Source organism: Colwellia sp. BRX10-3 (assembly GCF_014077505.1).
Taxonomy (GTDB): domain Bacteria; phylum Pseudomonadota; class Gammaproteobacteria; order Enterobacterales; family Alteromonadaceae; genus Cognaticolwellia.
The window spans coordinates 1-57,671 of sequence record NZ_JACGWA010000011.1 but is presented as its reverse complement, the minus strand read 5'-3'; the positions used below and the strand labels follow the sequence as shown (position 1 = coordinate 57,671).

At 37.0% G+C, this 57,671-nt stretch carries 45 protein-coding genes (1 of these 45 running past the window's edge); 18 read left to right on the top strand and 27 right to left on the bottom strand.

Annotation, left to right across the window (positions count from 1 at the left end; all coding sequences use genetic code 11):
- Window positions 1-857, bottom strand: partial view of a GNAT family N-acetyltransferase gene (locus tag H4J38_RS14145; RefSeq protein ID WP_182132626.1) — the beginning only. 979 nt of this gene lie to the left of the window's left edge; the window shows 857 of its 1,836 coding nt (coding positions 1-857); the start codon lies at window positions 855-857; its stop codon lies beyond the left edge, outside the window.
- A 346-nt stretch (window positions 858-1,203) separates the two neighbouring features.
- Between H4J38_RS14145 and H4J38_RS14140 the strand changes: the two genes are divergently transcribed.
- The gene (locus H4J38_RS14140; protein WP_182132625.1) at window positions 1,204-1,956 is read left to right on the top strand and encodes a MipA/OmpV family protein; all 753 of its coding nucleotides are present in this window, start codon (window positions 1,204-1,206) and stop codon (window positions 1,954-1,956) included.
- Between the two features lie 291 nt (window positions 1,957-2,247).
- Here H4J38_RS14140 and H4J38_RS14135 read toward each other — a convergent pair whose 3' ends face one another.
- Window positions 2,248-3,417 carry a hypothetical protein gene (locus H4J38_RS14135; RefSeq protein WP_182132623.1) on the bottom strand — a complete coding sequence of 390 codons (1,170 nt, stop codon included), beginning with the start codon at window positions 3,415-3,417 and terminating at the stop codon, window positions 2,248-2,250.
- 211 nt (window positions 3,418-3,628) lie between these two features.
- Window positions 3,629-3,895: a hypothetical protein gene (locus tag H4J38_RS17265; RefSeq protein ID WP_259365525.1), complete on the bottom strand. Its 267-nt coding sequence runs from the start codon at window positions 3,893-3,895 to the stop codon at window positions 3,629-3,631.
- Window positions 3,896-4,322: 427 nt separating this feature from the next.
- Here H4J38_RS17265 and H4J38_RS14130 point away from each other — a divergent pair, with 427 nt between their 5' ends.
- On the top strand, window positions 4,323-5,222 hold the full coding sequence (locus tag H4J38_RS14130) for an alpha/beta fold hydrolase (protein ID WP_182132621.1): 900 nt from the start codon (window positions 4,323-4,325) through the stop codon (window positions 5,220-5,222).
- A 146-nt stretch (window positions 5,223-5,368) separates the two neighbouring features.
- On the opposite strand, the gene H4J38_RS14125 is transcribed toward H4J38_RS14130, so the two are convergent.
- A complete protein-coding gene (locus H4J38_RS14125) occupies window positions 5,369-6,742 on the bottom strand; it encodes a hypothetical protein (RefSeq protein WP_182132619.1) in 1,374 nt (457 codons plus the stop codon).
- 490 nt (window positions 6,743-7,232) lie between these two features.
- Between H4J38_RS14125 and H4J38_RS14120 the strand changes: the two genes are divergently transcribed.
- Both H4J38_RS14120 and H4J38_RS14115 read left to right on the top strand, forming a co-directional pair.
- Window positions 7,233-9,065, top strand: coding sequence for a GGDEF domain-containing protein (locus tag H4J38_RS14120; protein WP_182132617.1), 1,833 nt, complete (start codon window positions 7,233-7,235; stop codon window positions 9,063-9,065).
- A gap of 78 nt (window positions 9,066-9,143) precedes the next feature.
- The gene (locus H4J38_RS14115) at window positions 9,144-9,485 is read left to right on the top strand and encodes a Fis family transcriptional regulator (protein WP_182132615.1); all 342 of its coding nucleotides are present in this window, start codon (window positions 9,144-9,146) and stop codon (window positions 9,483-9,485) included.
- Between the two features lie 14 nt (window positions 9,486-9,499).
- Here the strand turns inward: H4J38_RS14115 and H4J38_RS14110 are convergent, their stop codons facing one another.
- The gene (locus H4J38_RS14110) at window positions 9,500-10,114 is read right to left on the bottom strand and encodes a LysE/ArgO family amino acid transporter (RefSeq protein WP_182132613.1); all 615 of its coding nucleotides are present in this window, start codon (window positions 10,112-10,114) and stop codon (window positions 9,500-9,502) included.
- A 156-nt stretch (window positions 10,115-10,270) separates the two neighbouring features.
- Between H4J38_RS14110 and H4J38_RS14105 the strand changes: the two genes are divergently transcribed.
- Together H4J38_RS14105 and H4J38_RS14100 are read left to right on the top strand one after the other, a co-directional pair.
- A complete protein-coding gene (locus tag H4J38_RS14105) occupies window positions 10,271-11,164 on the top strand; it encodes a LysR family transcriptional regulator ArgP (RefSeq protein WP_182132611.1) in 894 nt (297 codons plus the stop codon).
- Between the two features lie 56 nt (window positions 11,165-11,220).
- Entirely contained in the window at window positions 11,221-11,712 is a 492-nt protein-coding gene (locus H4J38_RS14100; RefSeq protein ID WP_182132609.1) for a GNAT family N-acetyltransferase, read from the top strand.
- On the opposite strand, the gene H4J38_RS14095 is transcribed toward H4J38_RS14100, so the two are convergent.
- Window positions 11,681-12,445, bottom strand: coding sequence for an oxidoreductase (locus tag H4J38_RS14095; RefSeq protein WP_182132607.1), 765 nt, complete (start codon window positions 12,443-12,445; stop codon window positions 11,681-11,683). The genes H4J38_RS14100 and H4J38_RS14095 overlap by 32 nt on opposite strands.
- A 307-nt stretch (window positions 12,446-12,752) precedes the next feature.
- Complete coding sequence (locus H4J38_RS14090) at window positions 12,753-13,001, bottom strand: DUF3297 family protein (RefSeq protein WP_182132606.1); 249 nt, start codon at window positions 12,999-13,001, stop codon at window positions 12,753-12,755.
- Between the two features lie 758 nt (window positions 13,002-13,759).
- On the opposite strand from H4J38_RS14090, the gene H4J38_RS14085 reads away from it, so the two are divergent.
- Window positions 13,760-15,475 carry a GGDEF domain-containing protein gene (locus H4J38_RS14085; RefSeq protein ID WP_182132604.1) on the top strand — a complete coding sequence of 572 codons (1,716 nt, stop codon included), beginning with the start codon at window positions 13,760-13,762 and terminating at the stop codon, window positions 15,473-15,475.
- Between the two features lie 341 nt (window positions 15,476-15,816).
- Here the strand turns inward: H4J38_RS14085 and yegD are convergent, their stop codons facing one another.
- Entirely contained in the window at window positions 15,817-17,175 is a 1,359-nt protein-coding gene (gene yegD, locus H4J38_RS14080) for a molecular chaperone (protein WP_182132602.1), read from the bottom strand.
- Window positions 17,176-17,320: 145 nt separating this feature from the next.
- Between yegD and H4J38_RS14075 the strand changes: the two genes are divergently transcribed.
- Window positions 17,321-18,070, top strand: a complete 750-nt coding sequence (locus H4J38_RS14075; RefSeq protein ID WP_182132600.1) for a peroxiredoxin-like family protein — start codon at window positions 17,321-17,323, stop codon at window positions 18,068-18,070.
- 128 nt (window positions 18,071-18,198) lie between these two features.
- Here H4J38_RS14075 and H4J38_RS14070 read toward each other — a convergent pair whose 3' ends face one another.
- From H4J38_RS14070 to H4J38_RS14060, 3 genes are all read right to left on the bottom strand, one after another.
- Window positions 18,199-18,996, bottom strand: a complete 798-nt coding sequence (locus H4J38_RS14070; protein WP_182132598.1) for a ribonuclease H family protein — start codon at window positions 18,994-18,996, stop codon at window positions 18,199-18,201.
- An 87-nt stretch (window positions 18,997-19,083) separates the two neighbouring features.
- On the bottom strand, window positions 19,084-19,872 hold the full coding sequence (gene lgt / locus H4J38_RS14065; protein WP_182132596.1) for a prolipoprotein diacylglyceryl transferase: 789 nt from the start codon (window positions 19,870-19,872) through the stop codon (window positions 19,084-19,086).
- Between the two features lie 114 nt (window positions 19,873-19,986).
- Window positions 19,987-21,027, bottom strand: a complete 1,041-nt coding sequence (locus tag H4J38_RS14060; RefSeq protein ID WP_182132594.1) for a hypothetical protein — start codon at window positions 21,025-21,027, stop codon at window positions 19,987-19,989.
- Window positions 21,028-21,769: 742 nt separating this feature from the next.
- Between H4J38_RS14060 and H4J38_RS14055 the strand changes: the two genes are divergently transcribed.
- The 3 genes from H4J38_RS14055 (at window position 21,770) to H4J38_RS14045 (ending at window position 27,040) form a co-directional block, all read left to right on the top strand.
- On the top strand, window positions 21,770-24,517 hold the full coding sequence (locus tag H4J38_RS14055) for a TonB-dependent receptor (RefSeq protein ID WP_404842621.1): 2,748 nt from the start codon (window positions 21,770-21,772) through the stop codon (window positions 24,515-24,517).
- A gap of 94 nt (window positions 24,518-24,611) precedes the next feature.
- A complete protein-coding gene (locus tag H4J38_RS14050) occupies window positions 24,612-26,102 on the top strand; it encodes a tryptophan halogenase family protein (protein ID WP_182132590.1) in 1,491 nt (496 codons plus the stop codon).
- Window positions 26,103-26,122: 20 nt separating this feature from the next.
- Window positions 26,123-27,040 carry an aldo/keto reductase family oxidoreductase gene (locus H4J38_RS14045; RefSeq protein ID WP_182132588.1) on the top strand — a complete coding sequence of 306 codons (918 nt, stop codon included), beginning with the start codon at window positions 26,123-26,125 and terminating at the stop codon, window positions 27,038-27,040.
- 117 nt (window positions 27,041-27,157) lie between these two features.
- On the opposite strand, the gene H4J38_RS14040 is transcribed toward H4J38_RS14045, so the two are convergent.
- Window positions 27,158-29,458, bottom strand: a complete 2,301-nt coding sequence (locus H4J38_RS14040; protein WP_182132586.1) for a peptidase U32 family protein — start codon at window positions 29,456-29,458, stop codon at window positions 27,158-27,160.
- Window positions 29,459-29,574: 116 nt separating this feature from the next.
- On the opposite strand from H4J38_RS14040, the gene H4J38_RS14035 reads away from it, so the two are divergent.
- Window positions 29,575-30,297 (top strand): glutathione S-transferase, encoded by a 723-nt coding sequence (locus tag H4J38_RS14035; RefSeq protein WP_182132584.1) that lies wholly within the window; start codon window positions 29,575-29,577, stop codon window positions 30,295-30,297.
- Between the two features lie 83 nt (window positions 30,298-30,380).
- Window positions 30,381-30,710: a hypothetical protein gene (locus H4J38_RS14030; RefSeq protein WP_182132582.1), complete on the top strand. Its 330-nt coding sequence runs from the start codon at window positions 30,381-30,383 to the stop codon at window positions 30,708-30,710.
- Between the two features lie 257 nt (window positions 30,711-30,967).
- Here H4J38_RS14030 and H4J38_RS14025 read toward each other — a convergent pair whose 3' ends face one another.
- From H4J38_RS14025 to H4J38_RS14000, 6 genes are all read right to left on the bottom strand, one after another.
- Window positions 30,968-32,020 (bottom strand): acyl-CoA desaturase, encoded by a 1,053-nt coding sequence (locus H4J38_RS14025; protein ID WP_182132580.1) that lies wholly within the window; start codon window positions 32,018-32,020, stop codon window positions 30,968-30,970.
- On the bottom strand, window positions 32,017-33,072 hold the full coding sequence (locus H4J38_RS14020; protein WP_182132744.1) for a flavin reductase family protein: 1,056 nt from the start codon (window positions 33,070-33,072) through the stop codon (window positions 32,017-32,019). Before H4J38_RS14020 ends, H4J38_RS14025 begins: the two co-directional genes overlap by 4 nt.
- Before the next feature lie 728 nt (window positions 33,073-33,800).
- Entirely contained in the window at window positions 33,801-34,169 is a 369-nt protein-coding gene (locus H4J38_RS14015) for a PH domain-containing protein (protein WP_182132578.1), read from the bottom strand.
- Between the two features lie 547 nt (window positions 34,170-34,716).
- Window positions 34,717-36,576 carry an alpha-amylase family glycosyl hydrolase gene (locus H4J38_RS14010; RefSeq protein WP_182132577.1) on the bottom strand — a complete coding sequence of 620 codons (1,860 nt, stop codon included), beginning with the start codon at window positions 36,574-36,576 and terminating at the stop codon, window positions 34,717-34,719.
- Window positions 36,577-36,630: 54 nt separating this feature from the next.
- Window positions 36,631-38,814, bottom strand: coding sequence for a 4-alpha-glucanotransferase (gene malQ, locus H4J38_RS14005; RefSeq protein ID WP_182132575.1), 2,184 nt, complete (start codon window positions 38,812-38,814; stop codon window positions 36,631-36,633).
- Window positions 38,815-39,004: 190 nt separating this feature from the next.
- On the bottom strand, window positions 39,005-41,515 hold the full coding sequence (locus tag H4J38_RS14000; RefSeq protein ID WP_182132573.1) for a glycogen/starch/alpha-glucan phosphorylase: 2,511 nt from the start codon (window positions 41,513-41,515) through the stop codon (window positions 39,005-39,007).
- A gap of 504 nt (window positions 41,516-42,019) precedes the next feature.
- Here H4J38_RS14000 and H4J38_RS13995 point away from each other — a divergent pair.
- On the top strand, window positions 42,020-43,042 hold the full coding sequence (locus H4J38_RS13995; RefSeq protein WP_182132571.1) for a LacI family DNA-binding transcriptional regulator: 1,023 nt from the start codon (window positions 42,020-42,022) through the stop codon (window positions 43,040-43,042).
- A 63-nt stretch (window positions 43,043-43,105) separates the two neighbouring features.
- On the opposite strand, the gene H4J38_RS13990 is transcribed toward H4J38_RS13995, so the two are convergent.
- From H4J38_RS13990 to H4J38_RS13970, 5 genes are all read right to left on the bottom strand, one after another.
- Window positions 43,106-43,318, bottom strand: a complete 213-nt coding sequence (locus H4J38_RS13990) for a DUF3565 domain-containing protein (RefSeq protein ID WP_182132569.1) — start codon at window positions 43,316-43,318, stop codon at window positions 43,106-43,108.
- Between the two features lie 79 nt (window positions 43,319-43,397).
- Window positions 43,398-43,814 (bottom strand): GNAT family N-acetyltransferase, encoded by a 417-nt coding sequence (locus tag H4J38_RS13985; RefSeq protein WP_182132567.1) that lies wholly within the window; start codon window positions 43,812-43,814, stop codon window positions 43,398-43,400.
- Window positions 43,815-44,048: 234 nt separating this feature from the next.
- Window positions 44,049-45,548: an MFS transporter gene (locus H4J38_RS13980; RefSeq protein ID WP_182132565.1), complete on the bottom strand. Its 1,500-nt coding sequence runs from the start codon at window positions 45,546-45,548 to the stop codon at window positions 44,049-44,051.
- Window positions 45,549-45,738: 190 nt separating this feature from the next.
- Entirely contained in the window at window positions 45,739-46,266 is a 528-nt protein-coding gene (def, locus tag H4J38_RS13975) for a peptide deformylase (RefSeq protein ID WP_220465566.1), read from the bottom strand.
- A 2-nt stretch (window positions 46,267-46,268) separates the two neighbouring features.
- The gene (locus H4J38_RS13970) at window positions 46,269-47,579 is read right to left on the bottom strand and encodes an MFS transporter (protein WP_182132563.1); all 1,311 of its coding nucleotides are present in this window, start codon (window positions 47,577-47,579) and stop codon (window positions 46,269-46,271) included.
- 228 nt (window positions 47,580-47,807) lie between these two features.
- Here H4J38_RS13970 and recR point away from each other — a divergent pair, with 228 nt between their 5' ends.
- A complete protein-coding gene (recR, locus tag H4J38_RS13965) occupies window positions 47,808-48,413 on the top strand; it encodes a recombination mediator RecR (RefSeq protein ID WP_081180772.1) in 606 nt (201 codons plus the stop codon).
- Between the two features lie 96 nt (window positions 48,414-48,509).
- Here recR and H4J38_RS13960 read toward each other — a convergent pair whose 3' ends face one another.
- On the bottom strand, window positions 48,510-49,700 hold the full coding sequence (locus tag H4J38_RS13960) for a YbfB/YjiJ family MFS transporter (RefSeq protein ID WP_182132561.1): 1,191 nt from the start codon (window positions 49,698-49,700) through the stop codon (window positions 48,510-48,512).
- Between the two features lie 326 nt (window positions 49,701-50,026).
- Here H4J38_RS13960 and htpG point away from each other — a divergent pair, with 326 nt between their 5' ends.
- Complete coding sequence (gene htpG, locus H4J38_RS13955; RefSeq protein WP_182132559.1) at window positions 50,027-51,988, top strand: molecular chaperone HtpG; 1,962 nt, start codon at window positions 50,027-50,029, stop codon at window positions 51,986-51,988.
- A 180-nt stretch (window positions 51,989-52,168) separates the two neighbouring features.
- The gene (adk, locus tag H4J38_RS13950) at window positions 52,169-52,813 is read left to right on the top strand and encodes an adenylate kinase (RefSeq protein WP_182132557.1); all 645 of its coding nucleotides are present in this window, start codon (window positions 52,169-52,171) and stop codon (window positions 52,811-52,813) included.
- 200 nt (window positions 52,814-53,013) lie between these two features.
- Here the strand turns inward: adk and msrA are convergent, their stop codons facing one another.
- Complete coding sequence (gene msrA, locus H4J38_RS13945) at window positions 53,014-53,613, bottom strand: peptide-methionine (S)-S-oxide reductase MsrA (protein ID WP_182132555.1); 600 nt, start codon at window positions 53,611-53,613, stop codon at window positions 53,014-53,016.
- Window positions 53,614-54,120: 507 nt separating this feature from the next.
- Here msrA and H4J38_RS13940 point away from each other — a divergent pair.
- Window positions 54,121-54,516 carry an MAPEG family protein gene (locus H4J38_RS13940; protein ID WP_182132553.1) on the top strand — a complete coding sequence of 132 codons (396 nt, stop codon included), beginning with the start codon at window positions 54,121-54,123 and terminating at the stop codon, window positions 54,514-54,516.
- 104 nt (window positions 54,517-54,620) lie between these two features.
- Here H4J38_RS13940 and H4J38_RS13935 read toward each other — a convergent pair whose 3' ends face one another.
- Window positions 54,621-55,088 carry a GNAT family N-acetyltransferase gene (locus H4J38_RS13935; protein WP_182132740.1) on the bottom strand — a complete coding sequence of 156 codons (468 nt, stop codon included), beginning with the start codon at window positions 55,086-55,088 and terminating at the stop codon, window positions 54,621-54,623.
- A gap of 4 nt (window positions 55,089-55,092) precedes the next feature.
- A complete protein-coding gene (locus H4J38_RS13930; protein WP_182132551.1) occupies window positions 55,093-57,402 on the bottom strand; it encodes an EAL domain-containing protein in 2,310 nt (769 codons plus the stop codon).
- Window positions 57,403-57,671: the final 269 nt, after the last annotated feature.

Sequence of the window (57,671 nt, the reverse complement as noted above, 5' to 3'; positions counted from 1 at the left end):
TAAAACTCAACATGCGGATTGCCATCAACAAACTTGTATAATCGACGCGTTCCAACGCAAAAACTTACTACGGTTTTACCTTTATGAAAGGTTTTTTTACGGTTATTAATAACCCCTGAAAGCATTAAGTCAATAATGCCATCAGAAATCATTTCACTGTGCACACCTAAGTCTTTATGATTAGCTAAGTAACGCAATACAGCCGAAGGGATATTGCCAATCCCAATTTGGATAGTTGAGCCGTTGTCTACCAGCATTGCCACATATTGGCCTACTTGTTCTGTTACTCGGTCAACTTCAGGTATTGGGGTTTCTGGTAAATATTGTTTTTCGGTCATTGAAGCATGAATTTGATTTATATGAACAAAACTATGGCCGTTAGTTCGAGGCATTTTTGGATTGATTTGAGCGATAACAAATTTAGCTTTATTTATTGCAGCCTGGACAATATCAACACTGACGCCCAACGAACAATAGCCATATTCATCCGGTGGACTGACCATGATTAAAGCCACGTCTAAAGGTAAAATATTCTCATTAAATAGTTTTGGGATTTCAGATAAAAACGAAGGAGTGTAATCAGCGCGTCCTTCATTAATTGCATTACGAATTTTTTCGCCACCAATAAAAAAGGTGTTAACTTTAAATAAATTTCGGTGCTTTGGCTCTGCCCAAATGTCGTCTGAAAGCGTCAAGATATGCACAACTTCAATGTCATGTAAACCTTGGCTATTGGCAATAATATCTTCAATTAATGCATTGGGTACTGCAGCATTGGAGCCAATAAAAATTCTATTTCCAGACTTGAGGTATTTAGACCAGTCGACAGTAGATTGGTGCTGTTTCCCTGATGGCATAATTCTCTCTGTTTGTGCAACTGTGGAGTTTAATTTATCACAGAACTTATTTAAGTATGAGCTAATGGTTAATTTATTACTTGATCCAAGTCAAACCTAATGCTTTATTGGACCAATTTACTAGCCAAAAAAGTCGTAAAACATTAACTTCAAATTTAATTATCATTATTTATTGCGCATAAGTACCTAACAACTTTAACTCTATAATTAATATTAAAAACGAGAGCAGCAAAGAATGCAAAAGACGAGTACAACTTTCCATTTAAAATTTTTTAGCCTGTTCGCCATGTTTATAATTACATTACCTGTATACGCAACAATGGCCAGTAAATCGACAGAAATCATTATGAAAACAGATAAACCAATATGGGAAATAGGGGCTTTTTTAGCGGTTTTTAATGCTCCTTTGTATCCAGCTGCAGCTGAATCCCAAGGTAAAGTATTACCCGTACCCTTTGTAATATATCGAGGTGAGCGATTAAGAGTTGGAGAAGACGGTATTATTAAAGCTATGGCCGTTGATAAGCCTCGCTTTAAAATTGATTTATCGCTAGGAGCTGCATTTAATGCTAATTCTGATGATGCTAAAGTTAGAGAAGGTATGCCAGACCTAGACTTTATATTTGAAGTTGGTCCTGAAGTTAGCATTATGTTGAGCAATACAGACGCAAGCGAAACTTGGCTTAATTTGCAATTTCGTAAGGTCTTTTCCTCTGATTTTTCCCGCATAGATGATCGTGGTTATATATTTCAGCCTGAAATATCTTATCAAGGAAAGCAGCTATTTAGTGACAACGACTCTTTTAAATTTACCTTTGCACCGCTGTTTGCTACGAACAAAACACACCAGTATTTTTATCAAGTTGATGAAAAATATAGTACAACCGAACGACCGGCCTATGATGCAAAAGGTGGTTACTTAGGTTCTGAACTTGTGCTGGTTAATCGTTTTAAAGTTCGTCACGATATATCAATATTTGTAAGCTCTAAATTAGGTTTTTATAAAGGCGCAAGTAATGTGGATAGCCCTTTATTTAAAAAAGACTTCAACTATGCATTAGGCGTTGGATTTAAGTGGACGTTATACCAATCAAACTAATGCATGTTAGGTGAACAATTGATTAATTCAAATGATAAACTTTTATCACTTAACAGTAGTGGTGCGGCCAGCATATTTTTTTGATATATAACCTTTATTTAACTCTTTTAATACCAACAAAACTCGCTCAAGGTTTGTTGGTTGCCATAATCAAGTATCAGTGAAAATCTAACACTTAATAAGTAACACCTAACAGTAAAATAAGCGTGATGGTGTTGTTCTAATATTCTAAGCCCAATAAAATTGGGCTTAGAATATTAGTATTTCAGTATTTGGTTTTAAAAATAATAACTAGCCAAAAATATTACGCATCAGGGTAATGGCTTGATCAACAGTTTTACCGTCTTTAACGCTATTGACTATTGTGCTGCGCATGTTGAGGATAAACTCAGGAATATCATCTGCTTCAAAAGCTTTGTCAACAATAGCTTCTGCTGACGCTTTACTACGTTTTACTGCTTTAGCGACACCAATTTTAATTTTTTTAGGCTTATCACGCATACGAATATAATTTGAATTTTCTGCCAAAGTATTATCAGCAAATAAAAACAGATCAATTAATATTGCGCGATTTTTCCAAAGTTGAAGTTCAACTTCATCACTTGGCATTTCGCTACGCCACCATTGGGTGTTTCTAATGCTTGCAATCATTTCATGCCAATAGTCATCAAAACTTTGGTTGTTGAGTTTTACTAAGCCTAGGCCTTGTGAAAGGGTATCTATTTTACCACTGGTGAGCGCAATAAATTGGTCAGGTCGGCGCATAGCCAATAAACGTGTGGCTGCACTTAATGGTGCTTTTTCTTCATTAGTATGAACTGCAAATACGGCCTGATAAGCATTAACAAAGTTTTGATAGTCTGCTAATGAAACATCACCGTCTAATGGAATGTTATCAAGGGCTAGATCAAAGGCTTGTGGATGAGATTTTAATAATTGATGAAAAGTCTTTGCACCGCGCGTTCCGGCAAACCACTCTACGTCAAAGTCATACACGCTTATGTCATGCTGGGCACTATGTTTACCTGCAAAGGCTAATCTGTCTTCATCAATCATCTCAGCCAATTTATTACTGCGTATTGTGGCAATATAATCTAATAATTTTAGTCTCTCAGGTAAGGCTTGTAATGCAGCGTGTTCTTGAACAAAATCCGTAAATATTGGCCATGGGATAATACGGGCCATTTTTAATTGGCATGCACTAACACCATTTGACATGGTATCTTGCAACTTTTTTAAAGGCTTTAGTTGGCTAGGCTCTAATAAATCATGGTTTATGTCATGTAAGCAAATTCGATATAATTCTCTGCACCAGTTAAGAAAATTATCAGGATGGTTTTCTACTTTTACTGCCATTAAATTAAGGCTAAGGTCGGCAACAAACGACAACGCGTTTTGATAAATTGTTTGTTCGGTAGTACTAAGCGACATGGCATTTGGCGAGGTAAGTAATTTTCTCATGAAACAGATTTTCCGACGATAAAACATAAAAATAGGGCGGCATGATACTTGTAAAATAACCTAACGCAAGCGAATCAGGCTAATAAAGTATAGAAAGTCTAAACTGATGTTTAAAGCAACAAAATGTGGAGAGTTAATCAACTAAAACCTTTGTCGATGCCATTGAAAAAACTTAGCTGACAAAGGTGCTGTTAATTAGTAAATGTAATTACTACTGACTAATTACTGTTTGTCGAAACTTAGTATAATACTTAACTAAAGCAATTATTGAGGCGGCAATCCAGAATAGTTCGATCAAAAAACTCGATAAATTAAAGTTGTAGCACAAGCTAATTAACAGTAAAACTGCGCCACAAAGGTTAGTTAGGTTATAAGCCAAAATTTTCAGATTTACTTGCTCTAGTTGTAACATTAGAAATGCATCCACAACAAGAATTGTTCCAGACATGCCTATAATATCGAATAATAAATCAATCATGATAAACTTCAAACTATAAAGGATGATCCAATATGCTGGCCTTATCCATGGCTTGGATCGTTTTCGTTCTGTGAAACTGCTTGTCGTTTTACTGTCAATAATCAAGGCTATAAACCAAGTAATTATTGTTATCATAATAATTACTTGGCTATTTTATGTCGGTTTTTTACGTGATAAAGTAACAAACTGTTACCTGTTAAATCACAACTTTAAAGCGTGCTGCAAACCATAAATATAGCCAGTTTTATATGTAAGCATAAACAGATGATAGGAACTTATACTCGATGGTAAAATTAACTTTTTGCTACTTGTTCTTTAGTTTTAAAATAAGTAACCTAGCACTCTGGTCTGACCATTATTATATTTGGTGAGTGTCTGTAATATTTATCATATTAACGAGTAACCTATAACTGATGAACAAGTGTTAATGCAGCAAGAGTCAATTTATATTGAAGATGGTGAAAACCAACTTCACTTACGCCATATTTGGAAAAATAATGGTGGTGTGCCAATTTTTATGTTGCATGGCCTAATTGAAAACGGCTTTATTTTTTATACTGAAAAGGGTAAAGGTTTAGCTTGTTTTCTTGCTGAGCAAGGTTTTGATGTTTATGTTGGTGATTTACGTGGCCGGGGCAAAAGCCACCCAGCAATTAATGCCAAATCATCGTTTGGGCAACACGAAGCTATTACGCGTGATATTCCGTTATTTTTAGAGAAAATACAGAGCCTTAATCCGCAAAAAATGCATCTAATCGCCCATTCATGGGGTGGTGTATTAATAACGAGTTTTCTGGCCCGTTATCCAGAGTGGCTTGACAAAGTGCTCAGTAAAGCTTGTTTTGGTACCAAGCGAGTTGTTAGTGTTAAAACTTTTGAAGCCTATTTTAAGCTAGGTTTTATGTGGCGTTATATTGCGCCAATTTTGGCAAGGAAACACGGTTATTTTGATGCTAAAAAATTTCGTTATGGCTCAGATAGTGAAACACAACAGTCGTTGAAGGAAAGTATAGCTTGGGTTATTCCAGGTCAATGGCGAGATCATTCTGATAATTTTGACTACTACGGCGCTGCGCAAAATATAGTATGGCCACCCACTTGGCATTTTACCGGTATTAGCGATTATGCTTTAGGCCACAAACAAGATGTACAACTGTTTATTGATGAATGCGGTAATAGCGCTGCAGATTTTTCAGTACTCTCAAAACAGGCGGGCAACCTAGTTAATTATGACCACATTAATATTCTAACTCACCCAAAAGCGGTAGATGATCATTTTCCCAAACTAGTTACTTGGCTAAAAGCAAAAGTTGAAATCGGTAATTAACACTATGTAGAGTCAAATTTTATCTCACTTTTTGGTCGCGATACTCAATGATAGTTTCAAACTAACCCTGCAAAACGCAGCTATTTAGTTTGTTGTTTTAGTTTTATTAGATATTCAATGTGAGAGAATAATCTAAGTTTGTAGTATCAATCATCGTCATCTGTTTTCATCGCTTCAATATTGACAATGGCAGAGCGGTTTAGCGTGATCTTAAAACGTTGTGTTTGTTGTAGGTCTTGTTTATCTGTTTGCATTAAAACTACGTTTATTTGGTAACGGCGTTCAACAGCTTGTTTAGTGACTTTACTACCATCAAGTGTATATAAACGTCCTTCACCTCTTTTTAGAAAACGAATAAAGGGCGTTAAATTAAAATAGATACGTTGTTGAATTTTATCATAGCCAGGCATGAAGCTCTTGGCATTTACTTTAGTATCGCTGCGAAAATGTAGTAATTGTGCAGCTTGCTTATTTTGATGACGTCGGGTTTGAAATAGTTTATCAACTTGCTTTGGTAGATCTTTATTACGAATGTATTCTAGCCAAATAGTTTGGCTAGCAATGCGGGTTTTATCAACACTATTGGTGTAAATATTCCTCCACTTTGGCAAGCCTCTTTGAATGCTGCGCCAAATAATCCGGGTTATATCGTCCTTAAATATTTCCCTTAAGCCATAAAAAAAGCCTAACATGCCTACTAAGGCAATGGTGACTTCAGTAAAGTTGGCTCGAGCATTTAGAACTAACATCATTACAAAAGCCATAATTACTGCAGTAACTGAGCCACTAACAATACGTTTTAAATTACGATTCAGACTTTTAACTTCTTGTTGAAGTACCACGCCGTATTCTATTAATCGTTGGAGTAAACGCATTTTATTGGTAATGCGATTAGGATCACCTAAGGTGGTCTGCGAATTGTATTGATTGGTTTCCCTATATTCGTTTTCACTACGGCATAGGGCAAATAAGAAGTTTCTTTCAGTGGTGAAATCGCTACTTTTTGGTCCTCGAGAAAGTAACTTTAAAAACGACTGTTCAACCTGCCAACTAAGGTAATTATCAGCATTTTCAAAAAATGGACTGAGTTTTTTATCGGTCGGTGTGTACCTTCTTAGTTTTTTCAATAATCCAGATATTTGCTCTGCTAACACAATAGCTTGTGGGTAGAAATTCTCACTTTCTCTAAGTTTTATGGTTTGTTTTATATCAGTATCAAGAGCAATTAAAATTTGATAAGAAAACAAATTCAGGTTTAATCGATAGTCACTTATCTCACCTTTTTTTTGGCTAATAAAACGGCTTCGTACTAATGGTAAGTGCAGTTGATCTGAGTAATAAGCACTGTGACTTTCTATACTGCTATGAAAATACTGCTCTTCCGCTAAGGTTTTAGGGCCAATGCCCATTTCAACCGGTAATGAAAAGTATAAATCCAGTCGTTGGTGATCAGTAGGCAATAATTGGTAACTGACCTTGATGGATAGGTTTTCGTCTTGGGTGAGTTTGGTATTATTCACTTATATCCTATGCCCCTTTATTACCTAGCCAGAGCCTAACTAACGCCTATATAAAGTTAAGCTAGAATCGATTAATTGTTTCTTACTATACGCTATTTTATGAAAGTATTGATTACTTTTAGATGAATTTAATTGATCTACATAAAGCTTTAAATTAATGATTAATATAGCATGTTTTAATCAATTATCTTATGAGTTAAATAAAATTCCGCACTACTGAGTATTTATAATATTCAAGTTGAAATAAGCTCTCTTTAATTTTTAGCTTTATCCAAATGACTTTAAAAATCTAATATTTAACAGCTCAATAGTCAAAATGATTTTTATGATGGCAACTTGATAAATGAAGACCGTTATTAACACCATTATCTGGCCTTTAATTGACTATATAAAGCTTTAACTTGCAGTACAAACTTTATACTTTGAGTGCTAAATAAGGTAAGCTATCGCCAATATAATAGAACGTTTTTGTAAAAATGGAATTTATAAAATGATCTTAACTAGTAGGAACTCTCTACTTAACGTCACAACCTTTATTTGGTTTATCTTGGCGGCTTTTTTAGTTACAAAAGCATTCGCCCAAGAGCCGATAGAACATTATGCTGAATTAAAAAAAGTACAGTATGTAAATACAGAACAAAATCGTCTATTTGTTAATAACTTATTAAGTGAAGTTAATACACAGAATTACCTTGCCTTTCAAGCGCCTATTTATGCTTATATCGCTAAGCTAAAAACCAGAGATGGTAATTGGCTTGAAGGTAAATATTACCTTGATTTAGCCATTGCTAAACTACCTTTGGTTAATAATGACGATTTATTTATAGATTCTTTAGAGAGTATCAGTGGCATATTTTTGATTCGTGGGGATTACTCTGAAACGATAATTTATGTACAAAAAATGGCTGATTTTGCCAATAAAACGAAAAATCAACGAGGTGAAACTGTAGCTTTAAACCGCTTAGCATTAAGTTATATCCAATTAGAGCTTTTTCAATTAGCTATTGAGCCTCTGAAACTGGCGCTAGCCCTAGCGCGTGAAACAAAAGATTATGATAGTGAATTTTTAGCAACATTATATTTAATCAGTGTGCGCAGTAATTTACCTCAATTTAACCGACAAGAAACTCTCGCTTTAACCTTAGTTGCTGAAAAAATCCCGTCGAAATATAATAACAATAATGGCTATTTATCTCGATTAAAAGGCGAAGTACATCAACAAATCGGCGATTTTTCAGCAGCGAAAAAATGGTTCGAATTGGCACAGACTAAAGCTAAATCAGATCATGATGTTCGTTTGTTGCAAATTGTGAGTAAAGACCTCGCAGAATTATATTTGGCAACTGATAAGCCTTTACTCGCACTCGATTATGCTATTAATAGTTTAGAATTTAATAATCAAACCGCGCATGCTAATCATCTCGCTGCGATTCATTATTTACTGAGTAATATATATCAGCAGATGGGAGATGATAAAAATTCACTAAAATATTTACGTGCCTACGCTGATTTTCGACTTTCAGCTAATGAAATGAACACCGTGAGTGTCATTACCAACATGGATAAACGAATTGAGAATATTCAAAGCCAACAAAAGTTCACCGAGCTAAAAAACTCATTACTGATTAATAAAGTCATGGCAGAAGAGAATAAAAATAAACAACAATTTTCTATCTTTATTATTATTTTACTCGGACTGGCTTTTTGCTTTGTTATCATTGTATTTTTTGTTCATCATCGTATGTTAAAGGCACAAGTCGTATCTTCGATGAAAGATGGGTTAACCGGTATATTCTGCCGTAGTTATTTAAAAAGCTATTTACCCGCGGTAAAATCTAGGTTTGAGCGTGAGACAAATAATGAATTGTCGTTGGGCGCTTTAATTATTGATTGCGATGACTTTAAATTTATTAATGATACTTTTGGACATGCCGGTGGTGATAAAGCATTAAAAGCTATTGTGAATACCATCAGCACACAAATTAGAGAACATGACCTGCTGCTGCGTTGGGGTGGTGATGAATTTGTGTTGATTTGCGAGTCGATAAGTCACACACAAATGCGCGAACTTGCCAATCGTATCACAAGTAGTATTAGTGACTTGTTACTAGAATACGACCAGACAACGCTCTCAGTAACAATATCGGCAGGTTATGCTTTACATAATAAAGCTGAAAACTTTAATTTTGATAGCTTGATAAAGGCGGCAGACGAGTATTTATTAGCGACAAAAAAATCAGGAAAAAACAATTATTTGGGCAGTAAATCTCATGGTTTAAACGTTACAGGGTTTTCAAGCAATTTTTCTAATGGTAATGCGTAAGCAAAATGTAAAAGCTTTTTAAAGATAAATTATAAAGCTGCTTTTAATGGTGAAATTTTAAGGTAATAGAAATAACGAATGCGTAAATCAGATAAAAAAATTGAGAATCATATAATAAAGGTGTTAACGCAAGTTTGCCAATCAGCGTTAGAAGACATCGATGGCTTTGAGTGGTTAACGCACACGGTTAATTTTGAAAAATTTCCAGAAAGTTTAAAAATTGTTTGTATTTTTGATAGTAATATCAAGTTAGCAAACTATATAAAATCAGCTAATAATCAAGACTTAGCAGCATTAATTACTGATAGCCTTGCAGATATTGGCATCCAACTTAAAGAACCTAAAAACCAAATCGAGCTAGACAGCGAAGAAAACTGTATGTTGTATCACGCGGGTAATTGGCGCAAAAGGCTTTCTTGATACGCTTTAGGTTGCTACAGGTTATTAAACAATGACCATGCTATAGCGCACATAATTAATCCAACCACGATATCAATCACTCTTTTTATCTTAGCTTGGTTAAGCCAAGGTGACATTTTTGCTGCCGCTCCAGCTAAGCTATAAAACCAAAGCATAGAGGCAAGCATGGTGCCAAGCGCAAAGGCGATTTTTTCATTACCTTGAAATTGGCCCCCAACACTGCCTAGTATCATCACAGTATCAAGATAAACATGCGGGTTTAGCAAGGTTACCGCTAAGGTTGAAATTATAACTAACCAAGGTTTTTTGTTCGCTGCTGAAGCTGTTTTTTGGCACTTTTCGTAGTTATTAAGCCAAGCCTGACTAAAAGATAAACTCGCATAACCACATAAAAATAGTATACCGCCCCAAGAAATAAGCGTGACTAAGTTTGGTGATGAAGCAATAAGCTTTGCTCCACCAAACACCCCCAACGCAATAAGAATCACATCACAAAGCATGCAAATTGTCGCGGCCAAAAAATGATGATTCCTTTTAATTCCATGATTTAGCACATGCGAGTTTTGCGCGCCAAGCGGAATGATCATACTTGCGCCTAAAAAAAGACCTTGTAGCAGAGGTGAAAACATTTGCGCTCCAAAAAATAGAATCGTGTGCTGAGTTATTGCGGCTAATTTAACGAAACATTAATAATAAGTATAATTAATGTTTTTTATATTTGATTAGTTTTGCTAATGTAGTAACAGTAAATGGTAAAAATATAATGATATTAGGAGCGAAATGCCTTGCTAGATTACAAACTCTTACATGCACTGAGCGTGGTGGTAGATGAACAAAATTTTGACAAAGCCGCATCGGTATTAGCGATCACACAATCTGCCGTGTCTCAGCGTATTAAAAGCTTAGAGCAAACCATAGGTCAACCGGTGTTAATTCGCGCACAACCTATAGTCGCAACCGCTATTGGCAAGAAATTACTAGCTCATTATCAACAGGTTAAATTACTCGAACAAGATATTATTCCCGATATTTCAGGTAATAATAAAAACGAAACTATTACGGCTAATATCGCCAGTAATGCTGACAGTTTAGCTACCTGGTTAATTGCTGCTATTGGAGATGTTTGTCACGAATATAATGTCGCGGTAAACTTTCGACTTGCCGATGAAAATAGAACCATTAATTATTTAAAAAACGGGGAAGTTTTTGGCGCGCTTAGTACGCATCAACACGCTTTGCCTGGCTGTACGTTAAATAAATTAGGTGATATGCAATATTTATTAGTTGCTTCGCCAAGTTTCATCAAAAGCTATTTCCCTGATGGTATTAATGAGCAGTCATTAGCAAAAGCTCCGGCCGTCGCTTATGATCAAAAAGATGATATGCATATCAAATACATTGAACAAACCTTTAGTTTAAAAGGTGGTTCGTATCCTTGCCATACTGTAAGATCTTCAGAAGCTTTTGTTAATTTTGCCAAACAAGGTTTAGCGTATTGCCTGATCCCGAAACTGCAAATTCAAACTGAACTTGCGGTCGGTGAGTTAATAAATTTAATGCCAGACAACCCTATTACCAGAACACTATACTGGCATCATTGGGTATTATTGAAAGGGGTGTTTAAGGCGTTTTCAATCTCGATAATCGCGCGTGCGCGACACGCGCTAAATAACCAATAATTTGCTAATATTGTGTGTTATATGAAATTAGCCAATAAAATAATAAGGAGAAAAATGTGAGCAATTTAGTCGTAAGAACAGCTACAGTTGACGATACCAGTATATTATTTAAATTTATTATAGATCTTGCTATCTATGAAAAAGCTGAACATGAAGTATTAGCCACAGAGCAAACCATAAAAGAAACTCTTTTTGCTGAAAATAGTCATGTTTTCGCCCTAATTTGTGAACTTGACGGTGTGGCTATTGGCTCAGCTATTTACTTCTTCAATTATTCAACTTGGTTAGCAAAATCAGGTCTGTATTTAGAAGACTTATACGTTATGCCAGAGTATCGTGGTAAAGGCGCAGGCGTTAAATTACTCAAAGCTATGGCAAAAATTGCCGTGGAAAAAGATTGCGCACGATTTGAATGGAGTTGCTTGGATTGGAATACACCGTCAAGAGAGTTTTATCATTCGTTAGGTGCTGCCGCGCAAGAAGAGTGGGTTGGCTATCGAATGACAGGCAAAACACTTAGTAGTTTTGCAGCTGATCTGACTGAATAATACTAATACCCAATGGCGGATGTTCTGCGTAGGCTAGCATAGCATTTGCCACTTTATTTGCTTGAATGACTCGATACTTTTTTGGGATCATAAAAGCTAGAGCGTTCATCAATATTGTGCCCAATAGTTCGCCAATTCGAAACTCATTACGTTGACCTGATAGCATAGATGGGCGAAATAGACCAAGGTGCTGATAACCAATATCGCTTAAGCTAGTCTCTATTTTACCTTTAACTTGATTATAGAATATGAAAGAAGACGCATTTGCTGACATTGCCGTCACTATGGCAAATAAAACCGTATTCTGAGTATAAAAGTGTTTGGCGATAATAAGTGGGAATTCATAATCGATTTCACTAAAAGCGGATTTAGAACCCGCTTTTCTGATGGTACTGCCAAGGGTACAAAAGATGTGATTGATTTTTGGTAATTCTCCACTGTCAGATGGTATGTTTTTCTGCTTTTGAACAGATAAATTGAAGTCTAATAATGCTGTTGCTAAATTTTCAAAATCTATTTGCCTCTGTTCAAGTTTGGTATGCTCTAAAGCTAAAGGTTGACGAACTAAGGCGATAACTTTGCTATATGCGGCACTTGCTAATAACTGCATCAACAAATGTTGCCCCACTAAACCACTGGCGCCAACAATTAAGGCAATTTTTAGCTCTTCTTGTTTATGTTTATTGGCGCAATTTGTCATTTCTTTATTACCATAATTTTGTGAACTACTCATAGATTTATATATTAAGCATTTAAGTAGCTACTTCAATTTTCTAAAGCCATAAAGCAATTGTTGTACTTATGATTATGTCGAGCATAAGGAAGATGTAATCGCTTATTATTCTATCGTAGCTGCTTACCTGAAACCCTGACAATTTAACTCAAATCCAATAAAAGATATTAAGTTTTAAGCAGCCATTGTGCTGATTATATTTTCTATAGTTTGGATAGGGTCAAAAAATATTGACATAAAGCTCTTATGACCCTATTTAAAATGTCTTGGACAAACCAAATTAGACCTTTATTTTTATCGATAAGGCTTAACGATAAAAGGCTTCAACAGTTCCTTTTACTGACACCAAAAGCGGTTGTCCACGACGGTCTAACGCTTTAGCCGAAGCGACTTTCACCCAACCTTCACTGATGCAATATTCTTCAACATCGAATCGCTCTTTACCATTGAGCAAAATACCAATTTCGTGCTCGAAAACTTCTGCAACATGGTGCGGGCTGCGAGGATTAATCGAAAGGCGATCCGGTAAAGTGGGTAGCGAATTAGTGTCGTTCATTTTGGAGACCTGTAATAAATAAAAAGTGCGCTATTGTAGGCAAAATATGCCAACCCCTCAAGTGCCATTAGCGTTTTTAAAATCACTTTTTATTTTATTGCCTTTGAATATAAACGAGTTGGTTGGAGAGGTGTTTACTTTTAGGTAGAAAGTAGTATTTAGCATAGCAATAGAATTTCCTTCATTAGAAAATACTTGTTACTAAGGCTTATCACTAACACTGCTTAAATAGGCTTTCGTTAATTTTCCACCTAGATAATGTTAACTTTATGTTAATACTATGTATTGCATTAAATGTCGTTGTAATTTTTAACACATTTAGGTATGTTGTTTAAATGGTTTTTGTAAAAGTTAGTATGGAGAAAACCATATGCGTGAAACTTGCAGGCTAAGGTTTTTACTATTGTCACGGGTTTGCCAGAATTGATATTTTCAAGCTATTCTTTTACATTGCATGATTAAATTGAAAAAGGAATTAGGTTAATACTACCTAAAACCCTTTTATTTAATCTTCTCAAATTTTACACTATAAATTAAATTATTCAGATCCGAACTATTTTTAATCACAAATAATTAGTGATTGGATATCTCATTGTATAAAGCAATAACAGGCTTTTATTTTATATGCCAAAAATGAAGTGGAAGAACGAATTTTGAATAACTTAATAATTGCAGTTAGTAAGTTTATGATATTTTCTATCATATATTGCTTGTTATCTATTACTAATTTGGCATTCGCCAATGACTTGAAAATCACGTTGAATAGTATTCAACCAACACATAACTATGCTTGTCCTGTGGACAAAGTGTTGAGTGATAAAGTTGGATGGTTTTTAGCAAACTCACCTAATTTGTCAAATGAAGAACGCTCGAAATTACTCTGGCAAAAATCGACTGTGATATTTTGCAAGTATGGGGCTAGTGAAGATTATTTAAAACAGCTGAAAAAAATAACCCATTTACCAATTAACGAAGTAAACGTAAATATTTTATCTATTGCAATCCATGATTTAACAATATTTTATCATAAGTATTCACACAAAAAATCGTGTGATTTTTTGCATGAAAATCGACTTAAAGTAACAAATGCCTCGCAAGAGTTTTTGAAATACTTAGATATGGTAGAACTCCAATATTGTTCTGAAATTACAGCAGTTGAAAAAATCAGATCATTTGTTAGGCTACAGGAGTTAAATAAAGGCGATAACCATTTTATTAGTAATCTTTACCTGACTATAGCTCAAATATATTCATCTCTAGGTCAGTTTACTATTGCCGCGAATACGTTCAAAAAACAATTGTCTTATATTGAAGATGATTTCGATATACATTGGACTTACTATGCTATCGCAACTGAATTATTAGATGCAGGTGAAATTGAAGAAAGTAGGTCTTATTTTAGAAAATTTGAATCAGGATCGGACCTATTTATAAATACTGAAGATTACCAAGTTTTATTATTAATTTTGAAAATAAAATTTGCCTATATAGAAAAAAAGTTTGATGTAATGTTAGCGCTTATTGATGAATTTGAGCCCTATCAGAGTATGATTGAAAATTTGCATAAAGATAATAAAATGGCTTTGTATAAAGCTATAGCGTGTGTGGAAAATAATAGAACTGAATGTGTTAATACCTTTATATCAAAGAAAGACTTGTTAGTTAAACAAACAAAAAAGTCAAACTTGCGTTATCTTTATGAGTTTTTGATCAAATATTATATTTCTCATAATCAAACTCAACTATCAAAAACATATTTTGAAAGCTACATTGATATCAATCAGCAGGCTTTAATTAATCAACAAAACTCGGTTTCTATATTAGGTGTAGCAGAATTACAACAAGATATAGTCACACTTGAACTTAGCTTAATGTCATCGACATTAGAGAAATCAAAAATCACCCTAATATTGTCAGGTATTTTAATATTTGTTTTAATCGCTATTTGTTTATTTATTTGGCATCAAAAAAATAAACAAAGAATATTATCAGAAACTGATGAGCTAACCCGTATCTACAATAGGCGAGCCATTTTCGAACAAATAAGTAACCTGAAAAACACACAGAATAATGATGTACACGCTATTATTCTTTTCGACCTTGATGACTTTAAATCAATTAATGATAAATATTCACATATTTGTGGTGATAAAGCATTGAGACATATTGTTAAATTAACTAAAGACAATATCCGACAGCAAGATCTATTTGGGAGAATTGGTGGTGAGGAATTTGTAGTTTGTTTAAAGGATTTAGAAAAAGTATCTGCGCAAATTATTGTTGAACGTATCCGCAGTAGTTTTGAAAGTAACCCTATATTTATAAATGACGAAAGAGAAATAGCGGTTACGGCAAGTTTTTCCATAACCTATATTGATAAATCAATTTCTAATTTTGAAACAATTTTTCAGCGGCTAGACAATGCGCTTTATAAGGCCAAAGACCTCGGACGAAATAGAATCGTTGAAGTTTAATTAAAGTGAAGCTAATTCATTGGGGCGTGAACTCAAGTGATAAATACTTTATAAACTTGAAGTTCACGTATTTAAGATAGTTTAAATACGTGATATTCAGGGTTACCTCGTGCTAGTAGATGAAATGAATAAAGCTATTTTATCTAAAGAACTTTCTTACTATCTACCATAATTACTGATATAAATTAAGTAACCTAAAAATATACCAACATTTATTTGTACTATTACTTATTCTTTTTTAGTGTTGAATGTTAACTAGAAGTCTTCAGTATTTAAGGCAATTAACAGTTTCAACAATAGCGTTTAACTACTTTTTAATGTACCACGCTATTTTATCAAAATTATGAATAAATAGTCTTAGCCCACCGGGTAAGGCCAGCAGTAACACTGCCAAAATGATCACCAATAACAATCGGTGTATCTTGAAATTGCTGCTGTAAAAATTGATTTAATACCGGTGATTTAGCGGTACCTCCCGTTACAAATACCACATCAGGTTGACAGTTTGCCTGCGTAATAGCATCTTCCATTAACACTGCAATAGCATTCAGCTCACGTTTACACGCAATGGCAAAGCGATCTCTGTCAAGATTAACGCTAAGTCCTTCATCGATATCAGACAAGTCTATTTGTAGTTGGGTTTGTTCCGTTAAGGCAATTTTACTTTGTTCAGCCGCGTTGACCACACGGTAACTCAATTTTTGTTGTTGAACCGTTAATAAACGCTCTAACAGCTCAGGTTGTTCTGCATCACGAATAAGTTGTTCTAAAAAACGACCATTGGCGGCACTGTAGAACTCAGTTTGATGATTAATGTTGTTAATGGCCATTGCTTGCCAGTAACTATTGCTTGGCATAGGTTTACCGGTTTTTAATAAACTATTTAAACCAAAACTGGGCATAATGCCTTTAAGGGCAAAGGCAATGTCGAAATCATTACCGCCAATACGTTCACCGCTATGGCTTAATAAATCATTGGACCTATCGGTTAATATCGCTTGTTTAGGTCCCATTAATAACATTGAACAATCTGTGGTGCCACCGCCAATATCCACCACTAGCACTTTGGTTTCTTTAGTCAGGCTAGCTTCATATTCAAAACCAGCGGCAACGGGTTCAAATTGAAATTCAACATCTGTAAAGCCGACCCGTTTTGCGGCATTCGTTAATATTTGTAATGCTTGTTGGTTACTTTCTTCGCCGCGTAGACCTTGAAAGTTAATTGGGCGGCCAATAACAGTTTGGCTAATACTTCTGCCAAGCGCAGCCTCAGAGAGTTTTTTTACATTACTCATCATAGCCGCAACAATGTCTTCAAATAATTCAATTTGTTGTGGCAATAAACCACTGGCACCAAGAAATGATTTTGGTGATTTTATGTAGTAACCTTCGTCTGGCTCTTGCAGATAGTTATTTAATGCTTGTTGGCCGAAGGATAATTCAGTTGGGTAACCATCTAAGGTTAGTTCTCTTAGGGAATTTTGGCCTTTTTGTAGTTGGCGTTGACGCTGCAGTTGAAAGTTTTTTTGTTCTGCCAAGGTCAAGTGTTTGTGTAGCCAGTTTACAATAACGTCACGACTGGGCGCATACAATGTTGACGATATATATCGACCATGATCACCTAAAGATAATAGTTTTGGGGTATGGTCTTCCATAACGCCGACAGCACAGTTTGATGTACCGTAGTCAAATCCGATCATGTTGATGTCCAAAGGTAAAATGGCCGCGTAGAATACTGAGATATTACACACTAGGCAAGGGCTTTTGGGTTATTAGGTAACAAATTTCACTTTATTAAGACCAGAGCTATTAAGTCATCATTAATTTATTTCAAAGGAACACATAATGCATTTATCAATAAAAAAAATAACGTCAATCGTGTCGTTGCCAATACTGATTTCTTTAACTTTTACCAGTGTAAATTCTTTCGCTGCTGAATCGATTGAGAGTTATGCCGAAAAGCACAAAAAAAACATGACAAAAATGCAGGAGAAAAGAACTACTTGGACAGACGAAGATAAAGCGATAATGAAAGCGGCGAATGACAAATTAGTCAATGAATTACCGAATCCAGGTTTAAAAGCTGGTAATAAAGCCCCAAATTTTAAATTGTTAAATGCCTTTGGAAAAACCATAGAATTAACTCAAGAACTTGCTAAAGGGCCTGTTGTGCTTGTTTTTTATCGAGGCGCTTGGTGTCCTTACTGCAATTTACACTTACATGACTTGAAGAAGAACCTACCTGAGTTTGAAAAGTATGGCGCCCAAGTCATTGCAATTACACCACAATCGCCAGACAAGTCTGCAGAACAATTGAAAAAAAATGGATTTCCATTTCAAGTGCTCAGTGATAGCACAACCTCAGTTATGAAAGGCTATAAATTGTATTTTGAAATGCCAGAAGATCTAACTAGAATATATAAAGAGCATGGTTTAGATATTGAAGAGTTTAATGGTAAAGGCGGTAATGGTTTACCAACACCAGGTGCGTTTATTATCGATAAAAAAGGCATTATACGTACCATGCAAGCAGAAGTGGATTATAAGTCGCGTATGTCATCTGAAGCAATTATTGCTGCGCTCGCTAAGTTGTAAAATAAATGCCGCGTTATTTATAGTAAATTAATATCTTAGCTGAAAGCTAAATGCTAAAAAAGGCAGTGATTAACTGCCTTTTATTTTACTCAGATGTCTTATGATTCAAACAAGATATTAAAACTCGCTTAGCCTGAAGCCATGGCTAAAATAGCTTTAATATCAAGCGTTTCATTATATTGAACAAAACCCTTTGTACACTTCACTCTTGCTAGCACCGCCATTCTGTCGGAAAGCTCATTACCTTCTATGTTGGCGTGGCCTTTTACATGACTAATGATTAAATTAGCCTTTAGCGCTTGGTATAGCGTAAAACATTGTTTGATGATCTCAAGGTTTTTGATTTCTTCACCTTTGCCACGGGTCCAGCCTTTTGCTTGCCAACCTTTTGCCCACTTGGTAATGCAGTCAATCGAATACTTAGAGTCAGATAACACCTGTACGGTTTTACCTTGTTTAATATGATCTTGTGCGTAATTAAATGCGGCCAGTAAACCATTAAGTTCAGCGGTGTTATTAGTGCCCATAGGTTGATATAAGCCATACCATAATTCAATTAATTGCTGCTGTTGATATACAGCCATGCCCGTACCTGACTTTCCAGGGTTTGGAGAACAAGCACCATCACAATAAATATTGATATCAGCATGTTGTTTTGCAGGTGAAGAGCTATTGCTAGCTCCTGCACTATCAGCTTTAACATATGCGGCAGAAGCCGCAGGTTTAGCGCCGCTACTTTTACTCATCGAGCGTTTTGTTAAAGCCTTAGTATAGGTTGATTGAAACGCGGCTTCGGCCTCTGCTTTTGATGGAAACCCCATATATTGAGCATCTGCACGGCCTTGGGTATGGTTTTTAACATCATTCCACAGTTCAAAAACACCGGTTTTTGCGCCTTTCCATACCACGTAATATTTTTTACTCATAAATTTTTGACCATTCTTGATTAAGCATAGTTTTGTCATTATCTAAGTATTTTTAGATTGCTTAGTTATTATTGCTAACAGTAAAGGCTATTTTACTTTTTTGTTGTTTTTCATTGACCAAATAACTAATACAACACCTGCGATAAAAAACGGAATACTCAACATTTGGCCTGCAGTTAATGCAATGTCAGCAGTATAAGCAGCTTGTTTTTCTTTTAACATTTCAATAAGAAAGCGCGCAGTAAAAATTAAGATTAAAAATATGCCTAAAATAGAGCCTTGTGGTGTTTGGGCTTTCTTCTGTTTATAAAAAACCATCAAAACAAAAAATATAGCTAAATAAGCGAAGGCTTCATACAGTTGAGAAGGGTGGCGAGCAACGTTATCAATACGGGCAAAAACTACTGCCCAAGGTACATTACTCGGGGTGCCTAAAATTTCAGAGTTAACGAAGTTTGCACTGCGGACAAAAAAACCAAATAGGGCCGTACATAGTGCTAGTCTGTCGAGCAACCAAATAAAGTTCATACCATTTTTTTTGCTATAAATACCAGCAGCAATAATGGCACCTAAACCTCCGCCATGGCTAGCTAATCCACCTTCCCAAATGGCGAGTATTTTCATCGGGTTGGCAAAGTAATAACCAGGGTCGTAAAAGAAACAATGCCCTAAACGTGCACCAACGATAACACCAATAACAATGTAAACTAGTAAGTTATCTAACGCAGCTAAATCTTGTTTTTCAGTTTGAAAAATCCACTTCATAACTTGCAAACCAGATAAAATTGCGGTTGCAAATAATACACCATACCAATGTATGGTTAGTGGCCCAATGGAGAAAAATACGGGATCCAGATCCCAAACTAAATGTTGCAAAGAATAACCCTTAATATTGCTAATGTTGGATGTTACTTAACTAAAATATGCAAAAATTTAATATGATTTAAGTTAAGCAGCGATTTAATTTCCGATATTCTATCAAGCTACTTGTTACTGCGGTGAATTAATTTCTTCCAAAGCATTAATCACTTTTGTTGGTTGTTCAACCTTGATTAAAACTTGTTCAAACGACTCAACAAAAGCGCCCATCATACCCCAATATTTTATAGGCTTTTTGAAAGTTATTTTTATATTGGGGTATTTACTTCGCCCAATAATTAAGCGCTCATTATTTGTAGTATCGTCATTATTGTCTTGTTGTTTATCTGTTGCTATTTTATCGACTGGGTTTAATGAAACCGACGTAATATCGGCAAGCGGTATTACCATAAAGTTGAAAATAGTATTGTTAATGATCAGTTTTTCATCTTGAATATAAATAGAGTAGTAGCGTGATAATCGATAGTTTGCTGTCATCATAATAAAACCATACAAAATAAATGTAGCAGCTATGATGGCAAGGGTTTCACTCCAATCTACCAGCAATTGGTAACAAAGCGTTGCTATGACAATTAATGACAAGTTGATGGCTAGAAAATGCCAAGTATTGCTTGATAGTAAGTTGATTTTGTCTATTGACTTAATATGCCGTTTAGACAACCGAGGTATGGCGTAATACCAACTGGCAGGCTCTGTAGCTAAGGTTAACGCCAAAGCTTGTTTTTTATCATCATCATACTTTTCAATTACACTAATACGCGGATCACCCGTTAAATTACGCGCTTGCCATAGACCTTTGACAATAACAAACATCAAATATAATTCAATAATCAATAAAACGGCAATAATGGGATATCGCAGCCATAAAATAAAATCGAAATGTTGTGCAATATCTTCCGGAAAACTAAAGCGGGCAATAGCACTAGAAAGACTAAATATAATTAATAGTTTCCATGCCTTTTGCTTGCCGGCTTTTATGATCATAAACCAGTAAAATATTGGCAGCACTACAAAGTAAATAATACTTGCAAGAATTACAGGATATAGCCCTAATTTAGTGGTTGTAGTTTCAGGTATAAATGCAAATCCTAAGTAGTAGCTTATTATGGCAGTACATAAGAATATTAAACGGTATTTTACAGCGGCTCTCAAAGGTAATCCTTTTGTAATTATTGATATTTAAACTTTTTATACTTAACTAATGAGTGTTTAGTATAAAGGAGTTTAATGAACGCTTGAAGTTGAATTTTAAGCAATAAGCCAAGGTGTAAAGCACTAAGTCTGCGCAACATGAACAAACATAATAAAAATAGTGTTGCTTCTAAATCCGATGATAGTGTTCAAAGTTAACCATTTAACTTATAGCGTAAGTTGAGACGCTAATTTATATCACCTTTACGTATAAAAGTAGTTTAAGCCGATATTATTCTGAAAGATAAATACCATGACGGTAATTATGTCTAAATTGTTCCAAAGCACTAAAATGACCACATGTGTTACATACGTATTCAAAGCTGATATTAAAAGAAAATTATTAATTGTTGTGGCAAATACTATTTTAAAAATCGGTTTTTATTTTTTTGTAACTCCATGTTATTAAATAGTTAAATGTTATTCAGTTGGGTTTTTATTTTAAAAGAAATTGGATGATGTATCATGTTTGTCTTTCCTATAGGTATTTGTAGAGGACTTATGAATACGTATGCAAATAGTATTCATCAACAGGACTCCACTCTATATTAGAATTGTCTGCAAAACTAAGCAGAAAAATACAAATAGCTACATCAGCGCTGGAACGCTGAATAATAAATAAAGCATGGATGTATAGGGGAGTTCACCAATGTTAAATTTTAAACCAAGCCGAGTAACTTTGGCTTTGCTATCAAGCGGATTTATGGCGTTAAGTATGCCACTGCTTGCTGAAGAAACGGCAGCTAAAGAAGTATCAGAACAAGAAGTTGAAGTCATTGAAGTAAAAGGCTTTCGCGGAAGCTTAATAGAGTCAATTAACAAAAAACGCTTTTCATCTAGCGTAGTAGAGACTATATCAGCTGAAGATATTGGTAAACTGCCAGACTCCTCTATTGCTGAATCTTTAGCTCGTTTACCTGGCCTTGCAGCACAGCGACTAGATGGTCGAGCAAGTAAAGTCAGTATTCGCGGTTTTGGCGAAAATGAAAGTGCAACTACCTTCAACGGTCGTGAGCAAGTTTCTATCGGTGATAACCGAGGCGTTGAGTTTGATTTATATCCATCAGAAATCATGAGCGGTGTAACGGTTTATAAAACGCCTAATGCCACTATAGAAGGTGAAGGTATCGCTGGTGTTATCGATATGCAAACAGTCAAACCTTTGTCTCAATCAGAACGTGTTATCCAATTCAATGGCCAATTAGAGCAAACCAGTTTTGATAAATTAAATCCTGATGGCAACGACAGCGGTTTTCGTGGCACATTTGCTTATATGGATAAATTTGCTGATGACACCGTTGGTGTAGCTTTTGCACATTCTAGAATGAGCTCTCCAAATCAAGAGAAGCGCTGGAACGCATGGGGTTACCCTGAATTTACCAATGGAGATGGCACTACGGGTTCTATACTTGGTGGTGCTAAACCTTTTGTTCGTTCATCTACACTAGATCGCGACTCAACTATGCTTGTTGTAGAAGTTGCGCCGAACGACAAATTATTAATGACTTTTGATGCCCTTTACGTAGACTTTTCTGATGAAAAGATTTTACGCGGCATTGAAGTACCTTTCGCTTGGGGCCAAGGCTCTATTTCTGGCGACACAGCAACTATTGACCCGGATACCGGTTTTGTAACAAGTGCTATTACACAAGGCCAGCGCGTAGTTGTTCGTAATGACTACGAAGAGCGAAACGCTGAACTGACATCATTTGGCTTTAATGCTAAATATGACCTTAATGACGATTGGGCATTAGACTTTGATGTCAGCTACTCTAAAGTTGAACGTGAAACTTGGAGTGTTGAAAGTTACTCAGGTACCGGTCGTGGTGATGCTCGTGGTGTTGCCGATAACTTAGGTTATACCTTTGATGGCGGCAATACTGGCGCTACTTTTACCCATGACTTAGATTACAGTGATTTCAATCTTATTCAATTAGGCGGTCCGTTATCTTGGGGCTGGAGCCAAGCATTAAATGATAAGTTTGGTGTTACAGGCACTGAATATGAAAACCAGTTACAAGATGGTTTTATTAATGCGCCAAGCATTGATGATGAACTAAAAGCCATTAAACTGGCGGCAACTCAAGTGATAGAAAATGACGTTATTGCAAGTATTACTTACGGTTTTTCATATCGTGAGCGCGAAAAAGTAAAAGAGTCAGAAGGTTACTTTATGACGCTTTCATCGTTTTCATACCCTGACAATCCAGGCATGATGGCAGTCCCAGAGCAATATAGAGAAGGAACTGCTTCATTAGGTTTTATCGGTATGGGTGACATGATAGCTTATGATACTCAAGGGTTAATAAGAGACGGTTACTACGACTTAACGCGCGAAAGTTTAACAAATTCTAGTCATGCTACTAAATCTTGGTCAGTTAACGAAGAAGTTACCGCTTTATTTGTTCAAGCTGACATCGATACTGAAATAGGCGGCTTTCCAGTAACGGGTAATCTTGGTGTGCGTTATGTACAAACCGAGCAGAGCTCTAGAGGCTCAGCTATTCAGACTATTGATCAAAAGGTTGTAACTACACCGACAGATATTAGCCATGATTATTCAAACGTTTTACCGAGCTTGAACTTGTCAATGCGTATTGATGATGAACAAACGTTACGCTTTGGTATCGCTAAAACTATATCTCGTGCCCGTCTTGATGAAATGAATGCTTCAGTCAATGCTAATTATAGTCAGCAAGTAGATGACAACGGCAATAATTGGAGTATTAGTGGTGGTAACCCATTACTTGAGCCAAAAGAAGCATTAGGTGTGGATTTATCATATGAAAACTATTTCAGTGATGAAGGTTACTTTTCAACAGCATTTTTCTGGAAAGATTTAGATCAGTGGATCTTCGACGGAAAATATGAAGTTGACATGTCAGGTGTAGTAAATCCAGAAACAGGAAACATACCTGATAACCCAATAGCCTCAGGTAATGGCAAAGTTAATGGCGGCGGCGGCACACTTTGGGGTTATGAACTGTCGGTGACATTTCCATTCAAAATTATTGATGAACGCTTAGATGGTTTTGGATTAATTGCTAGTCATACTGGAGTTAAGTCAAATATTGATGACCACAATAGTAATGATTACGAATTACCGGGTCTTTCGAGCAAAATTCAAAATTTGACATTTTACTATGAGAAAGAAGGTATTCAATTTAGAACTAGCATGCGCAAGCGTGGTGATTTTAAAGGCGATGTTTACGGTTTAGGCTTCACTACTACGCAAGTTGATATTGTTGGCGAAACGGTCTGGGATGCACAAATTGGTTATGACTTTGGTGAAGCAGGTATCGAAGGTTTAGAAGGCTTGTCAGTATTCTTACAAGGCTATAACTTAACTGCAGAACCATTTACCTCTCTTCAGGGCGAAAATGCACTTCAAGTACGCGATTATCAAGATTATGGTCGTACATATTTGCTAGGTTTCAGCTACAAGCTGTAAATTAATCTAGTATTTATTTAGCCCTTGTAATATAAATATTGCAGGGGCTTTTTTATTTAAATAACCTGAAAATCTGTTTTAGCTAGAGGTAGTAATGAGTAAAGATAAAGTCACAAATGTTGTTATTGTTGGCGGGGGTACCGCAGGTTGGATTTCAGCTGCCTTGTTAGCTAAAATTTTAGGAAAAGCCGTTAAGATCACTTTAATAGAATCAGAAAAAATAGGCATAGTGGGTGTTGGAGAAGCGACAATTCCACCAATGATTAACTTTAATAACGCACTCGGTATTAATGAAAATGATTTTTTAAAAGCGACCAAAGCAACAATAAAGCTAGGTATTCAATTTGAAAATTGGAAAGAGCTTGGCAGCAGTTATATGCATGCTTTTGGTGGCGTAGGCAAAAACTTTCCATTTTGTGACTTTCATCATTTTTGGGTAAAAAGTCAGCAACTAGGCATAGCGTCAGACTTTTGGGACTTTTCAGTAAACTATCAAGCGGCAACGCAGAATAAATTCGGTAAAATGCCTAATCTTGAAGGTACGAATATCCCAGGTATTACTTATGCCTACCATTTTGATGCCGGCTTATATGCTAAGTTTTTGCGAGAATATAGCGAAGCTAAAGGGGTTGAGAGAATTGAAGGCATTATTGAAGATGTTGAGCTTGATAATAAAACGGGCAATGTAAAAACCTTAACATTGGATAATCAGCAAAAGGTTGTTGGTGATGTTTTTATTGATTGTTCTGGAATGCGCGGAATATTGATAGAAAAAGCCTTAAACACAGGCTATGAAGATTGGTCACATTGGCTTCCTTGTGATCGAGCGATGGCGATGCCAACAACATCGACAACGCCGATTAAACCATTTACTCGATCTATTGCCCATGAAGCCGGTTGGCAATGGCAAATTCCTCTACAGCATAGAACAGGTAACGGTATTGTTTATTCGAGCCGCTATTTAGATGACGAAAGTGCAAAGAAAATTTTGTTAGCTAATGTTGATGGTGAGCCGCTTGCAGAGCCTAAAGTGATCCCTTTTCAAACCGGTAGAAGAAGAAAGCAATGGAATAAGAATGTTGTTGCGATTGGTCTATCAAGTGGCTTTTTAGAGCCGCTAGAGTCGACCAGTATTCACTTGATTCAAACCGCAGTAATTCGATTAATTAAACATTTCCCTCATCAAGGCATAAAAGAAGAAGAAATTAATGAGTTTAACCGACAATCAAAAATAGAAATCGAAAAAATTCGAGATTTCATTATTTTGCATTATAAGTTAAACCAGCGTGGTGACTCGCCATTTTGGCGTGAATGTCAACGCATGGATATCCCAGAGTCATTAGCCACTAAAATGGCGCTGTTTAAATCTTCAGGTAAAGTATTTAGAGATTATGATGATTTATTTACAGAAATAGCATGGCAGCAAGTCATGATTGGTCAAGGACTAGTACCAAATGATACTCACCCGTTAAGCGACCAGCTCACAAAAGACCAATTAGAAGAATTATTTGATAATTTAAAGGTATTAATTCAACGTTCGGTTGATAAGTTGCCGACACATGAAGCGTTTCTTAATAAAATTTAATCAAGAACCAAGAGTAAAAAATGAAAAAAATCTCAATCGGCAATTCCACTATCGAGTCATCACGCTTTATTTACGGCTGCATGCGTATTGCTGGTGACAATAGCACGAGTGATCGTGCTAAAGGTAAACAAGCCGTAATGGCAGCGCTCGAAGCTGGCTATAATCATTTTGATCATGCTGATATCTACGGAGGCGGTACTTGCGAAAGCCTTTTTGGTGAATTGTTAGCAGAACAACCATATTTACGTGAAGAAATTATTATCACCTCAAAAGCCGGTATACGACCAAATAATAATGAGGATAGCTACGCGCCAAAACGTTATGACTTTAGTCGACAGTATTTATTGTCTAGCGTTGAAGGTTCTTTAAAGCGGTTAAATACTGATTATTTAGATATGTTTTTACTGCATCGTCCCGATTATTTATTTGACGTGCACGAAGTGGCTGAAACCTTTGCGCTATTAAAAGCCAGTGGTAAGGTTAAGCATTTTGGAGTTAGTAACTTTAAACCGTCACAAGTTGAGTTGTTAAAATCTGCGTTATCTATGCCATTATTGGTCAATCAAGTAGAAATTAATATTCACAATATCGATACCTTACTTGATGGCACGTTAGATCAATGTCAGCAACAGGGTATTACACCTATTGCCTGGTGTCCGCTAGGCGGTGTTGCTTATTCTGCATGGGGAAATACGTTTTCAGTTGAAGATGAGCAAAGAATTGAAAGAGAACTAAACAGCCAAAGTAAAATCTATGGTTGCGCACCTTGGCAAGTTATTCTTGCTTGGTTGTTAAAACACCCTGCCAATATTTGCCCCATTATAGGTTCAACGACCCCAGAGCGCATTGTTGCGGCCAAACAAGCCTTAGCACTAGATTACTCGCGTGAAGATTGGTATCGCTTGCTAGAAGCTAGAAATGGCCAAGCAGTGCCGTAGTTTTTCTTTTTAAATAAAGTGTTAAGTTAACCATCAATAAAGCCACTCATTTACTTTATAATCGTAAGTGAGTGGCTTTTTTAATTTACATTGTCTAAATAATAAATCGTACCTTATCTACAAACCATTATGGTATTGAATATTAGTCGACTCAGGCACTAAATTATTTAACTGTTGTTTTACTGCCGACTGCTCATCCTGCACTTGATTAGACAATAGTTCTTCAAATTGGCTGATCATCAAGGCTTTATCAGGAGATTCTTTATCGCCTGCGCCAATGTTGGTTAAATCAATCATAAAGCTGTCGAATAAACCGAATAAATCTTCAATAATTTCCATATTTAAAAACTGATCTTGGTTATAAATACTTGGGTAACCGGCTTTTTGTTTATCAATAGCAAACGACACGCCTTTAAGGTTAGTGATGCTAGTCGACTTATCACATGAGAGCATACAGCCATTGTCGATGCGTGGTTTTTCACAACCCACACTTTGTTGGAAGAAACACTGTCGGCTAGTCATCAACAAGATAGGGTGGTAAATGCTGTAAAATAATTTAAAGTTTTCAGGGCGTGCAATATGCTTCATTTGCATGGCATTAATTTCGTTTGAAATAAACGCGCCGCTACAGTCAAAGTCTTCTTTCATGGCTAATAGCGCGTATGAGTTGGTGGTGTTTAAAAACGGGCCAGCAATCCATTTTATGCCTAAGGCATTGGCTTTATAAGCAATGCCTGTGTTATTCGTGACGATAAGTTCAGGTTTTACTTGCTCTAAAATAGTGACAGCCGCATCGTAATCCTTACCGATAAGTACGGCAGGGAACCATGGGATTAAACGTGGGTTGTTCTGTAAAAAGCCAACATACTTAGTGCAGCCACGTTTGTAAGCATCGGGTAATTTAAAGTAAATATCAGCATCAGTAACCTCTGTAAGCGCAACATCGGCTTCGTCACAAATCAAAATTGATAGTTCAGCTTTACTTGCCTTTGAAGTATCACTTTTAGGGTGACTAACCAACTTAGGTAAAGTCACCTCAGGGATAATATCAACAGCATTATTTAACGTGCTGGCGATTTGGTTTTTAAGTGCGGTTAGCTCTTTAAATGGGATGCTTAAACCTGTGTTTAGGTTATCGCAGTTTAGCTCGGTCAGTAAAAATTCGGCGTTGTTAAAACTTTTAAAGCGTTTTTCTATCGTTGCCTTGTCAATACTGGCGTTATCACTGGCGCGTAATAGGCTAGTTGACTGCACGGCAAAGGTATTTTGCTCAATAGAAAAGCCTGTTGTGTTTACTGTAACCGTGAGCGGTTGCTCAAGTTGACCTGAAAAGCTTAAGGTTAACGGCACTTTTTCAATACTTAAATGCTTTATTTTCTCAACCACTTCCGCTTCAATATCGTTTTTATCTGTTTGCAGGTTTTGCTCTACATCTTGAATTTGTACCACTGAAATAGCTTGGCTTTCATCGGCTTTAAACTTACTGACCGCATGCACTTTTGAGTTATCGCGCGGGTTATCAATAAACATCGATTGATTTAAATCGCCACGTAAAAAGGCATTGGAGAAGTCGCGATTAAATACTTTATAAAGTCGTTCGCCATCTTCAGTTAATTCGCCGGTATTGAGGAAACCATCAATTTGTTTACGGAAACTATCAACTACCGTGTGTACGTAGTTAGCGCCTTTAATACGGCCTTCAATTTTAAAAGAATGCACACCAGCTTCGATTAAAGCAGGTAAGTCAAAAAAGGCAGAGTTGTCTTTAATATTTAGTGGGAAGTTATGACCAGTCGGTGTGGTTTCATATTCTTCACGACATGCTTGGCTGCAGCGACCACGGTTTCCTGAGTTACCAACACTAGCAGAGGTTGAGTAACATAAGCCTGAAAAGGCAACGCAAAGTGAGCCATGAACGAATACTTCGGTTAGCACATTATATTCATTGCAAACTTCAGTAATAGCGGTTATTTCGCGTAAGTTTAATTCTCTTGATAAGTTAACCCGCGAGGCACCTAATTTTTTCAAAAACGGAATTTGGCCAATATTATGGGTAGTTAACTGAGTTGAAGCATGAATGTCTAAAGTCGGAAAATGCTTTTTAATAATGTTAAACATGCCGATATCTTGCACGATAACGCCGTCTAATGTGGTGTTTACCAATTTACTGAGAAGCTTTGCAATCGACTTAAATTCACGCTCTAAAATAATAACGTTTAAGGTCAAAAATATTTGGCATTCGTATTGATGGGCAAGACGAATGATGCCAATGAGTTGTTCAAAGGAGATATTAGCAGCGCGATTACGGGCATTTAGTGTGTCTAAACCGCAATATACCGCGTCGGCTCCAGCTATAATTGCCGCTTTAATTGCGTCAACATCGCCACCTGGGGCTAATAATTCTATTTTATGATCCATTTGTACAACTTTTTATTCGCTAAATTTCAGAGCAGGGATTTTACCCGTATATTTCCCTAATGAATACCGTTAAAGTTGCAGTATTAGCAGAAAATGAATTCATCAAGAAGAGCACAATGGCACTCCCTATCCTTTATTCGTTAAGAAACTGCCCGTATGCAATGCGAGCGCGCATTGCCATTTTTAAATCACAACAGCCGGTTTTACTTCGCGATGTGGTACTGACCAATAAGCCAGCCGAAATGATTTTAGCTTCAGCCAAGGCCACAGTACCGATTTTAGTGCTTGAAGAACAGGGTGAAATTAACGGCGAGACTAACATCGAAAAGTCAGTAGAAGCTAAGAATAAGATTATTGATGAAAGTTTCGATATCATGCTGTGGGCGCTGAATAGAGCCGATCCTGATAATCTGCTTCATCAGTCTGACTTACAGGAAAAACACACCAACAACACATTAAGCGAAATGATAGCGTTAATTAAAGACTTCGATGTCGAGTTTAAAGTTCGGTTGGAAGCGTATAAATGTGCAAAGCGTTATCATGAAAATACACTCACCGATTGCCGTGTGGCTTGTGAGCAATACATTCAAGTATTAGAAAGTCGCTTAACACAGCATGATTATCTATTCTCAACACACGAAAGCTTAGCCGATATAGCCTTACTACCCTTTATTCGTCAATTTGCTCGAATAGAGCGCCAGTGGTATTTACAATCACCGTATCCGAATCTTAAAAAGTGGTTAAATAGCTATTTACAAAGCCCAATGTTTACTAAAGTTATGGCAAAGCACCCCTTGTGGCTTGATAGTGGTGAAGAGGTAGTTTTTGTTGGTAAATAAGCTGATTTTGAAGTGTGCGAATTTTTAGCTGTTTTTCACCTTTGTTCTGCTTCTTTCAATGCGTTAGTCATATCGATAATATTGTGACTGTAAAAAGGGAAATTGCAGAATCATTTGAAATTCCTGTTCAGGAAATCAGTGGTTACATCAAAACAATATTAAGTGAAAAAAAGCGTTTTTATTCTTACACCCAAATAACTCAAATTACTGAGGATTGTTTTGATACTGTTATAAAACCAATAGGCTGGCCTTTAATACTTTCAACCAAAATGACTATTACTTTTTATAAAAATGAAGAGCTCACAGAAGTACTTGTACGAACCACTTCGAAAAAAATGGTGTTTCATGATTTATTTAATATGTATAACGGTTATATAAACAATTTCTTAGGTAGGTTGCGTAGCTATAGCTAAAAAGCACTATAGTGGTAACCCCTTATAGTTTAATTTCCAGAGCAAACTTTAATAATGGTGACTCATTCATTTTCAATGTATATAAATAGGGTCAGGTCAAGGTTAAGCTTTTAGGTAGAGTGACGAAAATAATCCACTGGGAGAATATAGCGGCGCGGTTCTCAAGCATTGTATTAGCTTATGTTCCTCTGCATATTATAAAAAGGTTATAATTGGCCAATGCAATGACACTGGCCAATTATATATTGCGCTACAGGTTACTTAAATGAGTAACGCAAAATACGTTTTAAGACTGACGTATACTGTTTAAAGAATCCCCCTGTGTTGTAGACAATACCGTGTTTTTGTAAAACAGCTTGTACTTGTGGAGCAACCTCTTGATAGCGCGATGATGGCATATCGGGAAATAAATGATGTTCTATTTGGCAACTCAAATGTCCTGTTAAAATATGGAACCAATTTGCGCCTTTAATATTAGACGAACCCAGTACTTGGCGATAATACCACTGGCCTTGGCTTTCGTTTATGCAATCTTCTTCTTTGAAGGTTTCGGTTTCTTCAGTAAAGTGACCGCAAAAAATAATAGTAGATGTCCATAAATTACGAATTAAATTAGCCACTAAATTACCCACTAATACCCATAAAAATAATGGTCCAGCAAGTAGCGGGAAGATAACATAGTCTTTAATTAACTGGCGTGCAGCTTTACTAAAAAAACGTCTTTTTAACGTAGAATGTGACAACAACCCTTGGCGATTTTCTTTCTTTTTTCCAATAAAAACACGCTCTGCTGCTAATTCATGGTACGAGACACCCCACTGAAAAAGCACGCTTAAGTTGATGTATGTAAAAAACTGCCAGACATTTTTAAAGCGCCATTTAAAATCATCACTCAAACGTAATAAGCCGTAACCAAAATCTCGGTCTTTACCAATAATATTGGTGTAAGTATGGTGCTCATAGTTATGAATACGATGCCAACTTTGCCCATCGCAAGCTATATCCCATTCATAATGTTGTGAGTTAAGTTGTTTGTCGTTCATCCAATCATATTGACCATGCATTACATTGTGGCCAATTTCCATGTTGTCTAGAATTTTAGCCAATGCGAGCAGTAACACACCCGCGAGCCATAATAATGGCTGAATAAAACCAAGCATCAGTAAAATACGTCCGCTCCATTCACATATTCGCTGTTGACGAACAATAGCGCGTATATGGTCGGCATCTTTTTGACCTACTTTGCTAAGTGTAGTCATTTTAATAGCATCTAATTCTTTTGCTAGCAGCTCATAATTCATGTTTTTCATAGTTGTAACTCCAAATCACTAACAGCTTGGCTAACGCAAAGTTGGATTAATTGCTCGCCGCTATCTGATAGTTCTCCTGTTTTTAAATTTCGCACCACTCCTGATTTTTTAATGCATTGGCATTGGTGACAAATACCAATGCCACAACCACGTTTAACAGGAAGGTTTTGTGCTTCAAACTGAGGAAGTAATACGTCGTTTGCACTAACAATATGTGTGCTGCTATGCAGCTTTACGTTAAACTGACTATCATCATTTAAGCGGGATAGTTGCAAACCAAACGCCTCTTGGTAATAGGTTAAACTGTGTTTATTTGAAAAATCAGCAAGGGTTTGCATAAAATCTGTTGGACCACAGCAATAAATATCAGGCTTTTCCGCCGTATTTATATTGCTGGTTATGTCGCTTGATTGTGCTCGCGTTAACAACAAAAACGAAAAATGACTAAATTGTGCTGCTAGATCACTCAGTTCATCAACACATTGGTGCTCTGCTGCTTTAGCGTAATAAATTAGCGAGATTTTTTTAGACGTTTTTTGTGAGGTTAGTCTCAGTTGCTCATGAAGCATTGCTAGCATAGGTGTAATACCTGAACCTCCAGCAATAAATGTTGCTGGTCTTGATGATTTTTCAAATACAAAGTCGCCAGTTGGCGCTGAAATATTACACCATACATTTTTTGTAAATTTGCTATTTAATAAACCAGTAAATCGTCCTTGGTTGCTTGTTTTAATTAATAAACGCAGTTTTCCTGTTTTTTTAAAGTACTGTGGACTTGATGCAACTGTAAATACTCGCGTTAATAATCGACCGTTAATTTCCACTGTTAAACTAATGTGCTGTCCGGCAATGTGACCATGCCATTGTTTACTTGGTTTAATTTGCACATTTAAAAATTCACCACTTAATATAGTTGCTTTAATTATTTGTGCTCTAAATTGACCTGCGCGCCATTCAGGTTTAAACATTTGCATAATTGGCTCTATATAACCTGCAAAACTTTGATGGTGTAAAAACCACGTTGAAAATTGGTTTAATACTGGAGTGAACATCATCGCTAAATCTCTATTTGGTCTGAATTTTTTGAGCTTACATGTGTACGCTCAAATTTGAGTGCACAAGTGTACGCTGAATTATTTTTATTTCAACCCCCGATTAGAAAATTATTAAACTATTAAATGAAAGGGGAGAGTTTGATTTAATGATTAGTATTATTAAGGTTAAATCGTATTTAGATGAACTATTGGCTTTGACCTTAAGGCTAAGGTTGTGATTTCTCGACATCCTAAATCCGTCAAGCTACACTTTTACTTAGGTACATTTTTAGTGTGTTGGTTATCTTTATAGCCGGCTTTTTAAATAGCTAACCATTAGCCTGTTGCTGGCTAGTTTATGGGTATGTATGAATTTCGTAATAGATATATTTACGTGGTTATTAGTTGACATTATATTGGGTTTTATTTTTTATTCGACCAGCTGTTTAATTATAAAAATATTTACCTTCGGTCAATTTAAAGCTGAGTATAATAATTTCGCTTCGTTTAAGGCGAGTAGATCTAAAATTATCAATTTAATTTGTCTGTTAGGAATGTTTTTTTACGTATTATTAATTGTTTTGATAGCTTATTTAACCTAGTTGGCAGGTGGTTAATTGTCAGAAATGACGCTATATACCACTGAAAAATTGATCAATATGGCCACGCTTTAAATTAGTGAGCAGTGTTAACATAGCCGTTAGCAGCCAGATACGACTGCTAACTTTTGTTTGCTTAATAAGCCTTTATAATACATGGCTAGATATTATTTTTGAAACTTCTAGCATTGATGTTTTGCCTGAAAATTCAAATCTGACTTTACCAATTGCCGAAAAATAAATCTCTAACTCAGAATCAAGGTCAAAGGTGCCTGATGTTTCAATAGAGTAGGCGACGATATTTTTGTAAGGTAGTGAGGTATAGTCTTTTTTGCTACCCGTTATACCTTGAACATTTACCGCGATTATTCTTTTGGTAGTAAATACCACTCCGTCACGCATAGTTTTATATGAGTCGACTATTTGTTCATCTTCTAACAGTAAATCTGTTACTTTTTCTGCGTAGTCGATATCTTGCTTAAGTTTAAAAAAACCTTTATTTTCAAAATCAATCATTGAACATCCTTAGGTAGTAAACAATTTATTTAAGACCCCATATTGGTAGAACAGAGGTAAATAATCAGTAATTTTGAGCGGCTAATGACCGCGGGCATAGTGGTTGAGTGCATTGAATAGGTGTAAGACTTTTTAGATGAAGTGATTTAGTTAAAAATTATCGAGTTATTAAACCGACTTACATTACATATTACTCAATTCTTGTATATCAGTTTACTTAAGTGCACTTCTTTTACAAGCACAACGCGAGGTAGCTGTTATTTTTGTATTGAAAAAATGTATCACTAAATACTCAGTATTAAGTACTTATCGTTAATAATATCAATACAACACCATGTACTTTAAGTCCTTATTATTAAGGTGATTTATTCTTAATTGCCATCTCGTTTCGCTATTGGTAATAATTTGTAAGCAGCTTTAGGTTACGCGACGAAAAGGAGTGGGGTTTATTACTAAAATAGTGTTTAAAACTGTTAGTTGTAGAGATAAAAAAGTCCACATCTTTTAGCTAGTTGTGGACTCAATAAGTCAAATTTTTGAGATGGCTTTACTCGCTTATGATTTTTTCATATATCGCGAAACTTAGTGCCGGCATTTCAATGGTATGAGTATCTTTGCTCGATTGTGTAAGTTTGTTTTCACCAACAACTAATCGATAACTTTCATCTTGCAGCGCAATACTGGCTTTTGCTGACTTATCAGCAGTATTAAAAACGATTAACATTTTTGAGCTTTCGTTATTTGCTTTATCAGTAAACGCTAAACTACGAGTGATAGCGAAAATAGCATTGTTATCGGCTTGATATACCGTTTTTTGTTCTCCTCGACGTAGTGCTGGATATTGATAAAAAATATCAGCGTATTGCGCGAAACTTTGGTAAATAGGGTGCAGAGTATTAAAGTTATCGTCTGCGGTTGTAGCGTCAGTGGCTAATAAGTCATCGTCATTATAACTAGCAACTAATGATGGCATCATATCTTGGCGTGATGCTTGGTCGCCGCCATCACCGACAAAACCTTGCTCGTCCCCGTAATAAATAATGGGTACACCACGCATAAAATAGGTCATGGCATGAGCCAGTAAATTACGTTTAACCATTTGTTCTTCACTGTAATTAAACTCGCTTTGTTTTAACATATAAGCAAAGCGTCCCATATCGTGATTACCCGTAAAATTCATTAACTGATTAGCGTTACTGTCATGATCAAGATAATCAACATCATCGGCAAAAAGTGTCGCTAACGCTTTAGTGCCTTTTTGTTCTATTAAGCTTTGGACCATGGCACTTTGAAAGCCAAAATCTAATACTGATTGCATATTGCCGGCGGTGGTGTATTCGCTTAGCTCTTTACTGGTAAAGCTATAAACTTCGCCAAACATAAAAAAGTTTTTAATGCCGATACTTTGTGCGTGATTAACTAATGCTGGTGAGAACTCAGCCCAAAAATCAGTGTTTACATGCTTAACGGTATCAATGCGAAAACCGTCAGGTTTAAATTCAGTGATGAGGTTTTTGAAAATATCTATCATTCCTGCAAGTACTTCAGGGTTGTTGGTATCAATATCGTCAAGGCCAGCAAAATCTCCTCGTTTTGCACTTTCACCTTGCCAGAAAGAATCACCTTGATTGTGGTAATACTTTGGATCGTTCAACCAAGCTGGGGTTTTTAATTGCTCGTGCCCCTGTGGAATTACCGTGGTGTATTTATCGCCTCTAGCCAATTGCTCTAATGATTTAAATGGACAACCTTTATCAGACTTAACTAACCACTGTAGGCCGTCTTCACCATGACATTCAACGTACTTAATAACATCAGCGGTATGATTGGTAATAATATCGAAATAAATTTTAATGTTTTCAGCGTGAGCACTATTGATTAGATCTTTTAAGTCGTCGTTACTGCCCAGGTGTGGGTCAATTTCAGTAAAATCTAATACCCAATAGCCATGATAACCCGAACTGTCAGCTTGCATGGCTTGGTTACGTAGAATAGGCGTTAACCAAATGGCAGATATACCTAATTCTTTTAAGTAAGGTAATTTGTCTTTAAGACCTTGAATATCACCGCCATGAAACATACCTTTGTTGGTTTTATCCAATCCACCAGCAGAAATAGGCTGAGTTTTTGAGCCTAAATCATTATCGGTATTACCATTGTTGAAGCGGTCAGGCATGACAAAATAAAACACTTCTTCTTGCACATCGCGTTCAAGGTAATGCTGCAGGTCGGCTGCGGTTTTATATTGCTTTGTAGTGTTAGTTTGCCCAGACTTTACATTTACCCCTGCAACTGATAATTGCTCAACTTGTGTATTCTTTATTACTTTATCACTGCCACAACCAGCGAAAACCAATGTCGCGAAGGTTGATAACAACAATGCGGATAGTTTGTTCTTTTTAAACATATTTTTTATCCAATGTTAGTCAATGTTAGTCAATTTTAGCCAAGGTTAACGAATTTAATGGCGGTTAGTTCTAGGTCGAGCAATTTTCATTGCTGTCGCGAGTTCGGTAACGGAATCAATTTGATCAAACTCTTCGATAGTCACTGGCAATTTTTGTAGCCAATTTGGATGTTCATCTATAGTGCCTGGAATATTAACTTGTTCAATTACATCTAAAGCATCTTCAAGCGGAATTAATTGAATATGGCTTGGAGCTTTTGCCATGTATTTTTGCACGCCAAGGCTTAATTCTCGGTTCATTGTTGCAGGCGCCTGAGCAGGTGCTTTACTCATATCTATGACGTTGTGATCGTTTAATGCATCAAGCAAAAGTTTTCGATCTTCAATACGGCTATTACGCTCGTTTTGTCCCATAACTTCGTTAGGGTAAAGTTGGAGTTTTTGACGCCACTCAAGATCTTTACCTGTCCACCAACCCGCCAGTGTTGGTAAGTCGTGGGTTGATACTGTCACCATAGATTGCGCAGGGTAAAGCTCTGGACGCATGAAAAAGCCAGAGTCCCAGCGTTCAAAAAACAATACTTTGTAAGATAACAAACCAGCACGTGCCATTATTTCGCCAAAACCATCTGGAACCGTGCCTAAATCTTCACCGATAACAACACAGTTATTGCGGCGAGACTCTAACGCTATAATGCGTAAAATGTCTTCCAGAGGGAAGGTAATATAAACACCTTGATCGGCTTTCATGCCTGGCGCTACCCAATATTGACGCATTAATCCTAGAATATGATCGATGCGCAGTGCACCGGCATATTGCATATTGCTGCGTAATGCTTTTACTAACGGCTGATAGCCTTGCTTTTGCAGTGCAACGGGATTAATTGGCGTTAGTCCCCAATCTTGTCCTAAGGTATTCATGGCATCGGGTGGTGCGCCAACGGCTGCGCCAGCGACATAGACATCTTTATCTGACCAAACATCTACACCTGAACCGTCACAACCCACGGCTAAATCAAGGTATAAACCAACAGGCATTCCTGCATCTTTTGCTTGTTTGGCGACCGACTTTAATTGACGATGCGCGAGCCACTGTAAAAAACAGAAGTAGTTAATACGGCTTGAATACTCTTGCTGAAAAGCTTTAACTTCATAGCTGTCAGGTGCTTGAAATTCAGTTGGCCAATTAGGCCAACCATAAGCATTAGGATCAGTTTTTCTAAAGTGTTCGTACAGCGCTTCAAAAGTGGCTAATTGTAATAAGTCTTCACCTTGGCTGTGCTTAAATGCGTTAAACTCCTTTAATTCAGCACATTCATCTGTAATTGTACTGATAAAGTCTTGAAATAATAACTCTAAAATTTCAAATTTTATATCGGCGACAGCAGGGTAGTCTATTAACTTTGTTTGTCTTGCGAGGGAAATTTTGTGTTGAATTTCTTCACTGTGAAAGCGCGATTGTGCCACTTGGCAGTTCGCAAAGTTCGGCACTTGTTTAATATCAATGTACAGCGTATTCAAAAAACAACGGCTAGTGGGGGAATAAGGGCTGCGGTGTGCCGGATTATTCTGATATAGCGGATGTAAAGGGTTTAAACCAATAGCTGACGCTTGTTGTTTGGCTGATATATCAATCAGTTTAGCTAAATCACCAAAGTCACCCATACCTAAGTTATCTGTACTGGTTAATGAATATAATTGTGCAGCATAACCCCACATTTTATCGCTTGAGGCTTCTTGCGGGCTATAACAAGTTTGTGGTGCAAATATCAAAGGGCAGGTTGCACTAAGTTCACCGTATTGAAGAGTTAATTGATGATAACCCTGTGCTAAGGCCGGCAATGGTAGAGCATATTTGGTAAATACTGAATCGTTGAATGTGGCAGAATCTAGCAAGGTTAAGGCAGTTAACGTTATACGATCTTTAATCTTTGCTCCTGATTCTAGGGTGATTTCCCAGTTCAGTTCTGGCATTGCTGAGTTTGCAATACTGATAGTTACGTGATGCTGCTCAGCTTCAAATTTTGCAATGTGTGCTGGTGGCAGCATGTTACGCCAAGTTTTTTGTTCTAGCTCAGTAATACTAGCTGCGATCTTTTTATCACATGAAAGATCATAACCCATAGCATTAAGTAACGAGTGTCTCGCCTCATCTTTGGCAAAAACTTTTTCGCCAAATGAATTGGTATAAGTTGCATGAAAGCCAACAAGTTTTGCAAGTTTCTCAATTAAGTTCATTCTATGTTTCTCTTTGCTGATCGCTTCGCACGCTAGCGCTGGCGTTATTATTTTTAAAATTAGTCTCTGAAAACACAGAGGCGATAATAATTAGCGTTTTCAATCTTTTCATCAGCTAATAGCCGTTGACTTTTATTTCTACAATAAATGCCTTTTAAAAAAACTGATGAACGGACATTAAATTTTGTCGCTATTTACTCACTGTTAAGTGCCAAATGTTTTGTACATAATCTTCAATGGAACGATCTGAGTTAAACTTACCCATTAACGCGGTGTTTAATATCGCCATTTTTGCCCATCGACTTGGGTCTTGATAAGCCTTACCTAATGCATGCTGTGCATCAGAATAGCTTTGAAAATCAGCCAACACTTTGTATGGATCACCACCACCTAAGAAGCACTCTTTAATCACCGATAATTCACCGGGCTTGCCTGGGGTAAAGTAATCAGTGTCGAGCCAATCTAAACAAGCACGAATTTCGGCGTTACTTTCGTAGTATTGGTATGAGTTATAGCCTTGCGTATCTAAGGCTTTCACTTCATCAACTGTTAAACCGAAAATAAAGATATTGTCAGCGCCGACTTCTTCTGCAATTTCGATGTTCGCGCCATCAAGTGTGCCTATAGTGACAGCGCCATTGAGAGCTAATTTCATGTTACCGGTACCTGATGCTTCTTTACCTGCGGTAGATATTTGCTCAGAAACATCAGCAGCAGGGATTATTTTCTCCGCTAAACTAACGCGATAATTAGGTAAAAACACCACTTTCAGTTTGTCTTGAATGCGAACATCATTGTTGACCTTGTCAGCGATTTTGTTGGTCGCGTAAATAATCTCTTTTGCTAGTTTGTAACCAGGAGCTGCTTTAGCGCCAAAGATAAACACACGTGGTTGCATATCTAGCTCAGGGTTAGCTAATAGTTGCCGATATAACGCTATGATATGTAATAGGTTTAAATGTTGACGTTTGTATTCATGTAAACGTTTAATTTGCACATCGAAAATCGCATCAGGGCTGACGGTAACACCGGTTAGTTTTTTAATTTCTTTCGTTAAGGCAATTTTATTTTGCTGCTTTATTGCCATAAATTGTTGTTGAAAATCGACATTGTCAGCAAGGTTTTTAAGTTCACTTAAACTGTTGAGATCTTTAGCCCAATCACCGTTAATGGTGTTATCAAGTAAATTAGCTAATAAAGGATTACATGCTTTTAACCAACGACGAGGAGTAATGCCGTTAGTAACATTGGTTAATTTTTTTGGCCATAGTTGGTCAAATTCTGGAAATAAGTCTTGTTTTACTAGGTCTGAATGAATTTGGGCTACGCCGTTAACTTTATGTGCAGTAACAACACAAAGATGTGCCATACGAACCTTAGGTTCATGACCCTCTTCAATAAGTGATAAGCGAGCGCGCATTTCATCATTGTTAGGCCATAGCACATCAACTTCATTATTTAAGAACGCTTCATTAATACGATATAAAATGCTTAAGTGGCGCGGAAGTACACGTGCAAATAAAGCCACTGACCATTTTTCTAGAGCTTCAGGTAATAATGTATGATTTGTGTAAGCAAATACTTTTTGACATATCGCCCAGGCATTATCCCAATCAACATTATGGTTATCTATGAGCGTGCGCATTAATTCTAAAATAGCGATGGTAGGGTGGGTATCATTTAACTGAATAGCCACTTTGTCACAGAATATTTGCCATTTACTCTGCTCTGCAATAGCGCCATATTGGTTTTCAAAACGAGCAATGATGTCTTGCACTGAACAGGCGCAGAAAAAATATTGCTGAACAAAGCGTAATTCTTTACCTGCGTCGTGTTCGTCATTTGGATAAAGTACTTTTGACACGGTTTCAGCAGCAACTTGCTGTTGGTGTGCTTGTAAATAGTCACCATGATTGAATGTATCCCAATCAAAGGCATTATCGGCACGACATTCCCATAAACGCAGAGCATTAACCGTATCAGAATTGTAACCAACAATTGGCACATCCCAAGGTACACCTCTTAACATTTTACCGGCATGCCAAATTGATTTGAATGTACCGTTAGCTTGGGCAACTTCTTCAACATGGCCATAAAGCGGAATGGTTTGGCTTGACTCAGGGCGACAAATTTCCCATGGACTACCGAATTCACGCCACATATCTGGGGTTTCTATTTGCTGGCCATCAGCAAAGCTTTGTTTAAATAAACCATGTTGATAATGCACACCGTAACCCATAGCGTTGTAATCTAAGGTAGCAAGTGAGTCTAAAAAGCAGGCAGCTAAACGGCCTAAACCACCGTTACCTAGCGCTAAATCAGCGCCTTGTTCGCATAAATCGGCCAATTCAAAACCCATTGTTTTCAAGGCTTTTTCAGTATTGGTATATAGACCTAAGTTATGTAAATTATTGGACAGCAAACGACCCATTAAATACTCAAGTGACAAATAATTAACCGACTTTACTTCGCTTTGCTGTTGGCGAACGTTTGTGCTTTGTAGTTTTCCTACGATTATATCGTTAAGCGCAAGGGAAGTGGCGCGCCAGTATGCTGGTTTTTGGTCTACGTTGATTTGTTCATCTAAAGTGAATTTTAAGTGGTGTTCGATACGTTGGCTAATCTCAGCCACTGTAATTGATTGTGTTTTATTTCTAGCTGAAGACTTTGTGTTAGTCGACGTTTTTGTTTTAGTAACCATATAACTACAAACTCTTTTATCGGACATTGTATTGTCGGTAAATGTTAACTTCTTCGTATTAATGCAAAAGGTGAAGATACGTTATCTCTGTTAATAATTCGTGAGCGAGACAAAAGGTAATGTCCATCACGTTAAAAAGCATTTTTGAAAGTTCGCTTTATTTTAGCGTTTGAATTTACTGTTGAATTAATTATGCCGATGTCAGTAATTAGAGCAATGCGCTACATACGTATGCACTGCAGAAAACTGAGTTAAAATGGATGCATACGTATGTATTTGAGTGTTTTATCAGCGTTATTTTAAGTTACTCAGTCTATTGGCTAACAAGTGGTTCTTAGGATTCTAAGCGCCTGGTTTGGTATTCGCTTGATGTTGGCTATTTGCAGCCGTTGTGATAGGGATAATATGTTTGTCTTGTGAGGTTTACTCATCATCAATTAAATTATGTACTTAGCCTAACCCCTCGGTTAATATAAATTAGATATTTTTACTTATAGGTTTATTGTGAGATCAAAACAAACATCATTTGATATTGCTTATCGTGCTGGCGTTTCTCAATCGACCGTGTCACGAGCGTTGCGTAATAGCCCTTTGGTTAATGAGGAAACGCGTCTTCGTGTGCAAGCCATTGCCAAAGAGCTAAACTATAAAGTAGATAAAAATGCCAGTAGTTTACGCACTCAACTCAGTGGCACTATTGCATTATTACTTTTTGAAGACCCAACCAATGATGATTCTTTGATCAACCCATTCTTCTTATCGATGTTAGGTAGCATTACTCGAGCAAGTGCGAAAAAAGGCTATGACTTATTAGTTTCTTTCCAACAAATGAGTAATGATTGGCACGCCGACTTTGAAGATACCCGTAAAGCTGATGGCATTATTTTATTGGGTTATGGTGATTACACTGATTATGAAGAAAAGCTCGTTCAACTCATAAAACAAGAAACTCACTTTGTACGCTGGGGCGCCGATGTTAAAGGGCTGTCAGTAGTGTCTGTTGGTTGTGATAACTTTCACGGCGGTTATCAAGTAACAGAACATGTTATTAAGAAAAACCGTCAACATTTTGCTTTTTTAGGGGGTGTTAGTACAGGTTCTCCTGAGTTTTTAGACCGATACACAGGCCACTGCCAAGCGTTAAAAGACAATAACCTTAACGTTGATAGTAATCTACAAATTGACGCTATTTCAACAGATGAGTCTGGCTATCAAGCCGCTCAACAGCTTATAGCTTCAGGCATAAAATTTGATGCCATTTGTACGGCAAGCGATTTAATTGCTATTGGTGCAATGCGAGCAATACAAGAAGCGGGATATAATGTACCTGGCGATATTGCGATAGTAGGTTTTGATGATATCGCTACAGCTTGCTCTACTTCTCCGGCATTAACTACCGCTAAACAAGACACGGTATTAGCAGGTGAGCTTTTAGTGGATAAGTTACTGCAATTAGTTAGCGGCGAAGTGGCGAAAACCCAATTAATGCCAGCGACATTAGTGGTGCGAAAGTCTTGTGGTAGCTAAGTAATCCCACCTTTTTGCTTTCAGAATTTATATTACACATTCGCGGCTCTTTAAAACGGCCAGTTATGTTGGCTTAAAATCTGCTGCAGCACCATTTTCACACTTAATACAATTTAGCTTTTGGCCAAGTTTTGCATTTCTCGTTGACTGTTGAAGTACCCAAGGGCGATTAATAAACGGCGGTTGGTGGCGAACATGTTGAAAATGACCACAGGCTAGTCGAGCTACCCAATGGTTTTCGTCATCGAGGTGGTAGTCGATAATCGCTTGTAGCATGTTAATCCCCATATTTGTAAATTGGCTTTTTTAAGTAATTTGAATTGATAACGTGAACAAGCTACTCAATTTAAACAAGCTAACCATTATTTTTAAGCCCTGGTTCCCAATGCATACCCTCACATTCTGGTCGGCTGAGCACAAAACCAAATTTTTTATAAAGCTCAGGTACATCGGCGAGTAAGGTAATGTAAGCACCTTCAACTGCATTTTGTTCAAGGTAATGCATAATATTTTGCATTACTATGCGACCTAAGCCTTTACCTTGATAATTAGGATCTACCGCGACATCAACAATTTCGAAATTTAACGCACCATCTCCTACCACTCTGCCCATAGCAACTGTGCTTGCGTTAACAACAAGATGAACGCCAAATAAACTATTGGGTAAGGCTTTTTTCGCGGCTTCAATAGGGCGAGGTGTTAAACCTGAAACTATCCTTAAGCGTAAAAAGTCTTCTACGGCTGCCACTTCTTTAATGATATTTACTTGCATGCATTACTCATTTTTATTCTGTTATTGATATAGCTACTGTTATTGGTATTGATATTGACTACAAAGCTTTAAGGTTAATCATAAAAAGCATTATATCTTAAGAATGTGTTGGTAAGAATACGGGTGAAGCCATTGAGGGGTAGGTAAACCTTAAGTTAATAAAACTGAGTCCGGTGATAATTCTGAACTCAGTTCTTTTGATTGTTATAAACAGGTAACTTTCGAAGTAAGCTATCAGTACTCAGGCTCTTTTACTCGTAAGGTTAATATACCCGCAAGTACCATGCTGGCTCCACCAACGGCGAGCGCATATACCGGCTGATTGTCGAAAACCTTAGTAATTAAAAAGCCTAAAATACTGGCGGCTAATATTTGCGGTAATACGATGAAGAAGTTAAATATCCCCATATATAAACCCATTTTTTTAGCCGGTAAAGCATTGGCTAATATAGCGTAGGGTACCGATAAAATTGACGCCCAAGCAAAGCCGATACCTATCATAGAAACAATAAGTAAGGTTGGATCTTTAATGAAGAGGAACGAGATAAAACCAGCACCACCTAAGAATAGGTTGATCATATGCGCAATGCGTAAATTAAAATATTTAACGACCATTGGAATGCATATCGCAGCAAAAACTGAGGTTAAGTTATAAGCTGAAAACAGCACTCCCACCCAGTCTGCGCCTTCATTAAACGCTGCCGATGTCACATCAGAACTGCCAAAGTGGAATTCAGTAACTGCTGCTGTGGTGTACGTCCACATGGCAAAAAATGGAAACCAAGAAAAAAACTGCACAAAGGCGAGTTGCTTCATGGTTTGTGGCATGGAAAATAAATCTGACATTACTTGCGCAAAGCCATTATGATTATTATTTTTTGCCATCAAGCCTGCCACTAACTGACAAATAGCAAAGAAACAAAACCCACCGGCAAGAATAAATAAACTTTTATCTAGTTGCTGAATATTAAGCGCGACTATGGCGAAGCTTACTAAGCCTAGTAGTAACCAACTAGCACCACCAGTAAAATATTTTTTTGCACTGCGAGGGGTAAATATTTCTTCACTTAAGTTTATATCTTCAGCTTCTTGAAAAGCTTGTAATTGCTCAGGAGAATATTCTTTTGTTGAATATATAGTCCACAACACAGCAAGCAAGAATATTACACCACCGGCATAAAATGAAAACTTCACCGTATCGGGCAGTAAGCCGGGTGCTGCAATATTACTGATGTCGAACCAATTGGCCATCATCCAGGGTAAAGATGAGGCGACAACTGAGGCAACAGCGATAAAAAAACTCTGCATGGCATAACCCATTGCGCGTTGTTTTCTCGGTAACATGTCGCCAACAAAAGCGCGAAAGGGTTCCATTGAAACATTAATTGACGCGTCCATTATCCACAGCATACCTGCGGCAACCCATAAAGTAGGGGAGTTGGGCATAATAAATAGCGATAAACTCGCGGCGATAGCACCGTAAAGGAAATAAGGTTTACGACGGCCAAGTCGATTCCAAGTATTGTCACTGAAATAACCAATAATAGGCTGAACGATAAGTCCGGTAATTGGCGCCGCAATCCATAATATGGCCATATTAGAATAGTCTGCGCCTAAGGTTTGAAATATGCGACTGACATTCGAATTTTGCAGGGCAAAACCAAACTGTATTCCCATAAAGCCGAAACACATATTCCAAATTTGCCAAAAATTAAGTTGTGGTTTGGTGGTCATATACGAACTCTTATTGTTATAAATCGGAGTTAACTTTTATCATTTTAGGTTTAAAAGCTTACTCAGCAAAAATATAGGTTAACGGTATCGATTTCCATCTTAGCAATAGTCTTTAAGATACAACATTAGCTGCATACGTATTCACCACTTATCAATGTCAAAGTTTGATATGAAGTAGAACGGGGTCGATTTAGTTATTCAGTATTTGTTGTCGCCATTGTGCTTCGTCAATAGCATCGTTTTCGTTGTCGAGTCGCTCAATAAAAGTGATACCGTCAAGATGATCTAACTCGTGTTGAAAAATCCTAGCAAGAAATCCCGTGAGTGTTTGATTATGTATGATGCCAGTTTCGTCTAAATAGCTAACATCAATGCTGCTATATCGAGGCACAAGTGCTCGTTTGCCCTTAACACTTAAACAGCCTTCCCAGCCTAATTCCTGTTCATCACTGGTGTTAAGTATTTCTGGATTGATGATGACAGAAGGCGCTAATAACGGCGCATCAGGATAGCGCTCACTGGGGGCAGAGCACATAATGAATAGACACAAACTTGTACCTACTTGAGGCGCAGCAATACCGACACCTTTTGCGAGGGTTACTGTGGTTTTTAAATCAACAATAAGCTGTTTTATTTCAGCGGCATGAATATCGAGAATCGGTTTTGCGATAGTAGATAATACTGGCTCGCCACGTTGTAAAATAGTTAAAGTGCTCAAGATTATACTTCGCTTTGTTGAATGATTTTTTTCTGGGCATTAGCAACAGCATTGGCGGATGCTTGATTGATTTTTTCACGCTCTTTTTTAAAGTAAAACCAGCTAACAGCGAATAAAATCATAATAAAAGGAAAACTGGTGAGCACTACAACATGCCAACCGGCTTTAAATAATATCCAACCTGCCAGTAATGACGCCGTTGCTTGAAAGCCAAAAATAATAAAGTCATTAATCGCCTGAACCTTATGGCGTTCGCTAGCGTGATAGCTTTGGGGTAATAATGAAGTGCCGGTGAGAAAAAGGAAATTCCAACCAATGCCTAATAAAACTAACGCCCACCAATAATGCATGACTTGTTCACCTGACAAGGCAATAACCGTAACAATCGCATAAATGAATGTGCCGGCTAACATTAAGTTCTTCAAGCCAATACGTTTAACCAATAAAGCGGTAAATAATGACGGGATAAACATGGCAGCAATGTGGCTTTGTATCACCCATTTTGTATCGTTTAAACTATGACCATGCAGTTGATGCATACTCAAGGGGGTGGCGGTCATTAGGTAACTCATGAGTGCAAAGCCAATAGCGGCGGATAATATTGCGATAATAAAAATGGGTTGCTTAATGATGACACTTAAAGGGCGAATGTCTCCTTGGTTATCGCTATGTTTTATTTCTGGATCTTTGAAGTTCAACATCAGTAGCATGGCAACAATAAAGAGCCCTGATAGGAATAAAAAAGAACCTGCATAACCATAAGGTGAGCTTAACCAGTCTTTTGCGGTTACAGCGATTTCAGGACCCAAAAACGCGGAAAAAATACCACTGAGCATTAGAATTGAAAGTACCGTTGGCACCTCGTTGCTGTCAGTTACGCTTTCGATAGCGGCAAAACGTAACTGTTGAATAAAGGCCGTGCTGATGCCGAAGAGCAAACTGGCTAATACCAGCAATTTGAAGCTACCATTTAAAGCGGCAAACGTTGCCAACATGGTACCTGAGAAGCCTAAACTAAAACCAGTGAATGAGGCAAAGCGTCGGCCTTTCTTTTTAGCTAATAAAGCCGCGGGAATAGCGCCACTCGCAACGCCGAGTATCATCACAGTCACGGGTAAGGTAACTAGTGCAGGATCAGCGCCCATGCTGGTGGCAAGTATACCGCCAATAAAAACAATCACCGGCGATGCAGCCATCACTAACGGTTGCACTAAAAATAGTAACCAGACATTTTTTGGTAGGGTAAATAGTCGTTGTAAGCCAAAAAAGCTTAAGATTAATAATGCTAGTGTTATGAAAATATTGGTTAGCATGATTGGCCTTATTGATGATGTAGTAAAAATTCGTATGATGAAGCTTTTTATTAACACCATCATACTGAAGTTTCAAAGTTTTGGGTGAAATTACCCTCCTTAAAGCGAAAAAATTCTTTTTAATTAGTTATTATCAATCCTTAAACTCAATGATAAACTCCGTTGTAAATATTATTCATTTAGTTCACGTTAGGTGAATGAAATCAATTAAGCCAAGAAAGAGTCGTAATGAAATTTAGCCCGTTAGTTCAAGAACTTATTGATTCATTAAAATGTTTACCCGGTGTAGGTGCAAAATCAGCGCAACGTATGGCATTTCATTTACTTGAACGTAATCGTCGCGGGGGTAGTAAACTCTCTCAAACCTTAGCGCTTGCGATGGAGAATATAGGTCATTGCGAGCAATGTCGTAATTTTACCGAAGAAGCCTTATGCGAAATTTGTCAGAGTCCAAAACGAAAAATAGCCACACAGCTTTGCATTGTTGAAACGCCTGCTGATGTTATTGCCATTGAACAAACCGGCGAATTTCAAGGACGTTATTTTGTACTCATGGGGCATTTGTCGCCACTAGATGGTATTGGTCCGGACGATTTAGGTTTAGACGTTTTAGAAAAGCAATTGGCGACAGGGCAGTTTACTGAAGTTATATTAGCCACCAACCCCACTGTAGAAGGCGAAGCAACCGCACACTTTATTGCTGAGCTAACCCAAACACATGATGTTGAAATTTCACGCATCGCTCATGGTGTGCCTGTAGGTGGCGAACTAGAATATGTTGATGGTAATACTTTAGCTCATGCTTTATCCGGTCGTAAAAATTATAGCTTTTAGGTTTTAACTATTTAGTTTTAGAACTCAGAACAGCATGCTTAATAACATGCACAAGATAAGTGAATATATCACTGAGTTAGCACATTCCTTGTTAATTTACGCATCATTTTCTATTGGCGGCTTAGCGATTAAATGAGTCTGTGCGTATTTAAGTAATAATATGCCACAACATACAATAAAAGCGGTTAAATAAAGCGCCGCGTTATAGTTTTTAAATTCTGCTATTAATGCCACACAATACAGCGGTGCAACTACTTGTCCAACACCATATGCCGCCGTGATCAGGCCCATGATAAATACCGGATTTTTTCCTGCTAGTTGGCCGCCATAATTCATAAACAATGAGACTAGCCCAATAAATGTTGCGCCAAATAATATGCCACTGATCAAATTAAGCATGATGTTAGCGGAAAATGTCGGTATTAAAATGCCAATAACCTGCAACGCCATTGCCACCATCATAATATCGATACTGTTGTACTTGTGTGCTAAACGCATCCAGATAATACAAGATGGAATACCGGCTAGGCCAACCGCTAACCACGCATAGCCGCCGTAACCTTCGAGTCCTGGTAATGAGTTAACAATATCAGGCAAAAACGTTGCTTGAACCACCATACCAACGCCCTCAGTAAAGTAGGCGAGCGCTAGAACAATAACTAAAGGAGTAAATAGCGATTTATCAAATTTGTGTTTAATAACTTGATCAGCTGATTGTTTTTCAAAACTTAAAATATAGCCGGAATAGCAGGCGAATATTGCGCCAGAAATAGCTAAAGCTAACCAAGCATGTTGCCAGTTTTCGCTATAAGTAAATACACCGCGCATGATTAAATCAGACACTAAAATAGAAAAACCTAAACCACTAAAGTGAATGCCCATTGCTTTGGTTTTATTGGTGTTTTGTAATTTTGACATCACAATAGCAGAGCCTACCACTAATGCCATGGCGGCACCAAAGCCTGCAAATAAGCGAGAAAGTAACCAGATGGTATTGTTTTCGGTAAAAGCCAGTAGCAGCGATGTAATAACACACAAAGCTAAACCGAGGCGAAAGAATCTAACCTTGGCATGAATATCTTTAATGAATATGGAAAAAATTGACCCCGATAAATAACCCACATAGTTAATTGATGCGAGTACGCCAGCGAAAGCAATACTTAGATGGTTTTCTAGCATCGAGGGTAATAAAGACGTAAAGGCAAATCGAGCGACCCCTACGCCAACCACTAAAGCTAGAATACCCGCTAATAAAATAGCGGCATTGTTATTTCGGTCAAAAAGCATGTTAATCCCTTTGTAAGAGCTAATGAAACAAAAGAGCCAGTATCGTTTGGGGAGTAGTTATAAGCGAACGCTTCAATGTAAGGATAGAAGTTACTGAAAGCAAATAATTATTTGTTATGTAGAGTATGTAAAGTGCATATCAATATTACTAAGCGCTTCAGAGAAGATAGGAGATATGGACGCTTTTTGTGAAATTTATTTAATTTTCTGCTTGAAAATATTTTAGCTACCCCCACATGTTAACTATCAAGTGAGTATTGAATAATGATGTTTGATCTTCACGATAAACAATCGTTTTAATGTTAGTTAGAGTAGGAAATTTTTAAATGTCAGAAACAGGCCAAAAAGAAAATCATCAGTTTGCAACTGATAATGCGAAGTTACTTAAATTAATGATCCACTCACTTTACTCAAATAAAGAGATATTCTTACGTGAGTTAGTTTCTAACGCAGCCGATGCTGCTGATAAATTACGTTTCAAAGCATTATCTAATGCTGATTTATATGAAGGCGACGGTGAATTACGTGTTCGTGTAAGTTGTGATAAAGAAAACAATACCCTGACTATTTCTGATAACGGTATTGGTATGACTCATGACCAAATCGTTGAGCATTTAGGTACTATTGCTAAATCTGGTACCGCTGAATTTTTCTCACAACTTTCGGGTGACCAAGCGTCTGACTCACAATTAATTGGTCAATTCGGTGTTGGTTTTTACTCAGCATTTATCGTTGCTGACTCAGTAACTGTGCGTTCACGTGCTGCCGGTGTTGATGCGTCTGAAGGTGTTGAGTGGACAAGTGCGGGTGAAGGTGAATTCACTACGGCTAAAATTGAAAAAACCAACCGTGGTACCGACATTATTCTTCACTTAAAAGCAGAAGAAAGTGAGTATGCTGATGACTGGCGTTTAAAGTCTATTGTTACTAAGTACTCTGATCATATTTCTGTTTCTGTTGAAATGTTAACACCAGAAGTACCTGGCGTAGAAGCGGTTGAAGAAGCCAAAGATGATGAAGGCAATGTAACAACCCCTGCTATTGAAGCGCGTGATGCTATTCCTGCTTTATGGGAGCCAGTTAACAAGGCAACCGCACTGTGGACTCGTGAAAAATCAGAAGTTTCTGATGACGAATATAAAGAATTTTATAAGCATGTATCACACGACTTTGCTGATCCTCTTATGTGGGAACACAATAAAGTTGAAGGTAAAACTGAATATACTTCATTACTTTACATTCCATCTAAAGCCCCGTTTGATATGCATAACCGTGAAAAACAGCATGGTTTGAAATTATTTGTTCAACGTGTGTTTATTATGGATGACGCCGAGCAATTCATGCCGAGCTATTTACGTTTTGTAAAAGGCTTATTAGACTCAAATGATTTACCGTTAAACGTATCACGTGAAATATTACAAGATAACAAAATCACTGAAGCAATTCGTAAGGGCTGTACTAAACGAGTATTGAAAATGCTTGAAAAGTTGGGCAAAAAAGATGCTGAGCAATATCAACTATTCTGGAACGAATTTGGTCAAGTACTAAAAGAAGGTCCAGCAGAAGACTCTGCTAATAAAGATGCGATTGCTAAACTTATGCGTTTTGCTTCAACTCATGAAGATAACAGTATGCAAAGTGTCTCATTTGCGCAATACATTGAGCGTATGAAAGAAGGCCAAGAGAAGATTTACTTCGTGGTTGCTGATAGTTTTGAAGCGGCTAAAAATAGTCCGCATCTAGAAGTATTCCGCAAAAAGGGCATTGAAGTATTATTAATGTCTGACCGTATTGATGAATGGTTAGTTAGCCATTTAACAGAGTTTGATGGTAAGCAATTACAATCAGTTACTCGTGGCGGTTTAGACTTAGGTGATATGGATGACGCAGAAACGAAAGAAGCACAAGAGAAACTTGAGCAAGAATTCGATTCAGTGGTTACTCGCATAAAAGCAGCACTTGAAGGCAAAGCTAAAGACGTTAAACTTTCACAACGTTTAACAGACTCACCTGCCTGTATTGTCGCTGACGAACATGACATGAGCAGCCAAATGATGAAATTGATGCAATCGGTAGGTCAAGAAGTTCCAGACTCTTTGCCAATTTTTGAAATCAACGCTGAACATGACTTGATCAAGCACGTTGCACAAGAGCAAGACGATGCGCAGTTCAAACAATGGGCTGAAGTGTTATTTGAACAAGCCATGTTAGCAGAGCGTGGTAGCTTGAAAGACCCTGCAACTTTTGTTGCGCGTTTGAACAAACTAATGCTAAGTCTGACGAAATAAACACAACTTAGGTTGAATAGTACTTAAGTCATAATCTCGTTAGACTTTAGTCAAAAAAAGGAGCTTTTTAGCTCCTTTTTTGTTTTTTTGCATCGCTTACTACTTGTTTGAAATCCTTTGAATATGTATAGTGTTTGCAATTTCGAAAACCAATTCATTTATTAAATAGGGTTATACTAAATGCGCATTATTTTATTAGGTGCACCTGGTGCCGGTAAGGGTACTCAAGCACAATTCTTAATGGCTAAATTTGGCATTCCACAAATATCTACTGGAGATATGCTTCGCGCTGCAATTAAAGCAGGTACTGAACTCGGTAAGAAAGCTAAAGCAGTAATGGACGCAGGGCAGCTCGTTTCTGATGAATTAATTATTGGTTTGGTTAAAGAACGAATAGCGCAAGACGACTGTAAAGCCGGATTTTTACTGGACGGTTTCCCACGCACAATCCCACAAGCTGATGCAATGAAAGAAAATGGCGTTGCTGTTGATCACGTTATTGAATTTGACGTACCTGATGAAGTGATTGTTGAACGTATGGCTGGACGTCGTGTTCATGCGGGCTCAGGTCGTGTTTATCACCTCGTTTACAATCCGCCGAAAGCTGAAGGTAAAGACGATGTAACTGGCGATGATTTGTCAATTCGTCCAGATGATGAAGAAGCAACAGTGCGTAAACGTTTAGGCATTTATCACGAACAAACTAAACCATTAGTTGCCTACTACCATGCAGAAGCTAAAGCTGAGGCATGTGCTTATTTAACTATTGATGGAACACAGGCAGTTGAAAAAGTTAGCTCATTGTTAGATGAGAAATTATCATAAGTTAAGTATTTTATCGTTAACTTAAAAATGATGAAGCTCGCTTAGGCGAGCTTTTTTTGTGGGTATAACGGCACAAATTTGCGATGAAATTTTTATCAATTAAGTTTTATCTAGCCTCAAAATTGATTCAGACAGCCATACTTGATTTTGAAAAATTCATTCTCTTGGTTTGTTATTTATGAACAGTGTGTTTTTTACTTCTAATGAGTTGCTCTATCTCCCCAGATTTCTTCTAAACGGCTATCTCGGCCACAGCGCCAACGATAAGTATTATAACGAATGGGATTGTTTTTGTAATAATCTTGATGATAGCTTTCCTCACCTTTTATAGGATAAAACGTACTCGTGTTTAATATAGGCGTAACAACAGTTTGATTAGGAAACTCTGCTTTTACAGCGGCTTTAGATTTTTCAGCTAGTTTACGTTCTTGTGCGTTATCAACGAAAATGGCACTGAGGTAGCTAGGGCCTTTATCGCAAAATTGCCCTTTGGCATCAAAAGGGTCAATGTTTACCCAGTAATGATTGAGTATGCCTTGATAGCTTACTATTGATGGATCGTAAGTTATTTCGACCGCTTCATAATGGCCGATATGATTACCGTTATAGGTTGGGTTTTTAATCTTTCCGCCAGTAAATCCTGATACAACAGTGGTAACGCCGGATAACTTTTCGAAGTCCGATTCCATGCACCAAAAACAACCGCCAGCAAAGACTGCTTTTGCTGTTTCATCTGCATGGCCGAACGATGCATACAAAAGTACAGATGATGCTAAAACTAAACCTAATATTTTTTTCATAAGAATCTCGTCTCTAAATGATGAATGTGTAAAGCGTTATCTAGCTATACCAAGTAGACCTGCTATGAATCAAAGGTATTTCACTTTTTATCATTTACCTTAACTAATCGATATGAATTTCGGTAGCCATAGTAAATTTGAAAGAACTTAAGCCTTCTACTAAGTTTAGTGCAACAGTCTAAGTAAAATATTATTTTGTTAGATAACGCCAAAAAGCTGTGATGAGCGTGTCCAAGATGCTTGATTTGTGTTTTGCATGTTTAACTTTGCAAAAATTAAAACCGCCATAAACGTCAACGTTTTTTGACTGTCAAAAGGAAATTATACGGCTAGAGTATTTTGATTTTATAATAATATAAAAAACCAGTTAACTTACCACATACACAGCGTTCATTAGTCGTATATTTATAAGCTATAAATACAGCTATTAATTTAACTGCTTAATAGGTAGTATTCTGCACAATACGAAATTTAATTATTTATAAGTAACTGTATTAAGGAAAAACGATGGTAACGCTTTCATTAACTGGCTTTTATGCCAGTTTATTAGGACTTTTATATATAGGTCTATCTATAAATATTATTCGCGTACGCTTAAGTGCGAAAATTGGCATTGGCACCAGTGGCAATGACCTTTTAGCTAAGCGAGTAAGAATTCATGGCAATTTTTCAGAATATGTTCCACTGGCATTAATATTACTAGGTTGTTACGAAATAAATGGCGCATCAGCTTTGATGCTTCATATCCTAGGTGGGGTATTATTGTTAGCACGTTTGTCACATGTGATAGGTTTAAGTAAAACGATTGGCAGTTCAAAACCACGTCAAATAGGTGTGCTTGGAACCTTTATCGTGTTATTAGTTTTATCGATAGAAAATATTCGGTTATTTGTTCTAGGTTAAACTTTAACAAAGGTAGAATAGTGATTAACACGCCAACATTGGTTACATCAATGTTGGCGTTTTGACTTTTAATCACTTAAGTTTTAGTTGGTGTCTGCTCAAATTCAATCTGTTTTTAACATGCCGATATGGGGAATATCATCTTCTAAATACATTTCACTGACGCGTTCAAAACCATGCTGATTGTAGTATTTTTCTAAATGTTCTTGAGCAGAAATTTTTACCGTGTCATTTGGGAAGCAAGTGAGGCATTGCGCTAAACCAACTCGCATCAACTCATGTCCTAGTCCGCTGCCACGTGCGCAAGGGGCAATTACAACACGGCCAATACTAATATAGTCTGGATAAGTTAAGCCTTTAGGTAAAATGCGTAAATACGCCGTCATAACACCGTTTTGATAGCAAAATAAATGTTGGGTTAGCGGGTGACGGTCGTGATCATCCAAGTCAGGATAAAAACATGTTTGCTCAACAACAAAAATATCAATGCGTAATTTAAGTAAATCATAAAGTTCATTGGTGTTTAGCTGTGAGAAGGTTTTGTTTTTCCAGTTTAAGCCATTAGTTTGCATTTTTCTAAAATTCACTTTTTTCGTTATTAGCGCTAATTAATAATTGTTCAAAATCTTTTTTCAGCAAAGGTTTTGCTAATAAATATCCTTGGCCAAAAGTGCAGCCGGCTGTAGCTAGAAGCTGTCGTTGTTGTGCGGTTTCAATGCCTTCAGCAATCACTTCGATATTAAGCTTATCCGCCATGACAATGATGGCTTCGCATATTGCCATATCATTGTTATCTGATGACATGTTTTTGACGAAACTTTGATCAATTTTTATGTAATCAATCGTGAAGTTTTTAAGATAAGAAAATGAGCAGTAACCAGTACCAAAGTCATCGATGGCAACCACCACGCCTTGTCGTCTAATGTCAGCAATAATATTGACCACCTCGTCCTGATCTTCCATTAATAGGTTTTCAGTTATTTCAATGATCAACGCGTGGGTCGGGATGTTGTGTAGCTTTAATTGCTCAACCCAGTTTAAAATTTGTTTGCCGTGGTTTTTATACTGGACAGGGGAGGTATTAATACTTATTTGTAAATTTTCGCAATACGCTCCTCGCCATAGTTTAAGGTCCTGTAAAACCTGTTGAAATACCCACTCGCTTATTTCAATAATCAAGCCGGTTTCTTCAGCAATAGGAATGAAATCTAACGGTGAAATAAGGCCTTTCTCTGGATGCTGCCAATGAATTAATGCTTCGGCTTTATAAATTTTATTGTTTTTTAAGTTTTCAATCGGTTGGTAAACAAGAAAAAATTGCTGTTTTTTTACGGCGATGCGCAGGTCTTGAATTAACTGTATACGTTTGAGGAATTCTGTACGTATATTTTCAGTAAAGTAATGTATGGCATTGCGGCCTTTTGCTTTGGCGCCATACATAGCATGATCTGCATTTCTCAGTAATTCGTTAATATTGTCGGCATCATTCGGGTAAATGGCCACACCAATACTGGCGGTACAATAGATTTTTTTTTCTTCAAAAAGGTATGGCTTAGCCAAAGCGGTTAATATTTTGTTACCAACAACTTCGATGTTTTGCACGCCATTAGTATTGGTTAAAACAAAGATAAATTCATCACCGCCTATCCTAGCTATAATATCGCTGTCTCTGAGAGTATCTTTAATGCGTTTTGCGGTTTCTACCAATAAAGCATCGCCAGCACTATGGCCTAAAGAGTCGTTTACATCTTTAAAGTTATCAATATCGAGGATCGCAATAGTAAATTGGGTATTTTCACGTTTGGCCCTTTTAATTATATTACTTAAATATTCGTTCACTAGGCTGCGATTGGGTAATTGCGTTAAATGGTCAAAATTGGCTTGATGCCAAATCAGTTGATCTGCCTTTTCTCGTTCGATCGCAATACGAGATAAACTGACAAATTGTTCGATTAATCTAAAATCTTTTTCTGTTGGGGAGGTCTGTTTTTTAAAATATATGGCAAATGTACCGATCACTTTGCCACGGTTGTTAATAATAGGCTCTGACCAACAGGTGGTTAGATTTGCTTTTTTTGTTAACTCTGACCACTGTGTCCAATGAGGATGAGTGGCGATATCTAGCACGATAACTTTTTTACCGGTATAGGCAGAGGTACCGCACGAGCCTACCCCTTGACCTATCAATAGACCGTCAATGGCCTGATTGTAAAAATCTGGCAAACTTGGTGCTGCCCCTAACGTAAGCCTTGTTTCTGTTTTATCAAGCAATAATATACTGCATATAGCGTCAGGATTTTCATTTTCGAGGGCATCGACAATCGCATGCAATACATCAGGTAGCTTGGCGGAACATGCAATAAGCTCTAAAATCTTATTACGTAAGTGGTTAAATTTTTCATTTTCTATGAACTTCTTATTTTCTTTTTCTATATATGTAGAAAATACAAAAGTACAAATAATAGTTAATATTAGTGTTATCACAACTCGAGTGAAGGTGAAACTATCGAATTGGTTATAGGTTAATGAACAAGATATTAATATCAGCGTAAGGCTAAGCAGCAAAGCAGATAAGGGCGGTATCAAATAAAAAGAAGCAATAATGGCGGGATATAACCAGAAAATCAAACTGATACCTTTTATATACACTGATATCATTATAGTAATGAAAATGAATATGGTTACTATTTTGCTATATAATTGAACATTCCTTGTGTACCAAACACCCAGAAATGTACCAGCCATTAGTGTAACCCCTAAAAGATTTACCATCATGTGTGCCACATCGCCGTCATTTATACTCACAATAAAGAGTGGAAAAACAGCCGAGCCAGTGATGCTCGTTATGGCGAGTAATACTTTTTCTCTTAATGTGCGTTGCAACATTTTATTAACAATCCATATTATAAATGAGTTAAGGACCCAATCTAAGTGACTAAAATAGCACAAAGAGTTAAGAGAGATTTATTACAGTAACCGTTTGGTTGGTTAATAGATATACATTATTAACCTAAAGGTTTGAGGTTATTTTAAGGTGATATATTTAGCGATTACTATTATATTAGCAGAGGACTTTTTGTTTGCCTTTATTTAATGAAAGGTATTGTTTTTATTTGAATTATATAAAGTATTTAAGTGTTACTTGAATGTTATTT

Excerpts from the sequence above, each read along its gene's own strand:
- H4J38_RS14140 (WP_182132625.1), top strand. The coding sequence starts at position 1,204 with ATGAAAACAGATAAACCAATATGGGAAATAGGGGCTTTTTTAGCGGTT.
- H4J38_RS14135 (WP_182132623.1), bottom strand. The coding sequence starts at position 3,417 with ATGAGAAAATTACTTACCTCGCCAAATGCCATGTCGCTTAGTACTACC.
- H4J38_RS17265 (WP_259365525.1), bottom strand. The coding sequence starts at position 3,895 with ATGATTGATTTATTATTCGATATTATAGGCATGTCTGGAACAATTCTT.
- H4J38_RS14130 (WP_182132621.1), top strand. The coding sequence starts at position 4,323 with ATGCAGCAAGAGTCAATTTATATTGAAGATGGTGAAAACCAACTTCAC.
- H4J38_RS14120 (WP_182132617.1), top strand. The coding sequence starts at position 7,233 with ATGATCTTAACTAGTAGGAACTCTCTACTTAACGTCACAACCTTTATT.
- H4J38_RS14115 (WP_182132615.1), top strand. The coding sequence starts at position 9,144 with ATGCGTAAATCAGATAAAAAAATTGAGAATCATATAATAAAGGTGTTA.
- H4J38_RS14110 (WP_182132613.1), bottom strand. The coding sequence starts at position 10,114 with ATGTTTTCACCTCTGCTACAAGGTCTTTTTTTAGGCGCAAGTATGATC.
- H4J38_RS14095 (WP_182132607.1), bottom strand. The coding sequence starts at position 12,445 with ATGAGTAGTTCACAAAATTATGGTAATAAAGAAATGACAAATTGCGCC.
- H4J38_RS14090 (WP_182132606.1), bottom strand. The coding sequence starts at position 13,001 with ATGAACGACACTAATTCGCTACCCACTTTACCGGATCGCCTTTCGATT.
- yegD (WP_182132602.1), bottom strand. The coding sequence starts at position 17,175 with ATGATCGGATTTGACTACGGTACATCAAACTGTGCTGTCGGCGTTATG.
- H4J38_RS14075 (WP_182132600.1), top strand. The coding sequence starts at position 17,321 with ATGCATTTATCAATAAAAAAAATAACGTCAATCGTGTCGTTGCCAATA.
- H4J38_RS14070 (WP_182132598.1), bottom strand. The coding sequence starts at position 18,996 with ATGAGTAAAAAATATTACGTGGTATGGAAAGGCGCAAAAACCGGTGTT.
- H4J38_RS14055 (WP_404842621.1), top strand. The coding sequence starts at position 21,770 with ATGGCGTTAAGTATGCCACTGCTTGCTGAAGAAACGGCAGCTAAAGAA.
- H4J38_RS14050 (WP_182132590.1), top strand. The coding sequence starts at position 24,612 with ATGAGTAAAGATAAAGTCACAAATGTTGTTATTGTTGGCGGGGGTACC.
- H4J38_RS14045 (WP_182132588.1), top strand. The coding sequence starts at position 26,123 with ATGAAAAAAATCTCAATCGGCAATTCCACTATCGAGTCATCACGCTTT.
- H4J38_RS14040 (WP_182132586.1), bottom strand. The coding sequence starts at position 29,458 with ATGGATCATAAAATAGAATTATTAGCCCCAGGTGGCGATGTTGACGCA.
- H4J38_RS14035 (WP_182132584.1), top strand. The coding sequence starts at position 29,575 with ATGGCACTCCCTATCCTTTATTCGTTAAGAAACTGCCCGTATGCAATG.
- H4J38_RS14025 (WP_182132580.1), bottom strand. The coding sequence starts at position 32,020 with ATGAAAAACATGAATTATGAGCTGCTAGCAAAAGAATTAGATGCTATT.
- H4J38_RS14020 (WP_182132744.1), bottom strand. The coding sequence starts at position 33,072 with ATGTTCACTCCAGTATTAAACCAATTTTCAACGTGGTTTTTACACCAT.
- H4J38_RS14015 (WP_182132578.1), bottom strand. The coding sequence starts at position 34,169 with ATGATTGATTTTGAAAATAAAGGTTTTTTTAAACTTAAGCAAGATATC.
- H4J38_RS14010 (WP_182132577.1), bottom strand. The coding sequence starts at position 36,576 with ATGTTTAAAAAGAACAAACTATCCGCATTGTTGTTATCAACCTTCGCG.
- malQ (WP_182132575.1), bottom strand. The coding sequence starts at position 38,814 with ATGAACTTAATTGAGAAACTTGCAAAACTTGTTGGCTTTCATGCAACT.
- H4J38_RS14000 (WP_182132573.1), bottom strand. The coding sequence starts at position 41,515 with ATGGTTACTAAAACAAAAACGTCGACTAACACAAAGTCTTCAGCTAGA.
- H4J38_RS13990 (WP_182132569.1), bottom strand. The coding sequence starts at position 43,318 with ATGCTACAAGCGATTATCGACTACCACCTCGATGACGAAAACCATTGG.
- H4J38_RS13985 (WP_182132567.1), bottom strand. The coding sequence starts at position 43,814 with ATGCAAGTAAATATCATTAAAGAAGTGGCAGCCGTAGAAGACTTTTTA.
- H4J38_RS13980 (WP_182132565.1), bottom strand. The coding sequence starts at position 45,548 with ATGACCACCAAACCACAACTTAATTTTTGGCAAATTTGGAATATGTGT.
- H4J38_RS13970 (WP_182132563.1), bottom strand. The coding sequence starts at position 47,579 with ATGCTAACCAATATTTTCATAACACTAGCATTATTAATCTTAAGCTTT.
- recR (WP_081180772.1), top strand. The coding sequence starts at position 47,808 with ATGAAATTTAGCCCGTTAGTTCAAGAACTTATTGATTCATTAAAATGT.
- H4J38_RS13960 (WP_182132561.1), bottom strand. The coding sequence starts at position 49,700 with ATGCTTTTTGACCGAAATAACAATGCCGCTATTTTATTAGCGGGTATT.
- htpG (WP_182132559.1), top strand. The coding sequence starts at position 50,027 with ATGTCAGAAACAGGCCAAAAAGAAAATCATCAGTTTGCAACTGATAAT.
- adk (WP_182132557.1), top strand. The coding sequence starts at position 52,169 with ATGCGCATTATTTTATTAGGTGCACCTGGTGCCGGTAAGGGTACTCAA.
- msrA (WP_182132555.1), bottom strand. The coding sequence starts at position 53,613 with ATGAAAAAAATATTAGGTTTAGTTTTAGCATCATCTGTACTTTTGTAT.
- H4J38_RS13940 (WP_182132553.1), top strand. The coding sequence starts at position 54,121 with ATGGTAACGCTTTCATTAACTGGCTTTTATGCCAGTTTATTAGGACTT.
- H4J38_RS13935 (WP_182132740.1), bottom strand. The coding sequence starts at position 55,088 with ATGCAAACTAATGGCTTAAACTGGAAAAACAAAACCTTCTCACAGCTA.
- H4J38_RS13930 (WP_182132551.1), bottom strand. The coding sequence starts at position 57,402 with ATGTTGCAACGCACATTAAGAGAAAAAGTATTACTCGCCATAACGAGC.